We start from the raw sequence: 57,671 nt of genomic DNA on the forward strand, positions 1-57,671 counted from the left end.
GGCAATAGGAGGGCGGTATCACCTGGTTAAAGGGGGGAATGCCAAAACCTTTAATATTGCTGGGGCTCATCCCAGAACCGCAATAGGAATTAAGGAAGATGGGTCTGTGTTTGCAGTGGTTATTGACGGAAGAAGGGCTCAAAGCAAGGGCGTCACTTTAACAGACTTAGCAAAGGTTATGAAAGACTTTGGCGCTGTTGAGGCCATCACGTTTGATGGCGGCGGATCGTCGACAATGGTGACAAGAAAACAGGGGGATACTACTACAAGTGTAGTAAATAACCCTTCTGACGGCAGGGATCGAAATGTTGCAAACTCCTTGCTGATCATTGCACGCAGGCAGGCGGGAGAGCTTCAGAGATTACTGCTGAACCCTGAGGAAATCACATTATTTGCAGGTGCATCCTATAAAGACTTGAAGATAGCTGCTAAAGGGGTAGACAAAAATAATAATCCTGTCAGCTTGAAAGATCCGATTGTTTGGACTTCGAATGTTGGAAAATTCAATTCTGATGGATCCTTTACAGCTTCAAGCATACCTGGAAAAGGCACGATTACAGGAACCTCTGGTGCTGTTGCAGGCAATGTTTCTGTCAATATAACTAATGAATTGAACTCCATAAAAGTGCAAAAGGATACAATCATTGTTGATAAAAATGGCACTGCAGCTATCTCTGCTTCCGGCTATCACGGAGGCATGGAAGTGGTCATAGATCCTGCAGCCTTTACTTACACGGTATCAGATAATCTAGGAACGGTTGAAAACGGAATTTTTAAAGCATCGGGCAAGGACGGAATAGGGAAAATTACTGTTTCATATGGTAAAGTATCAGCTGAAATTAAAGTAATCGCCGGAAATCCAGGTCCAGTTATCATTGAAGATTTTGAAGGCGATATAAGCGGATGGCAAGCATCGGGAGCAAGATATGAATCGGTTACCGTTTCTCCTGAATCGGTTTATGTTAAAGAGGGAAAAAAATCACTGAAAGTGGCATATAACTTTATTGGCACAACAGGAACTTCGGGTGTTTATGCTTCTAAAAAAGAACCTATTCCAGTAATGGGAGCACCTAAGAAAATCGGCATGTGGGTTTATGGGGACAACAAAGGGCACTGGCTGCGCAGCCAGTTAAAGGATGCGGCAGGCAAAGAGATTCAGCTTGATTTTACAAAGAACCTTGATTGGACAGGCTGGAAATATGTTGAAGCAGACATTCCTGCAGGCTTGACTGCTCCATACACTATGGAGATTCCTGTAAGATATATGCAGGTAAGTGATGAACATAAAAATAAAGGTCAGATTTTCATCGATCAAATTCAGGCAGTTTATGAATGAATTAAAAAGGCTGAGTCCGTGAGACTCAGCCTTTTCTCTGCATTTTCAGACAGGTTACCATAAATTTAATATTGTATAAATGTTTAGTATATTATAACCTTGGTTAAGGCAATATAGGGTGTAAATTGCAGAAAATTAGTAATTATGCTACTCTAATTACTGAAATTGTCCATAACTATATAAGTGCGGTATAATTAAACACTAGTTTCATATATACAGATGCGGCTGTATAATAACATCGTAACATTGGAGGGAGTATTGTTAACCAATGGAACAGTCTAAAGAAATGCATGATTTATTAAGTCAATTACAGGAGAAACCTCCTAAAATTATCGGCGGTTATAAGAAGCAGGGGTGGGCTGGAAAGATCTTGGAGAAGATCAGTAATGATCCGATCGAAAAAGAAGAAGATGGCACCATTACGGCTAAAGCCATTTTAGAAGCAAAAAATAACACCTATTATCCATCATTCCTGAACATAGATTTGTCTCAAAAAGGCAAAGTAACGGGAATCTACTTTATTGCTGAAAATGAAGATCAATTTGATCTTATACCATTCGAAATTGGAAAAGGTTTTTTGAAAATATCAGAAGATGAGCTTTTGCCATTGAAATATAAAACTCTTGAAAAAATAGAAGGTGACGAGTACCAGAGTAACTGGCCTTCATTTAGTTAATAAAGCTGCAGACTATCATATTGATGGTCTGTTTTTTTATGCTCATATAGTGAATTTCTACATCTTTCAGTATTATTCCCTACTATCCAACAACATTTTGTAATGTTTTTGTAATATTTTCGGGTGATTGTTATGAAAATGAAATAGAAACTTGTCTAAATATAGGATAAAATCTATTTATCACTACTAATTACATAATTTTTAGATAATTATTATATACCAAAAGTTTCACAGGAGGATACATACTATGAAAAAAGTCTTATTTATGGCGCTGGCGTTCTTACTGGCATTGCCAATGGTCTTTACCCATAAGTCTGCAAGCGCTGCAGAAGCGAGCCCGGATAGTATTGTTAAGCTGGCAAAACAAATGCAAGGCGTTCCCTATAAATGGGGAGGTACAACTCCACAGGGGTTTGACTGCTCAGGATTTTTGACATATGTATACAGTGAACATGGGATCAAGCTTCCAAGAACGACTGCCGATCAATATAAAACAGGAGAGTCTATCAGCAGAAGCGAACTTCTTCCTGGGGATATGGTCTTTTTTACTACATATAAGCCTGGCGCATCACATGCTGGCATTTATACAGGCGACAATAAATTTATCCATGCAGATTCCGATGACGGAATCATGATCAACAGCATGGATATGAGCTACTATAAGAGCAGATACATAGGTGCTAAAAGAGTTGTAGCTCAGGAAAGCGTTAAGGGCATCGCTGATGCAGTTCCGGTAAAACAAGGCCAAATCGGCATGGTTTATGTGAAAAAGAAAATCAATCTTTGGCAGCGTACGGAAAATAATAAGCTAAAGATGGTGCGTATTCTAAATCCGGGCGAAAAGTATCGTGTTTACAGTTATGATACCCAGTTTGGTGGCCAATATAACCTCGGATCCCAACTTTATATTACAAATATGGAATCCTATATCGAATATGTTCCAGTCAGCCAATAATAAATTTCCAAAATACGGTTAATAATCTATTAAACTCTTGTTATAATTATGATAGCAAGAGTTTTTATTTTGTAGGAGGATGCAATTTTGTCTATTAAAAAAGGTTTAAAAGTACTATTGTCCACGTCACTCATAATCCCGGCTGCTGCAGTTATTAATGTCAGCGATACAGAAGCAGCCTCTATAGCGCAAATTGAAAGTGCTGTTCAGAAGTCTATTTCAACTTCTCAAATTTTAAGAAGAGCATGTTCAATCGAATGGGCTGGAGACGGTATAACCAGGCCATATGCGGAATATAATGCAGCTAAAAAAGCTTACAGTGAAGCTGTTAAGCTAGTTAATACCTTAGGCTCGAGCAAAAAGCAGACATATCTAGCGAAGTTGGATGAAAGTCAGCTTCAGATCAAGCGTGCTGTTTATTATATTGATGCCATCTCTGCCGGGAAAAAAATTGAGGCTAAGAAGCACTTTTTACAAAGTCAGCTTGAACAAGGTATCCTTTCAGATGACACAGTTAAGGCTTATCATGAGCTTTCATATGAAATTAAGAAACAAGCGGCTCTTTTGGATCCAGTCTATGGTAAAACCACAAGGGAAGCCATTCGGGCAAATTTCAAAGAATCTGCAGAGGCATTAAGAGATGAACTTAGCTATTCAGTAACTGTTAAAATGGCTCTCAACCAGGCATCAGCTTCATTGGCCAAAGGGCAAAATGACGAAGTGTTAAAAGAAGCCAAGAAGATCTTGATGTTCTTAGAGGTAACCCCTCAGGAGACATATAAAAAGCAATTGCGCATAGAGTGGGATGCCATTAAAGGGGAAATTCCTGAAAGCATAAAAGATGCTGAATACAAGGAACTTTACCTTCTTAACGAGCAGCTTCACGAGCTCCGTGAACTTGTAAAGCCGGGTGTTTCTGATGTGAAAGTGCCTGTTTTATATGATTCGGTTTCGAAGCTGAGCCAGGATATTAACAATCCTGCTTCCAAACAGATGTTTACTGATGCCATTAAAAGTGAAATGAAACAGCTGCAAATGCCAATCGAAGATTTAAAATATCTGCTGACAACAAAAGCAGCTGCAGCCGGCATTCCGCCCGAGTTGGTGAAAGCGATCGCTATAACAGAAAATGGCGCATTTCAGCAATTCACTGAGCGTGGGGAAGTATTCAAAAGCCCGGATAATGGATATGGAATCATGCAGGTTACACCGCTTGATGAGCATGATGACCGCTATGATTGGGAAAAAGCCAAATATGATATTGGCATAAACATTGAAACCGGTATTCAAATTTTATTGGAAAAATGGAGTTATGCTGGCTCCAGAATTCCTGTTGTAAACGATGGGGATAAAGAGGTACTGGAAGATTGGTATTTTGCCATAATGGCTTATAATGGCCTTTCTAAATTTAATGATCCTAATTTCTCGGAGGATCCATATCAATTAAAGGTATTCAATAATATCAGCAAGTGGGCCCAGGTGAATGCTGAAGTAATCAATAAGGATGATTTAGAAATCTCCTATAACCCATCGACTGGACAGGCGATTTTCAGCGGCAAAATGAATTATAAAACTGACAAACAAACGCCATCTACTCAGCTATTTAAAAAAGGGGACAGCATCGTCATTTCTGGAGCTGCAACATTCCGTGATAAACCTTCAACTGCAGGAACTGGAACTTCACTTGCAAAGGGCACGCGCATTACGATTCTGAATGGCCCTATTGAAGATAACAATAAATACAACCTATTCAGCTGGTACAAAGTCTCAGTTAATGGAAAAGAAGGCTATGTAGCATCGGTTGGGCTGAAATAATTATTTAATTAGAGGTTCCCTTTTGGGAGCCTTTTTTGATGGGGTGAGAAGTACGTATATGAAGTATGCAAATTGGAGGAGGACTGCTGCAAAAAGAATGATGTATCTTGCAAATAGAGTATGCCATCTTGCAAATAGAGTGATAAATTTGCAAATAGAGAAGGGGAATCTGCAAATAGTATCCTCCGTTCTGCAAATAGAAAGGCAATCTGCATATTGAATCCAAAACATGCAAATAGAATATGCCATCTTGCAAAAAGAATGATAAATTTGCAAATAGAGCGGTGGAACCAGCAAATAGTAATCGGCGTTCAGCAGATAGAAAGGCAGACTGCGACTCTAATTAAATAACTGCAAATAGAATGAGCCAACCTGCAAATAGAATCATAAAGCTGCAAATAGACCTGGGAAACCTGCAAATAGAATCCCGCATCACTTCAATCAGGATGTATCACAAGAAAGAAAAATGCCCAAATTCTTTGCAACTCCGCAAATAAATAGATTAACAAATACAAAATCCCCATTCCACTTCCGGAACGGGGATTTCATTCTTATTTTTTCTGAGGCGGATAAACCTTCCACTTGGATAAATCCGGCTGCTGTTTTTGAACCAGCTCTTTTGGAAAGATAAAAGTCCAAGGCTTGCTTGTGTTGGCCTTTACTTCGAATTTCTCAAGTTTGAAGCCCCCCTGGCAGATAATATCTCCTGCAGCGTCCTCAACGATGAGAGGAATTTGTTCCAGCTGGATATTTTTTTCGCTGCCATTTCGAATTAGGACCGTAACAGCTAAATTACCCTCACTTCCATGCTTGGCTTCTATTCCCATGAAGTTTACTTCGCCAGGAGATAGAGCTGGTAAGGAAGCAACCATTTTCTCCAGATGTTCCTTTTGGGCAGGGGAGATTTGATTTTCCCAGCTTTCTTCAAGATCGAGCTGGTGGACAGCTGCTGATTTTTTCAATTCAAAGGCTATCTTCCAGCCTTCTTCAGGGATCCTATCAACTAGCTTATCTTCAGATGAGAAGAGGAAGCGCCATGGGCGTGAGGTCATCGATGGAAGCTCATCCATGCCATCAAGCTCAAATTGCTTCTTCGCAATTGCCTGTCCATTTTCGTCCAATAAAAGGAGGTCAACCGCCTCGAAACGAATGGCTTTAGGCAGTGTATTCCTTAAAATGGCGACTACCACAAATCCTTCATCAAAATTAATTAGTTTTATGCCATTAATGGCAATTTGGTTTGGCTTTAGCAAAGGAAGCTGCTGGTGTTTGAATTGATAGACATATTTCTCCTGACTGGTGAGCTCCCAGTCAGGATGAAATGATAATGTTGTTTTTAAAAGGCCGTCCTGATCATCAGCATTAACATCGTTTTGCTGCTGTTCTTGCAGCTGATCCTGTTCAGGTGTTTTCTCTTTTTTTGTCTTTCTTTTAAATAAAGCCATTCTTTTAAGTTCCCCCTCGAATTACTCTTCTGAAGCCTGGAATTGGCTTTTAAGATATTCGATAAATCGCAGGCTGATCCCTGATTCGATTTCGAACATCAGTCGATTGAATTCGGCTAGTGCCTCGTTTTCAAGAAGGCGGTAAGGGTCTTCTTGTCCATAGCCTCGCAGGTGGATGCCGTCTTTAATAATCGTCATGACTTCCAGGTGCTGAATCCAGTTCGCGTCAATCAGCTGCAGCATAAATCTTTGCAGCTGATTTCCCAGCTCTGCCTCTTCCTGAAGGGAAAGAATCTGATTCTCAAGCTCTGCATATTCCTTCATGACCAAATCAGTTATCTCTTCTTTTTCTTTATCCTGAAGATCTTGCAGGCTGATATTGAACTGAATAAATACAAAGCTAAGCCCTTCTAAAAGGCCATTTAGATTCCATTCTCCGGTTGCAATGCCTTCAATGCAGTATTTATCAATGATTTGCAATAGATATTTTTTGATATAGCTTGTTACTTCAGGGAATGTCTCACTCGCTTCAGCCTTTAATAGCCTGTCTCTCATAGAATAGATGACTTTGCTTTGGCGGTCGATAACATCATCAAGCTTCAGCAAATGGCTTCTGGATGAATGGTGAGCATGTTCAACCGTTTCCTGAACGCGGCGTATAAATTTATTCGGATCAGGAGATAAAATAAGGCCCTCCTCATTCGTTTTAATCTTTTTCAGGTATTTTTCCATTTCATCCGGGTCATAGTTTATAAATAAATCGTCATCAAGTGAAACAATGAACTTCGAGGAGCCAGTGTCTCCCTGTCTTCCGGAACGTCCCCGCAGCTGCATATCGATTCTCATGCTTTCATGACGCTCTGTCCCGATAATATGAAGTCCGCCCAACTCTTTGACACCTTCGCCAAGCAAAATATCTGTGCCGCGGCCGGCCATGTTGGTTGCAATCATCACCTGGCCTTTTTGGCCTGCTAGTGAAATGATGCGAGCTTCATCTTCCTCAGTCTTAGCATTGAGGATATGATGCTTAATGCCATGTTTTTTAAGCTGGTCAGACAGTTTTTCAGACTGCTCAATTGAAGTTGTTCCTATTAGAATAGGTCTGCCTAATTCATGGAGCGTCTTAACTTCTCCGATAATTCTATTAATCTTGGATTGATAATCTTTAAAGATCAAATCATCTTCGTCAATGCGCTGTATCGGTTTATTTGTAGGTATTGTTACCACTTTTAAATTATAGGTTTCCAAAAATTCCTGCTTGGATGGAGTTGCGCTTCCGGTCATTCCGGCAAGAGTTCCATACATCCGGAAGTAATTTTGAATGGTAATGGTCGCCTGTGTTTCATTTTCTTCCGTAACCTCAAGGCCTTCCTTGGCTTCCAATGCCTGATGCAGGCCTTCACTAAAGGTTCTGCCTTCCATTATTCTGCCGGTAAATTTGTCTATCAGGACAATTTTCCCGTCTTTTACGATATAATCAACATCCTTCTTCATCACCACAAATGCGCGTAAAGACTGCATAACGTTATGAAGGAGATCCTGATGCTCGGCATCATATAAGTTTTCAATGCCAAAAGCAGCTTCTATTTTATAAGCGCCCTCATCTTTTAAATAAATTTGTTTTGTTTCAGGATAAAATTCATATTCGGCATCGGCCTTAAATGATTTAATCAGGTCGGCAGTAATGTAGAATAATTCAGCTCCAAGACTTGATTTGTTGGCTATGATCAGTGGAGTGCGTGCTTCATCGATTAAGATGCTGTCAATTTCATCGACGATGGCATAATGAAGCTTTTTTTGCACTTTTTGATTCATGTCATAAACCATATTATCCCTTAGATAATCAAAGCCGAACTCATTTCCGGTTCCGTATGTAATATGAGCGGAATAAGCTTCTTTCTTTTCTTCAGGAGACATTTGCGAGACGTTCAAACCGACTTTGAGCCCCAGAAATTCATGTACCTTTCCCATTTGTTCAAAATCGCGTCTTGCCAGATATTCATTGGCAGTAATGATATGAACACCTTTGCCTTCAAGAGCATGAAGATAGCTTGGAAGTGTGGAAACGAGTGTTTTACCTTCACCAGTCTGCATTTCCGCAATGCTTCCTTCATGAAGGACAAAACCGCCGATCAGCTGAACATCATAATGCCTTAGTCCTAAAACACGTTTTGCTGCCTCTCTGACAACAGTGAAAGCTTCTATTTTTATATCCTCAAGTGACTTGCCCTGTTTTATATCTTCCATAAATATCGCTGTTTTTTCCCGCAGTTCTTCATCAGATAGCTTTTGGATCTCTTTTTCCCTGCTGTTTACAGCATCGGATAATTTTGACAGTCTTTTGATATCACGGGTGGAATCACTGAGCATCATTTTAACCTTCGTTAGCATACTTTTCGCCTCAATTTCCAGTAAATATTGACCTAGTCGAATTATATCATATTGGGCATATTTTTGTTGAAGTGGAAGATATTTCTAGTATAATTGTAGAATAATAGAACAGGCTGTGTAACTTTTCTGGAAATGCCCTCGTCTATTTATTATGCGGAAAGGAGAGTGGATTAATAACCGTTAAATCGGGAATAGAGGGAATGCGATCAAATTAATATGGTTTCCATCAAATATAATAAATATACCTTCCAATTAAAAAAACATTGCGTATTTAAAGATATGTGTTACGATATTCATGATTAAGCTAACAATAAAACTAACCTCTGCAAAAGGTGATGATGAATGTATATTCAAGCTGCTATAGCGTTTCTAGTATCTCTTGTAACTGTCTTAGTCATTACGCCGCTTGTCATAAAGTTCGCCATTAAAATCGGTGCGATTGATAAACCGAACCATAGAAAGGTTCATAAAAATGTGATGCCCCGATTGGGTGGTCTTGCGATTTTCATCGGAGTCGTCGCCGGTTATTTTGCGGGCGGTTTATACGACCAAAAAGTTACAGCTATTAGTATTGGTGCTCTTTTGATTGTTGCAATCGGAATTCTGGATGACAAATATGAATTATCTGCTAAGGTGAAATTTGCCGGACAATTAGTTGTTGCCGGTTTAATTGTTGCCAGCGGTTTAACAATCGATTTGCTATCCATCCCTTATATAGGAAACTTCGAGCTTGGAATGTGGAGCTATCCTATTACCGTGTTCTGGATTGTAGCGATAACAAATGCAATCAATCTGATTGATGGTCTGGATGGTCTTTCAGCCGGTATTTCGGCTATTGGAATTGCAACTATTGCCATAATGGCTGGATTAAATGGCAAAATGCTGATCTTAATGATTTCAGTTATTTTGCTGGGAAGTATTATCGGGTTCTTATTTTACAACTTCCATCCGGCAAAAATATTCATGGGAGATACAGGGGCTCTGTTCCTTGGGTATTCAATCTCCATTCTTTCGCTGCTGGGGCTTTATAAAAGTGTAACCCTGTTCAGTTTTCTTGTGCCGATTATTATTTTGGGTGTGCCGGTCTTTGATACAACGTTCGCCATTATTAGGCGGATTGTTAATAAGAAGCCGATTTCAGCACCTGATAAATCGCATTTGCACCATAGGCTTCTTGCACTGGGATTCTCCCATAGGAATACAGTTTTAGCGATATATGCCTTTGGGATTATGTTTAGTGTAAGTGCAGTAATTTTATCAGAGTCCACTTTATGGGGATCTGTCTTTATCATCTTTGGCTTGCTTGTAGTTACAGAAGTATTTGCTGAAATCATCGGCATTGTCCATGTTCAGTATAAGCCGGTATTGACTCTGTTTAAGAAGCTGACAGGCAACCGGTCATATGGTAAGTAACGATAATTAAATGTAATAAAAACCGTTTGTAGCATTTTTTGGTGCAAACGGTTTTTTTAAGAATTTTTCTGGGTTATTATTTCCCTTTTTCAAGAAAATATGCAAGAATTTTAAATGGTAAAACAATACCTTAATGCTGTATGTGTAATTTATGTCGAAAAAGGTAATTTCTTATACTTTTTTTGTCATATTTTGAACATTATATTATTATTAGTTGTGGTAAACTAACTTGTGGATTTTAATTTTATTTATTTTTGGAGGTATTCTTAATGAAAGTACCTATGCTTGACCTTAGTGAACAATATCAGGGATTAAAATCTGAAGTGTTGGAAGTTCTTGATGGGGTTATGAGTTCTTCAAGATTTATCCTTGGGGATAATGTAAAAAAATTAGAAGCAGATGTTGCGAAATATAGTAATGTAAATCATGGCATTGGCTGCGGCAACGGAAGCGACGCCATACATATTGCGCTTCAGGCTTTAGGTGTTGGCCCTGGAGATGAAGTAATTACTACTGCATTTACATTCTTTGCTACCGGCGGAGCGATTGCCCGTGCTGGTGCAACGCCTGTTTATGTTGACATTGATCCGGTAACATTTAATATCGATCCGTCTAAAATTGAGGCAGCGATTACGGAAAAAACAAAAGCAATCATTCCTGTTCATTTATATGGCCAAATGGCTGATATGGAAAGCCTTGCGGAAATCGCAGAAAAGCATAACCTTGCGATTGTAGAAGATGCGGCACAGGCGATTGGTGCAAAACATAACGGTAAAAGTGTAGGGGAGCTTGGCACAGCTGCAACATACAGCTTTTTCCCAACAAAGAACCTTGGAGCTTATGGAGATGGCGGAATGATTGTCACGGATAATGATGACGTAGCCGAAAAATGCCGTGTGATCCGTGTTCATGGAAGCAAGCCAAAATATTATCACCATGTATTGGGCTACAACAGCCGCTTGGATGAGCTTCAGGCTGCTGTATTAAATGTGAAATTCCCTCATTTGGATACATGGAGTGAAATGCGCAGAAAGAATGCAGACACATACACAAGCCTTCTAAAGGAAAAAGTGGGTGACCATGTTGTAACACCTGTTGAAAAAGAAGGGAATTATCATGTATTCCACCAGTACACACTGCGAGTGGAAAACCGTGATGAGCTTCAGAAGTACCTTCAGGAGCAAGGGGTTTCAACAATGATTTACTACCCGCTTCCATTACATGTTCAGCCTGTATTCCAGGAACTGGGCTACAAAGAAGGAGATCTTCCTATAACTGAAAAAGCGGCTAAAGAAGCCCTTTCTCTGCCAATGTTCCCTGAGCTGAAAAGAGAGCAGCAGGAGTATGTCGTAGAGAAAATTGCAGAATTTTACGGTAAATAAAAATCCAGGAAACGCCGCCGGACTGGGGGCGTTTCTTTACATGCTTACAAAGGGCTGGTGTTGGAATGAGAGAAGAAAAGAAACGATTTGTACTATATGAATACCTGATGTACTTTTGGAAAAGGAAGCATTATTTTTTAATTGTTCCGATTATCACGATGCTGCTGGTTGGCGGTGCGGTTTATTTTTTGAAGAAGGATATGCCGTATACGGGGCAGGCACTGGTTTATACAGGTTCTATTACTTCACCGGATTTAACACGCCAAAATAATATTGAGGCAACATTTAAGGATGAAGAGGATCTGGAGGTAGTTGTTACCTCCAAGCAGGTAAAGTTCATCTTAAAGGGAGAAAATTCAAAGGATATTGCGCAAAGACTCACTAATATTAAGGAAACATACAGACAAATGCTTGTGGAGCATTTTGATGAAAGATTTCAAACGTCGGATGTTTATGTCCAATCACTAAAAGAAAGAGTTTCAGTTCTTGAAAAAGCAATTGAAAGTTATAAACAGGAACTTGAGAAAGGTTTAGATCCCGACCAATATGAAGATGTAACGGCTTTAATTATTGAAACTGAGAAAGAGCTTACTGATGCGGCCGCCACTCTCAACCGCATGAGTAGTGATTTGCTTTTTTACCAAAAGGAGAAGCCGAGAGTTTTAACTGAAACTGTAACCCAAAGCGAAACTTACTTCAAAGAAGGCGCAGCCATAGGCCTTATCCTTGGACTGTTGCTGACCGTACTATTATTGGCACTAATGAAATATCTAAGTGAAGGCAGGAGATACTACAATGATTAATTTTGCTATTGTAGGTATGGGACATATCGCAAACAAGCATATCGAGGCAATTGAGAAGGCGGAAAATGCAAATCTGTATGCCATCTGCGACAACAACCCGGTAAGACTTGAGATTGACAAGCCTAATGTAAAAAAATATACCGACCTAAATACAATGCTTGAAGAAAATCCGGATATCCATGTGGTGAATATCTGTGTTCCTTCCGGACTTCATGCGACGTTAACGAAGATTGTCGCTGATCATAAAAGGCATATAATTGTTGAAAAACCAATGTCATTAAAGCTTCAGGATGCTGAAGATATGATTCAATATGCCAGTGAAAATGGCGTAAAGCTTGCAGTTGTCCATCCTAACCGTTTCCGCCCGGCTATCCAAAAGCTGAAGGCTGAAATGGATAAAGGTTCCTTCGGAAAGCTGAGCCATGCGAATGCAACTGTGCGCTGGAATCGCAATCAGGCATATTATGATCAAGCAGCATGGAGAGGCACAAAGGAATTTGATGGCGGCGTTCTTATGAACCAGGCTATCCATGACCTTGATCTTATGCTATGGCTTATGGGTCCTGTAGAGTCTGTTCAGGCGATGGCAGCGACACGCTTGCGTAAAATTGAAACTGAGGACGTTGCAGCAGCAGTTGTTCAATTCAAGAATGGGGCGCTAGGCGTGATTGAAGCAGCGACTACCATCTACCCGAAAAACCTGGAAGAATCTCTTGCTATTTTCGGTGAGACCGCTTCGGTTAAAATCTCCGGCAGAAATGCAAACTACATTGAAACATGGGATATCGAGGGTGTAGAGGAAGAAGAAGCGGAAAAAATTAAAGGAGAAATCAAGGAAGATCCATTCGGCAAGCCAGGCCATCAATGCATTATTGAAGACATGGTACTTGCATTGAAAGAAAACCGTAACCCAATTGTAACTGGAGAAGACGGTTTAGCTCCTGTAAAATTGATACTGTCAATTTTAGAATCAGCAGAAACTGGGAAAAAAGTCGTTATAAAGTAAAGGAGAATGCAAGATGAGTGCATATCAGACATTAATAAATAAAATCGAAAATAAAGAAGCGGTTATTGGTGTAGTAGGATTGGGCTATGTTGGCCTTCCTCTTGCTGTAGAAAAAGCAAAAGCGGGATATAAAGTAATTGGCTTTGATGTACAGGCTGCCCGTGTAGAACAGGTTAATATGGGGATTAACTATATTGGAGATGTTGTGGATCAGGATCTTGCCGATATGATTAAGGACGGCAGACTGGAAGCAACAACAGACTACGCTAGAATTCAGGATGTTGATGCAGTGGCGATTTGTGTGCCAACTCCGCTTGATATATATCAGCAGCCTGATACTTCATATGTTGAAAGCTCTTCTAACGAAATTGCTAAGTATGCGCATGAAGGAATGCTGGTTGTATTAGAATCAACTACTTACCCTGGAACAACTGAGGAAATTGTAAAGCCTGCTCTTGAAAGCAAAGGCCTTACAGTAGGAGAATCAGTATTCATTGCTTACTCTCCAGAACGTGTGGACCCAGGCAATAAGCAATTCAAAACAAAAAACACGCCTAAAGTGGTTGGCGGTATTACTGAAAACTGTACAAAAGTGGCTTCTGCACTTTACCGCAATGTACTTGAAGGAGATGTATTCGAGGTATCTTCTCCAGCTATTGCGGAAATGGAAAAGATTTTTGAAAATACATTCAGACATATCAATATTGCTCTTGCCAACGAAATGGCGATCCTTTGTGAAAAAATGGGCATTGATGTATGGGAAGTAATTGATGCTGCCAAAACAAAGCCATACGGTTTCATGGCCTTCTATCCTGGCCCTGGCCTTGGCGGACACTGTATCCCAATTGATCCATTCTACTTAACATGGAAAGCGCGTGAGTACAATTATCACACAAGACTGATTGAGCTTTCCGGAGAAATCAATAACAGTATGCCTGAGTACGTAATCAACCGTGCTATGCAAATCCTGAATGAAGACGGCAAAGCCCTTCGCGGAGCTAAAGTGACCATTCTTGGTGTGGCATACAAGAAGGACATTGATGATGTGCGTGAATCTCCAGTCCTTAAAATTGTTGAACTGCTAGAACAGCATGGAGCTGACTATACGGTGGTTGACCCTTATGTAGCTTCATTCAAATCTTGCGGTGCAAAAGTGGAAACAGTTGAGCTATCAAAGCAGCTTCTTAATGATTCTGATCTTGTTCTTGTTACAACAGACCATTCAGACTTTGACTATAAGATGATTGCTGAAGAAAGCAAAGTCATCTTCGATACACGTAATGCAATGAAAGATGTTGAAAAGCCAAACAAGTACGTTAAACTATAATTTCTAAAGGTAAAGGGAGATTCTTATGAATTTTATTGATCCTACAGTACAAACCGATTCATCTGTAAAAGTTGGGTACTATTCCGTTATAGAAAAAGACGTAAAACTTGGCAAAAACGTGGTTATTGGCAATCGCGTAACGATTCATGAAGGTACAGTTATTGGCGACAATACAACCATTGCTGATGGTGCAGTGGTGGGGAAACCGCCAAAGCCGGCCAAGACCAGCACTGTTAAATTATCTGATGCCATTCCGGCATTGGAAGTTGGTGAAGATGTAACCATTGGTGCGAATTGTGTCATCTATCGCGGTGCTAAAATCGGATCTTCAACTTTGATTGCTGATCTTGCAAGTGTCAGAGAAAACGTTGAAATTGGAAACTTTGTGATTGTCGGACGCGGTGTTACAGTAGAAAACTATGTGACAATTGGCGATCGCACAAAGATTCAGTCCAATTCCTATATTACTGCTTATACGACATTGGAAGAGCAAGTGTTCATTGCGCCATGTGTGACAACAACAAATGATAACTTCATGGGCAGAACAGAAGAGCGCTTTGATAAAATCAAAGGTGCAATAGTTAAAAAAGGTGCCCGTGTTGGCGGTGCTTCCATCATCCTGCCTGGCATTACGATTGAAGAAGAAACATTTGTAGCTGCTGGTGCACTTGTTACAAAAAATACCGGGGCGAAAACATTAGTTAAGGGTGTACCCGCTAAGTACGTCAAGGATGTTGACGAGCGGGAGCTGTTATAGGTGCTCGCCCAATTTAAGCGTTTAGGAGCGGATTCGCTCCTTTACGCATTTATGAATGTCGGAACGAAATTAATAGCTTTTATCATGCTGCCTATTTATACAAACTATCTGCCTCCTGCGGAATATGGAGTACTGGATATCATTGATAAATGGACAGCCATGCTGACTTTTTTAATTATTTTCGGTACAGATTCCGCTCTGTCTTTCTACTATTTTGAAACAAAGGATGAAGGCAAAAAGCTGGAGCATGTCCGTAACGTCATGTATTTCAGGATTTTTATTGTAGCTTTGCTGGGACTCATTGTACTTGCAGCTGGCCCTTATATTTCTGAGCTGCTTTTTGGCGATTCAGGGTATGTAAGGCTCTTATATATCAGTATTGGGGTACTTTTTCTGGATACCATTCTAGTTGTAGTACTGATGGTGCTCCGCTTTGACTTTAAAACGAAAAAAGTCGTGATATTTACAGTAGGGAAAATGCTTCTGGTAGCCATTCTGTCCTATTTATTCTTAAAATACTTTGTTCAGACACCAGAAGGAATCCTGCTTGGAAGAATTGTGAGCAGTGCAATTATCTTCTTGCTTCTGCTTTCATCCAGTATAAAATATTTAAAACCAAAGATTTCCTTTCCATCACTGAAGGAATTGGTTAAGTATGCAGCACCGCTTGTTCCGGCTTCCCTTGCTTTTTGGGTAATTGCCAATGCCAGTGTTTTCTTTCTGCAGGGTTTTCATTCCACAGAAGAAGTAGGGATATATGGAGCTGCAACAAAGCTTGCTACCGTCATCACTTTGCTGACCAGCGGAGTACAAATGGCTTGGCGCCCTTATTCCATGTCCATCAAAGATAAAGAAAATAGCCCTTTGCTCTTTTCAAAAATTTATATGGGACTTCTGCTGATGGGGATTTTTGGGATCATGGCCATTGCAACGGTCATGCCTTTCATTATTGGTATTCTTGGCAAAGACTATTACAATGCGTATCAATACGTTGCATTGATATCGGCAGCGACGTTTCTGAATTTTTATTACCTGATTATTTCTGCCGGTTTATTTTTTACAAAGAAAACTGGGGTTATTTCTATAACGTTTGGCATTGTAGCTGTGATCAACACAGTCTTAAACATTACACTTATTCCGGTGTTCTCAATCTGGGGTGCCGTTGCGGCTTATCTGATTGCCTATATGACAGCCATTGTGTTCATATTCAGAAAAAGTCAGCAAGCATATTATGTACCAGTGTCATTTGGGAAAATGGCATTTTTATTTGTAAATATGACAGCTGCCGTAATTAGTATTATTTATGTACAGGAACATGAGCTGAACTACCTTTATATAGCATTAGCGTGGCTTTATATGCTTCTGGTTATCGGCATCAGCCGAGTTGATAAGGATTTCAGAAGAAAATCATTTCAAAATGAGAAATCATTGAATGAATAGAATAGGAAATGCTAATAGAAGAACACTCCATAGGAGGATGAATATGAAAATTCTAACAGTATTGGGCGCTAGGCCTCAATTTATCAAAGCCGCTCCTCTTTCACGGGTTTTGCGTGAAGATCATCAGGAGCTAATTGTTCATACAGGACAGCATTATGATGCAAATATGTCAGATATCTTTTTTGAAGAACTGAACATTCCAAAGCCAGACTATCTTTTGAATGTAGGGTCCGGCAGCCATGGCAAGCAGACTGGTGAGATGCTTGCGAAAATAGAGGAAATTGTATTGGATGAGAAGCCTGATTACCTATTGGTTTATGGGGATACAAATTCCACGCTTGCAGGCTCCTTGGTTGCTTCCAAGCTGCATTTGCCGGTCATACATATTGAAGCAGGCTTAAGAAGCTTCAACAAAAAAATGCCGGAAGAAATTAACCGTATTATGACTGACCATGTTTCAGAATTTTTGTTCTGCCCGACTGACACGGCTGTAGAAAATTTGAAAAACGAAAATATTACACACAATGTCTTCAATATTGGCGACGTTATGTATGACGCTGTTTTATACAATAAAGAACTGGCAGCTGAAAAATCATCCATTCTTAGCGAGAATGATTTAACTGAAAAAGGCTACCATCTAATCACTATCCACAGAGCTGAAAATACGGACGATATTGGGAATATGAAAAATATTCTGGAAGCATTCTCAAAAATTGAAGAGGTAAAAGTATGGCCAATTCATCCGCGTACCAAGCATAAACTTGAAGGGTACGGCCTAAGCTTAAGCGATGTTCCTAACCTGAAAGTGATAGATCCAGTCGGCTACTTGGACATGCTGACATTGGAAGCAAATGCGAAGAAAATCATTACCGATTCCGGCGGTGTCCAAAAAGAAGCGTATTTCATGAAAGTCCCTTGCGTAACAGTACGGGAACAGACGGAGTGGGTTGAAACTCTTGAGGAAGATGCAAACATCCTGGTTGGTACAGATGTAATGCAGCTATTGGATGCTGTAAACAAAGAAGTTAATCCATCCTATAAGGAAGTTTTCGGGGATGGAAAAGCAGCGGAGAAAATTGTATCTCTAATAGATAACAGATAAGGCGGCTAAGCTATGCTCTATCTTTTAATTTGGTGTATTGTTTTAACGGCTTCCATTTACCTTTTTAAACAGGCTGGCGGAAGCCTCTCCCTTTTAAAGCCAAATATGATTTCAATCATATTTTATTATTCATTTCTCATTTCCAGCTTTATCGGTACCTTGCTGATTGCAATGGAAGTGGATGATTACTATATGATTAATCGGCTAAGATTTGAGGAAAACAGGCAAATAGGGTTTTATATTATTTGTCTGGTGATGGTTCTCTTCCCGTTAGTCATGATGTTAATCTCAAAGCTAAGCAATTTTAATGCCAATGATGAATTTAATTCTTATCTTGCGAAGGATATTTCATTGCCTTTTAAGGAAAAGAATGAATTCTTTCTTATATTTCTCATGTTGTCAGGCATTTCAATGTTGTCCATTCTTTATACGCTTTGGAAAGCGCCTGTCATTCCTATTGTGGAAGTTGCTTTAGGGAACAGTGAGTATTCCCCTGGAGAGTTAAGGATCATGGCTCAAAGGGAATTTGGCGGTAATGTTTTGATACGTAACATTTTCGCGATTGCATTGACCCCGCTGCTGTCCCTGATTGCTTACGTCTATGCCGTCAGGACCGGACAGGTGAAGTGGAAGCTGCTGTATTTGTCTCTATTTGCAGGAGCTATTTTAATTAACATTTACGATTTGGCTAAATCACCAGTGTTTTTCTATTTGATTATGTTCCTGCTGCTGAGCCTATATATTGGTGTGATCCGATTTACTGTAAGACGCCTGGTTGTATGGGGGCTGCTGGGCGCTGCTGCACTTGTTTCCATGTATATTGTGATCCAGGGTGTGACGGATATTGGTTCTTATTTGTCCTATAATTCCGGTCCTGTTGGAAGACTGATTTTTGCTCAGATTGCTCCGACTTTCCTGCATTTTGATTTATATGGTAATTTCCTGCCTTATTTAAATGGGAAAAGCCTGCCGATCATTACGGATTTATTTGATATGGACCAGGTCCGTTCCGCCAGGGTTGTAATGGAAACGGTGTTCCCTGAAAAGGTTGAAGCCGGCACAGCAGGAGTGCTGAACACTCTTTATATTGCTGAAGCATATGCGAACTTTGGGTATCTGGGCGTCATAGTCAGCACGATTTATATAGCTGCATTAGTACAGATCTTGTATATCGTATTGATCAGGCTCCCTAAAAATCCGGTGTTTTTGTGTTTATTTATTTACTTTACCATTAATATTCCAAGAACCCTGGTTGGAGGGTTTGCAGACTTTTTATTCAACCCAATCTGGGTGCTGATGACAGGTTTGTTTGTGGGAATCTTACTATTTATCAGGCTTCGCATTGACTTGACTGCTTTATGGCAGAAGAAAAAGTCAGGAAATGAAGTTTAAGGAGAAATTCCATGAAAAAAGTATTGCTATATTATCCTTTTGAATTAGCTCAGAATGCCAATAGCGGATCCAAACTCAGGCCAAAAGAAATCCATCAGGCTTTCTTAAGCTGGGGAAAGGAAAACGATGCAGAAATTCTTCTCTTGTCAGGTTCATCAGCCGCGAGGGAGGAGCTTTTTAACACATGGCAGCGTGAAGGGAAGCTTGATGATATCTGGTTCTGCTATATGGAGAACCAGACGATTCCATTTTGGCTTACAGATAAGGGGCATATTCCCAAAAAACCATTTATCGACCTGAAGGTCATGAAATTTTTAAAACAGAGAAATGTGCCTGTCGGTGTATTTTATCGGGATGTTTATTGGAAATTTGATGAGCTTTACCCTTTAAAAGGTCCAAAAAAGACGATTATGAAAACTGTTTACCGGATGGAAGAAAATTTTTACGAAAAGTATTGCGATGTTATTTTCCTTCCAAGCGTTGCGATGGGTGAGTATGTTGATATCAATAAACGGAAAATTGCTCTTCCGCCTGGAGGCAAGGCAAAGAACATCATCAAAAAAGAAAAAGACAGTGAGGCTGCTCAGGGAATATATGTTGGCGGAATAAACAACGAAGATTATGGGCTATTTTTGCTGCTGAACGCTTTAGAATTGGCTAACAAGGATCAAAGAGTATGTGACTTGACTGTTGTCTGCCGGGAAGAAGAGTTCACAAGCCTTCCTTCAGACCGAAAAAGCCGCCTTGAGAAGCTTAATATTAAAGTTAAGCATTTAAGCGGGGAAGCATTAAATGAATTGTACCGTGAAATGGATTTTGCCTTCATTCCGCGATATAGAAGCACATATAATGATTTCTCTGTGCCTGTAAAGCTGGTGGAGTATCTGTCCAATGAGCTTCCTGTCATTGCCACGTATTGTGAGGCACAAAGAGAAATCATAGAAACGGATGGCTACGGGCTAATATGTGAAGACCAGGCAGATGATATGGGTAAAGCTATTAGGGAAATGGCGAATAATACGCAAATATACCGCCATAACATCAAGCAAACTTTTGCAGAGAAGCATTCCTGGCTGGCAAGAGTAAAGAAGGTAAAGAGTGCCTTGTTAAAGGAGGAACTATGAAAGTACTGATACTTGCTCCAAGCAGATCGATACACACACATAAATGGGCATTATTTTATAAAAATAAAGGCATTGATGTAAAGGTTGTTACATTCTCCGACCACTATTCTGAGGAAAATGCCAGGGAAATCGACACGATCACCCTTCCTAAGCTATTGCCCGGGAAATTGTCGTATATTTCGAGTGTTTTCGCTTTGAAAAAGGTTCTTAAAAGCTTTCAGCCTGACATTCTTCATGCACATTATGTATCAAGCTATGGATTTGTTGGTGCATTAGCCAATTACAAGCCTTTTTATGTTTCGGTTTGGGGAAGAGATATTTTTCAATTTCCACAGCAGGGCGGCGCGAACCGGAAAATCGTTGAATATACTCTATCAAAAGCTGATGTCATTTGTTCAACAAGTCATATCATGGCTAAAGAAACAAACAAGTATACAGATAAAAAGGTATTTGTTACACCTTTTGGCGTAGATATGAACAAGTTCAGGCCAATGCCTGAATTTAAGACAGAAGGTACAGTGACGTTTGGGACTGTTAAGGCACTTTCAGATAAGTATGGCATTGGTGATTTAATCAAAGCTTTTGCCAACATTCATAAGGAAAAGAGCAATTCTGAACTGCTTATCGTCGGGGACGGACCACAGCGTGCAGAGTATGAACAGCTGACAAAAGATCTTGGAATTGATCATGTGACTGCCTTTACCGGACGGGTGCCAAATGATAAAGTCCCGGAATACATTAATAAAATGGACGTATTTGGGGTTCCTTCAACTGAAGACAGCGAGAGTTTCGGTGTAGCAGCAGTTGAATCAATGGCCTGCGGTGTGCCGGCAGTTGTGTCGAATGTCGGCGGACTTCCAGAAGTGGTGCTGGAAGGAAAAACCGGTTTTGTTGTGCCAAAAGAGAATCCTGAAGAGCTTGCAAAAGCGATGCTGCACCTAGCGAACAATAAAGAGAAAAGCAGAGAAATGGGACTCGCAGGCATTGAACATGTAAAGGCTAATTACAACTGGACGGATAACGCAAATGGCATGCTCGATTTATATGAGCAAACCTTGAACAAGGGGATGAAATCATGATAAAAAAAGCAGTAATACCTGCAGCAGGACTTGGAACCAGATTTTTGCCTGCTACCAAGGCTCAGCCTAAAGAAATGCTGCCTATCGTAGATAAGCCAACCATTCAATATATCATTGAAGAAGCTGTTGAGTCAGGCATTGAAGATATTATTATTGTAACTGGCAGAAGCAAAAGAGCGATTGAAGATCATTTTGATAAATCTGTTGAGCTGGAAATGCTTTTGGAGAGAACGGGCAAACATGAAATGCTTGAAGTTGTAGAGAACATTTCAAACCTGGTGGATATACATTATGTAAGGCAAAAAGAGCCGCTTGGACTTGGCCATGCCGTTCTATGTGCGAAAAAATTCATTGGCAATGAGCCCTTTGCCGTTCTTTTAGGCGATGATATTGTTGAGAGTGAAGTTCCAGCATTAAAGCAAATGATAGATCAATACACAAAAGTGCAGTCCAGCATCCTGGGATGTAATGAGGTGCCGCGCTCTGAAGTATATAAATACGGTATTGTAAACTATTCCGAAAACAATGGCGATCTCTTTAAAGTTAAAAGCCTTGTGGAGAAGCCTGCAGTTGAAGAAGCGCCATCAACTCAGGCAATCGTGGGCAGATACATCCTGACACCAGCTATTTTCGATATGCTCGAGGATGTCCAGCCGGATAAAAAGGGTGAGATTCAGCTTACAGATGCAATCGACAGCCTGCTTGATAAAGAATCCATCTATTCTTACATCATTCAGGGGAACCGCTATGATGTTGGAGATAAATTCGGATTCCTGCAGGCATCAATCGATTTTGCTTTAAAGCGCCCTGACCTTAAAGATAAGCTGTCAGCCTATCTGAAGGAACTAAATGTTAAGTAATGGAGATGGGAAAATGAGAGTGATTTACCTGTGTCAGCATTTTCCCCCTGAAACTGGCGCTCCTCAGATTCGTGTTTATGAAGTAAGTAAAGAGCTTATCAGCAGAGGGCATCAGGTGGAAGTGATCACAGCTTTCCCGCATCATCCTCATGGCATCATTCCAGAGGAGTATAAGGGACGCTTCTATATGTTTGAAGACTGGGATGGAATTCCTGTACATCGTTCGTGGATTTATCCATCTCCTAAGGGAAGTTTCTGGAAAAGGCTTGCTTCCTATTTTTCTTTTACATTCAGCGCTTTCTATTCGATTCTTAAGTCGAAGCCTACAGATGTGATCATCTGTAATTCTCCGCCGCTATTCCTTGGCATTACAGGGTATTTAGGGGCAAAAATGAAAAGAGCTAAGTTTGTATTCAATGTTGCAGATATTTGGCCGGAATCAGCTGTAGAGCTGGGAATTCTGAAAAATAAATCCTTTATTCGCATGGCTGAACGCCTTGAGATGTTTCTATATAAGAAGTCCTGGAAAATTGCGACTGCCACGGAAGGAATCAAGGAGTATATGGTCCGTAAAGGAAAGAAGGCGGAAGATGTTTTTCTTCTCCCTAACGGGGTCAACACCGATACATTTACTCCCCAGCCTAAAAACATTGAGTTATTAAGAGAAGTTGGCATAGAGGGCAAAAAAGTCTTTATGTATGCTGGAAATCTTGGTTATGCCCAGGGGCTTGATTCTGTTCTGAGAGCTGCTGCTCTATTGAAGGACAAGCAGCCGGATGCCCATTTCCTGTTTGTCGGCGATGGCCAGGAACGTGAAAAGCTGCTGAACTTAAAGGAAGAGCTGCAGCTGGACAATGTGACTTTCTATGGTTCTGTACCGGTCTCAGCGATGCCGAATATGTTTGCTGCTGCAGACTACAGCATTGTTTCTTTGAGGAATATCGAACTTTTCAAAGGTGCGAGACCTTCTAAGATATTTCCAGCCATTTCTTCTGGTGTGCCTGTTCTTTATTGCGGAGACGGAGAGAGTGCAGCCATCCTGGAAGAGTATAATTGCGGAAAGATTGCTCCGCCTGAAAATCCGGAAGGCATTGCCGCCGCAGTATCAGAATTAATGAGTGTCAGTGATGAGGATTATCAAACCATGAGAGAAAATGGCAGGAAGCTTGCCATTGATCAATACTCCTGGAAAAGCATCGTTGATGATATCCTTTTCCATTTGGAAGAGCAGAATAAAGAAGAAAGAGCCAATTCTTAGGAGAATTGGCTCTTTTGTGTTTCTTATTTAGAAACCGTAGTTCCTTTAAAATAGTGAGTAATAATTTGTTCCGCTTTCCAGCCTTTTTCGGCAAATCCTTTTGCTCCATATTGGCTCATGCCGATTCTGTGTCCCCAGCCTTTCCCGTTCAAAGTAACGGAAGTGATGCCGGAGCCTTCATTGGTTACGATGCCGCCGGATGTTTGGATGGATACTTTTGAGTCGGAAAGTGTTACTTGGCCGTTTGCTGTCTGTACAGTTTGGCCTTTCATATCACTGATGGCTGCCGTGCCGCTGGCTGTTTGGACGCTTAAACCAGATGCAGAGCCATTCAGCACCGCATCGAACCAGTTTGAATAAAGCTGGTTATAGACGCTTGAATTAGGAAGCGGGAAAAGCTTTCTGATGACAGATTCGTTACCCGTTACTGTTTTATCTCCTGCAGATGTTTTAATAGTAACACCGCGAACCTCTCCATTTGCTCCCGTTTTCGATAGAGTCAAATCATAAATGGAGGCAGATGTATCTGAAAAACCAAAGTTTTTTAACAGCTGTGCTGAAGTAAATGTTTCACTCCAGCTGGTGTATGGGGAGGACTCATATGGATCATCAACCGAAACAAGGTAAGGATAATAAGACTGGTTGGAATTCCATACGTCACCTACATTTGCTGTTCTGCCGCCGCTGGTTGAGAAGAAAAAGGTCTGAATAGGCTTTCCATTATATTTAGCCACCAATCCGGCTGTTTCCTGAATAGCGGTATTTGCCCTTGAATCTTCACCTGAATAGCCTTTGTAAACCTGGCTTGCAGCTGTACTTGTAAGCATCATTGTGTTGGCAGCATAGCTTCTTGCTGCAATCGCTTGAGCCTTTAAAGCTTCTTTCGGCCAGGAAGCTGGCATCTCACTTGGAACAACACCTTTTAAATAATCTTCCATATCCAGAAAGTTAATGACCTCAACTTGCGACCCATTCGGCTTTAAAAAGAAGCTGCCCCGGTATGTTGTGCCATTGCTTACCTTTGCAGTGGATAGCGAGCTTACTTCGGAAATTCTCACTGTTGTAGATAAAACCCATCCAGATAAACTTCCAGAAGATACTTTATACCAGACTTGTCCTTGTGCATTTGTAAAAGAGTCAAGGTAATCGGCGCTTTCACCAGCTTTAAATGTCTTAATGATTTCGTAAGAAGTAGTTGCACCTCTTCTCAGAGGAGTATCTGCCGTAAAGACTGCCAGCTTGGAGGTGCCGCTTAGTTCTTGTAAATCAAATCCTTTAGCAGATTTCTGACTGAAGCCAGTATAGCTGACAGAGACACCGGAGCTGTCTTTGCTTGTCGTTAAGACAGTGCTTTCCGGCACAACCGTTTTGGATCCAGTATCTTTATTAACAAGCTGATACGTTCCATTTAACGTAATAGTTAAGCTTGATTTTAAATAAACAGATACATTTACTTCGTTACTATACTGCTTAGGTTCGGCTGCTTGACTGAAGGCAGGCAGGCATGTGAGCAATAAAATGAAACTGAGGAATGAGATGATCTTTTTCAAAATTATCTCACCTCACTAAGACCGCCGAATACCCAGCCTTTTACTCCAGCAGAGGTTTGGGCATTATACCAGGTTTCTCCCTTAGAGTTAACGAAAGTTGAAATATACTTTAGGACCGTTCCTTTTGGCAGTGTTTGAATGACCTCGTATGAAGTAGTGGCTCCTTTGCGCAAGTGAACATCGCCGGTAGTAATAACCTGAGTAGGAGCTGTAGTTGATGGTTTATCTGTTGATACATTGCCTGAGAACACCCAGCCCTTTAAAGTTGCCGACAATTCCACACGGTACCATAGTCCAGTTGATGCTTTAAAGGAATCAATTACTTTTAAGCTTGATCCAAAAGATTTAGCGGCAACAACTTTATAATCAGTAGAAGCTCCGGAATGGATATTCACTGAGCTTTTCGTCACATATACGGCGGAAGGAAGCTGTCCTTCTGCAGGTGGAGTGGTTGGATTGCCAATTTGACTTTTCAGGCTATTAATCTCCTGCTGCTGGGATGCTATCTTTGATTCTAGTTCTGAAATCTTGCTTTTCATCGGATTTAATTGAGAAGTAACCCAATCTACACTTGCTAAAACCACATTGCTGGAAGCATTGATTGCATGTGGAGTGAATATTACAGCTCCTGCTCCAATTCCAAGAGTCAAAGCTCCTGCTGCAATCCATTTTTTCGTACGGCTCATTCAATATTCCCCCTGAATAGTTTATATTTTTCGGTTTAGCGCAAAAATAAATTGGGTACATAGCAGAATATATACCCAATTTGGTCATTAGTAGATTAACAGATTAAGAAATTAAAGGAAATATAATCTGTTTGTTTAAAAGTTGTTAAAATATTCCTCTAATCCTTTGGTGATACCAACCGCCGCTTTTTGTCGAAAGGCAGTTGTTTTTAGAAGAGCTTCTTCATTCGGATTCGAGATAAAAGCGAGCTCAACCAGAACACTAGGAAGCTGGTTCATTCTATTTACATAGAAGTTCTGTTCTTTTACGCCCCTATTATAAGTGTGCATTGATGAGATCATATTTTTCTGAATCGCATTCCCCAGTGTTTCACTTCTGGGACCATTAAAGTTAACAGTTGAATTGTAATATGTTGTTGTCCCTTTTGAAGTTGAGGAGAAGGAATCTCCATGAATGCTGATAAACGCATCCCCAGTGGAATTGTTAGCAATAGTGGTCCTTTCGGACAACTCCAGGAAAATATCTGTACTTCGTGTTAAAATGACGGTTGCCCCATATTTCTCTAATTCAGTTTTTAGAAGCAGGGCAGTGCTCAGTGTTACATCTTTTTCCCTCAAGCCAGATGGTCCAATTGCTCCAGGGTCTTTTCCGCCATGGCCCGCATCCACCACAATTTTCTTTCCTAACAACCCAAATGGTACAATCTTGACTGAAACCTTATTCGAATAATCTCTTAAAGTAAATGAATAACCTGGTTCAAACGTAATTACGGCAGATTTCAGAGAGCCGGATTCAAAGGTTTCGATAGATTTAATTCCTTTAATGCTGCCTTTTGGCAACTCTATGTCAGTCATCGCACCTGTTATCTTTAAGCGGTTTGAAGACAAAGTAGTATAAGAGACTGCAAAATTGCTAGGTTTAATCCAGGTTAAATAATTCTCTCCATTAACTGTGGAATATGCAGGGGAGCTTAGTCTTTTAGCAGATACAGTCGTTGTCTGAGTTTCTAACACCCATCCCCGCGTTCCTTTCGCATTTTCAACATTCAGCCAGCCGTTTAATTTGCGCAGAATCTTCAAAGAGTCATTTTCAGCAAGGTAAGCGCTGATTCCATAGTTGGTTCCTGCTCCTTTGCGGATGACCGCTCCTTTTTTAGCAAAAACATACTTAAATACATTCTGTGATGTAACTAGTTCGTATTCTGGAGTCCATCCGGTTTTCCCGGCTGCACTTTTGATATTTATCCAGCGCTGTCCAAGGGAGTTGGTGAATTCGCCAAGAACGGTTACCTTGCTGTTATAAGGAAGTCTTTCGCTGATTTTATAATCATATGACGCACCAGCGTATAAAGCAGCATTCATGGTCCCGACCAGCATGGTTGTGCCAATGGAAACGGAAGGCTGTTTTGAGACTACAGATTCATGTACCCACGCAATATTGCCTGCGGATGTTTTCACTTTATACCACAAATCTCCTGTTGAATCCTTCGCTGTTTCAAACGCAGTCAGCTCCGCTCCTTTTGTTGCCTGATCGATGACAGAGTGGCTTAAGGAAGGGCCGCTTCGCATGTTGGCTACATCAACACTTACATATAGTTTTAAGTTAATAGCCTGATTGGCACTTGCGCTTTCAGCAGGGATCCAGCCAGCAAGGCTTGAGTTCACTTCTACCCGCAGCCAAGCTTCGCCGCTGGAGTGAACAAAGTGATCAAGTACTTTTACCTTTTGATTTAGTGACAATTTGCCAACGGACTGATAAGAAGATGTAGCACCTCTTCGCACATCTAAAGAATTTACCTGGCTATAGACATAGCTTCCTATTGCAGGCAGAACCGGGGTTTCTGGTGCAGGCGGCAAAGAGCCAGCCTGAAATGCATTTTCTTTAATCCATCCTTGAACAGATCCTAAGTCAGCACGATACCATATTTCTCCATTAGCATTCTTGAAAGAATCAATAATATTTACTTTCTGATTCTTTTCTACATAGGTAACTACACTATAAGAATCTGTAGCGCCTTTTCGGACAGGCGCTTTATCAATCATGACCGTTTTTGTTCCAGTCTCAGGGGCAGGCGGAAGTGTGACAGCCTGAAAAGCAGTCTCTTTAATCCAACCTTGAACAGATCCTAAGTCAGCACGATACCATACCTCGCCATTAGCATTTTTAAATGTGTCAATAATCGTCACGGATTGATTCTTATTTACATATGTAATAATGCTATAAGAGTCGGTTGCTCCTTTACGGACAGGAGCTTTGTCAATCTGAACGGTTTTTGTTTCTTTGACAGGCGCAGGAGGTTTGACTTCAGCATCAGCCTTTAGGTAGTCTTCTATAATCCATCCTTTTATCGCACCTGATTCAATGCGGTACCAGAGTTCTCCGCTGCTATTCTTGAAACTATCAATCACTTTAACAGATGTTCCTTTTGATAGTTTGGCTATAGCTTCATAGGAAGTGGTAGCTCCCTTTCGTACGTTGACATTATCTCCGGTTATGATAGCCTGCTTACCGATCTGAATCCCGGAATCGCCAGTGCTTTGAGCTGTAAAACTGGATGCTAATCCCCAGCCTTTATTGGTGCCTAAATCTACCCGGTACCAAAGTTCTCCGGATGAATTAGTAAATTCATCGATGACGGTGACTGTTTTACCGGTTGATAAAGATGTAACCAGGGGATAAGATGTGGTCGCACCTGACCTAATCTCCACCTTTTGGCCTACAAGCATATTGGCAGGAAGATCTAACTCTTCCGCATTCACGAGGACAGGGAACAGAGCTGCAGTAGCAAGAACCGAAGATGCCAGAAATTTTTTCATGTTTTTCCCTCCGTCGACAAAATTTTGGGTTCTTTACCTATTCTAGCGAAAATTGTCAATTCTTCCAACCCGTATGTAGAAAAGATAGTCCAAAATACCTGTAGAAAATAATGGTAAAAAAAGAAGAGTACACATTGAGTGTACTCTTCTGTCAATATTTAATACTCATCTTCCTGCTGGTCGGTTTGCCATGATTCTTCCTCAGCTGTGTAGCTATCTGTACTGTTGCCCAGAGTTTCATTGAGTTCATAGCTTAGTTCAGAAATGGAATCTTCGTCAGGAATGTAATAATATACATCATCAATATATTCATCATAGCCTTTTAAGGTTAGATTCTCGATGTTTGTATTTTTGATTTTAGAATAAAGCTTGACGAAACTTGCAAATTTAGAAGGCGGGATGTTTGTTTTCACATTTGCCCCTAAGTCCCCCATGATATCGTCGATCTTTGTAATCGTACTGAAAGATGTTCCTTTATTGACAATGGCTTTAATCACCTGCTGCTGGCGTTCATTTCTTCCCATGTCGCCTTTTGGATCTGTTTTTCTCATTCTTACATATGCCAGAGCTTCATTCCCGTTAAGCTCCATATTGCCTTCGCGAAAAGTCTTCCATTTTAAGCTATCGGTCAGCTGTGCTTTGAAGGTAAATGGAACATCGACATCAATTCCGCCTAACGTATCGACAATATCCTCAAAGCCATCAAAGTTTGTTGTAATATAATAATCAATTGGAACATCGAGCAGTTCATTCACTGTAGTAATTGTTGACTCGATGCCTCCGTTGCTGTAGGAATGGGTGATTTTTGTATTATATCCGACTTCCGGCACGTAAGTTCTTGTGTCCCGCGGGATACTCAGCATTTTTACTTCTTCAGTTTGAGGATTTACGGTGACGAGCATCAAGACATCGGATCTTTCGCCGCCTTCCTGATCTTCAATCCCCACTAAAAGAATATTAAAAGGATCCTTGGAGATTTCCACTTCCTCGGTCCGGTGATTTTCAACTTTATTACTGTCCAGCTCCTGATATATTTCACTTGTTGCTTTATTGGCACTATAGATAAGATCGTATGCCAGGAATGTCCCTCCGCCAATAATCGTCAGAAAGAGGGCAAGTACTATGACACGCCAGAAGCGTTTTCTTCTAATCTTTCGTTTTCTTGATCTCGAAACAGACATTATATCCCTACTTTATCATTGGTTTGGAAAGGAATTATATTTCATGCAATAGTATATTTTACCGAATTTTTATTCCTTCGTAAATAAGTGTTGAGAATATTATTTTTCCTCTTCTAAATATAGCAGTTCTCCCTGCGAAATTTCCGCCTGGCCATTGGTTAATTCAGTGATCCATTCAGAAAAACTTTCTGTTTGGCCTTCTTCCACATAGGTCAGTATTTCAACCCGATCTAAGTATAGAATTTCCTTAAGTGTATAAATGGAAGACCGAAGTTCGTTTTCTAGCTTTCCGAGCCATGTATAATCTGCTTTTGCATGCATGATGCGCATCAGTTTTCTTTCAACGATCCCGACAGCATTAATTCCATCGGAAGCTGCTTTTCCATAAGCGCGGATCAGGCCGCCTGCACCTAATTTTATTCCGCCGAAGTATCTGGTTATGACAACAGCTGTATCTTTAAGCTGTTTTTTTTTCAAAACTTCCAATATGGGAACACCTGCTGTCCCGCTGGGTTCCCCATCATCATTTGCTTTTTGAATCTGATCATTTTCGCCAATTAAATAGGCGGAGCAATTATGAGTGGCGTTCCAATGCTTTTTTTTGATTTCCTGAAGGAAATTTTGGGCTTCCGCTTCAGTTTCTGTTCGTGCTATATGAGCAATGAACCTTGATTTTTGAATAATGATCTCATGTTCACCTGTACTTTTGACTGTTAAATAACGGGGCAGCACTTCTGCAGCTCCTTTCAATTACATTATGAAGAGAAATACATGTTTCATTATAAAACGACAATAATCGATAAATTTAGATTTCAAGTGATTGTAATGAAACTTTAATATAGGTAACTTTTAGAGATGGTATAATAGGAAATATTCTCATAGGGAATTCTCTTTAATGAATTACTGCCGGATATAATATAGGAAAAAGGTTTACCATCAATATATATAGGATATAAGACATGGGTGAGAAAAACAAGATTGAGTCTTTTTATCGATTTTTTGCCTTTTTGGCATGATTTTCATGATGCCCATATAGTATCCTTTCCTATTACAAGCTACAATATATGGCAGATATAATAGATGCTGGAGGACTTGCTTCCATTTGGAGGTTCCATATGAATATTAAGAAGTTTGATACTAAAACCCTTGATCTTATTTTGCAAAAGATGGTAGACACTGTAGGGACGAGTAAGGATGAGATATTCAGAATCGGCGAGCAATGCCGCAGAGACTATGAAACCCTTACTGAAGAGCTAAGAGAAGTTAAGCAAATGGTGATAAAGACGATTGATGAAGGTGACAAACTGGAGGTTCAAACTAAGTTTGCCCGCAAGCGTTTATCAGAAGTCAGCATGCATTTCAAGAACTATACCGAATCTGAGGTTCGGGATGCCTACGAGAAGGCACACCAGCTGCAAATGGATTTGTCTATGAACCGGCAGCTGGAAAAACAGCTGCGTGATCGCAGAGATGATATTGAGAGAAGGCTGCTCGGTGTTGGTGAAACAATCGAGAGAGCAGAAGCGCTTGTTTCACAGATTTCTGTAGTAATGAGCTATCTCACAAGTGACCTGAAGCAAATGGGTGAAATTATAGAAGATGCAAGGATCAAGCAGGAATTTGGCTTGAAAATAATTGAGGCTCAGGAAGAAGAACGAAAAAGGCTATCCAGGGAAATCCATGATGGTCCAGCACAAATGATGGCCAATGTCATGATGAGATCCGATTTGATTGAACGGGTATATAAAGAAAGGGGCGGGGATGAGGCAATCACAGAAATCAAAAGCCTCAAAAAAATGGTCAGAAGTGCCTTGTACGAGGTGCGGAGGATCATTTATGACTTGCGTCCAATGGCACTTGATGATTTGGGATTAGTGCCTACCCTCAAAAAATACCTGCAGACAATCGAAGAATATCACAGCACTGTCAAAATCAGGTTTTCCAATCTTGGAGAAGAAAAGAGGCTTCCAGCCCAGTATGAGGTCGCACTTTTCAGGCTGATTCAGGAATCTGTTACAAATGCACTGAAGCATTCAGAGGCCGCCGAGATTATTGTGAAATTGGAGATTAATAAGGCAAGGGTAGCCGTTATCATCAAAGATAACGGCAGAGGATTTGATATCCGGGAAAGAAAGACTGAGTCCTTTGGGATTATTGGGATGAGAGAGAGAGTTGAGCTTCTTGAGGGGCAGCTTTCCATCGATTCCAAGCCGGGAAAAGGCACGGTTGTCATTATCCAGGTACCTTTGAACTTGTAGAAATTATAAATAGAGAAAACATTTAACCGGAGAATTTGGGAGGCGAAGCAATTGACTACAAAGATTGTCATAATTGATGACCATCAATTGTTCAGAGAAGGGGTAAAACGCATCTTAGATTTTGAAAGATCATTTGATGTAGTAGCAGAAGGTGATGATGGGGCTGAAGCTATCTCATTGGTGGAAGATTATAATCCTGATGTTGTCATCATGGACATTAACATGCCTAATGTGAATGGTGTGGAAGCAACTCGCCAATTAATTGAAAAGCATCCTGATTCAAAGGTCATCATCCTTTCCATCCATGATGATGAGAATTACGTTACACATGCGCTGAAAACAGGTGCCAGCGGATACCTGCTGAAAGAAATGGATGCTGATGCATTAGTTGAGGCAGTAAAAGTTGTGGCTGATGGAGGGTCCTACCTGCATCCGAAGGTTACGCATAATCTTGTTAACGAATACCGCCGCTTATCAGCTGTTGGCGCAGGAAGCAGCAGCGGCTACTCATCACAAATCGAAATCCGACGTCCGCTTCACCTGCTGACACGCCGTGAATGCGAAGTCCTTCAGCTGCTTGCTGATGGAAAAAGCAACCGTGGAATTGGCGAGGCTCTTTATATCAGTGAAAAAACGGTTAAGAACCATGTCAGCAACATTCTGCAGAAGATGAATGTAAATGACCGTACACAAGCCGTAGTAGTAGCGATTAAGAATGGCTGGGTTGAAGTGAGATAGGTGACAGGCACCACCCGAATTTTGTCGAAAAGCACGCAGATGGTTTTAACGCCATTGCGTGCTTTTTTATTTTATCAGAGCAGCAGCCGCAATTTGAAAGATGGTCTTTGTATCGGAAGACCTCTTTTTAGCATGATTGACCATTAGAACAAGCTCCTCAAGTTCTTGTGGGGATGCGCTGTCGATGAGCCAAGAAGCAAGTTCTGTTCCGCTAAGGGAGTGGTTTATGTTTGGAACTTTAATAATTTTGTATTTGCTTAACTCGCTATTAAGTATGTGGTGAAGTGTATCAAGATTATATTTACTGGAGTTGGGCTTGCTTGTAAAAGAAGTGTTGTTTTTCAATTGTTACAGCTCCTTTACGAAATGAAGACGCAAAAGGAATTTTACCATATACAACATCCTTGTTTGAATGTGAATATATACCAGTTTTACAACATGGGCACAATGGAGCACTTATCCTGCTTGCTAAACTTAATGCATTTTCCATCGCTTTCATTTAAAATGGAACATGAACATACAGTAGAGAAAAAATATAAGGATGGTAACTCTATTTATGAAAACGGCTGTTGTAACGGATAGTACAGCATATATTCCCAAGGATTTAAGAGAAAAGTTAAATATACATATGATTCCGCTGAGTGTGATTTTCGGCAGCGAAACCTACCAGGAAGAAGTGGCAATTACGGCATCAGACTTTTATGAAGAAGTGAAGCATAAAGAGCTTCCGAAGACTTCTCAGCCCCCGGTGGGCGAGTTTGCCGAGCTGTTTGAGAAATTATCGAAAGAGTATGATGCAGTAATCTCGATTCATCTGTCGAGCGGCATCAGCGGCACGTTTCAGGGGGCAGTTACTGCTGGCAGCATGGTTGAGGAGATTCAGGTTTTCCCGTTTGATTCCGAAATCAGCTGTATGGTGCAGGGCTTTTATGTCATTGAAGCGGCTGAACTTGCTGCTTCCGGTAAGGGGCCACAGGAAATCGTGGAACGTCTTGAGGAGATGAAGAAGAGCATTCGCGCTTATTTCATGGTAGATGATTTATCACATCTTCAGCGCGGGGGCCGCTTGTCCAGCGCACAGGCATTGATTGGCAGCCTGCTCCAGGTGAAGCCGCTGCTTCATTTTGAGGATAAGAAAATTGTTCCGTTTGAAAAAATTCGCACCCGTAAAAAAGCGATGAAGCGGATGGTTGATTTGTTTTGGGACGATGTGAAAAGCGGGGAGCCGTATCAGGCGGTAATTATCCATGCTAATCGAGAAGAAGAGGCGCGCGAGTGGAAAGCTGAGCTTGAGTCGGAGTATCCAAATGTTGAATTTATGATCAGCTACTTTGGTCCGGTCATTGGAACCCATTTGGGTGAAGGTGCGATGGGGTTTGGCTGGGTGAAGAAGTAAAGTTTGTTTTTGTGCGCCATTCTTTGGGATGGCGCAGATTTTTTTGGAAGGGGTGATGTGTATGTAGGGGTTTGCAAATAGATTCAGGATACCTGCAAATAGAATAATTGGTTTTGCAAATAGAGAGCCTAAATCTGCAAATAGATTCGAAAATTTGCAAATAAAACCGTAATACTTGCAAATAGACAGACAAATTATTTAGTCCAGAGGTGAACTAATTGAGATTTACTCCTAAAATGACCCCTTATTTACAAGATTTTCCCACGGAAAGCTTCCCGATACCCTCTATTGAAACCATTCAGGGGTCACCACTAAACGAAATTTATCCATTCAACAGAGAACTACAGCAACTCCTCTATGGAAAACAGCTTCTATTCGAGAACCTTCCGCATTCAATCGAAGAACTCCATCAGCATTATGAAAATGGCTGCATTAATTACCGAAAAGGAATTACTAAAATCAAAAACAAAAAAGCTTGTGCCAGGTGCGGCAATAAAGATCGTTCATTGTTCGCAAGTTTTACCTGTGCCAGATGCGGTGAGAAAGAATGTACCTACTGCCGGAAATGTATCATGATGGGGCGGGTCAGTGAATGCACTCCTCTCATCGGATGGTGCGGACCTGAGCCTGACTGGGAGCTAACTGAGAATCCTCTGGTATGGGCAGGGACCCTTTCACCAGGGCAGCAGATTGCCTCCGTTCAGGTAAAGAAGGCTTTAATCGAAAATAAGGAGCTCCTAGTTTGGGCTGTCTGCGGTGCAGGAAAAACAGAAGTTCTGTTCGAAGGAATCAATGCTGCGCTTGCCTCCGGTAAAAGAGTGAGCATTGCCACTCCAAGAACAGATGTTGTTTTGGAGCTTGGTCCGCGGCTTAAGGGAGTCTTTCCTGGCATCACGATTGCTGTCCTATACGGCGGCAGTGAAGACCGCCACCTCCAGGCCCCCATAACCATCGCCACCACCCATCAGCTTCTCCGTTTTTACAAGGCTTTTGACACCGTGATCCTGGATGAAGTCGACGCTTTTCCTTACACTGCTGATGAGAGCCTCCAATATGCCGTCCGCCAGTCCCGCAAAGAGAACTCCTCGATGATTTATCTAACTGCGACGCCTAATCAAAAATGGCAAAAGGAATGCCGGAGCGGAAAAAGAAACTTTGTAACTATCCCGGCTAGATATCATCGTCATCCATTGCCTGTACCGTCTTTCAAATGGTGTGGAAATTGGGAGAAATCCCTAAGGAAAGACAAACTCCCGTCGGCAGTTAGCCAATGGATCAAGAAAAGGCTCGATAACCAGAAGCAGTGCCTGCTCTTCCTTCCGAAAATCGATAAAATGGAAAAAGTCCTCACCATCCTTCGTAAAACCTATCCTAAAATCCAAGCTGTCCACGCAGAAGACCCTGACCGAAAAGACAAAGTTCAAATGATGCGCAATAAGGAAATCCCCATGCTTTTAACAACGACCATCCTGGAAAGAGGGGTTACCTTCCCTAATATTGATGTAGCAGTACTCGGAGCAGAAGACCGCATTTTTACAGAAAGCGCTCTTGTTCAAATAGCTGGCAGGGTTGGCAGAAGCGCTCAATTCCCTAGTGGAGATATCACCTTTTTCCACTACGGCAAAACCGAAAGCATGGTCAAAGCTCAAAAACAAATTCTCAAAATGAACACTGAAGCCAAGAAGAAAGGACTGATCGACAATTAAATGTTTAATATGCCATGAAGAAATTCATACTGCTGTCAGCTGGTCGACTCTCTGGTCGCGACCAAAAGAGAATTACTTATGCCAGGGATGCACGGATAAACTCCCATTTATCATCGGCGAGACATGCCATAAATGCAGCCGTCCTTTCAGTACCTTAGATCCTCAATTTCGAAAAGGGAATCTATGCGCAGATTGTCTAGGGTGGAACCGGGATACAGAATGGTCAGGGCTGCTTGTGAAAAACGATTCTCTCTTCCTATACGATGACTTTTTGAAAGAAACAATAGCCCGTTATAAATTCCGGGGCGATTATATTTTAGCGAGAGTTTTCTCAGCATTCATAAGAGAAAAGCTGAAAACTCTGGAATTCGACTATCTCGTCCCCATTCCTCTAAGTCCTGAAAGGCTTTATGAACGAGGCTTTAATCAGTCTGCTGCACTCATTCATGAAGCAGGCTTTACAGCGACAGAAATGCTTCAGAGGGTACATTCTGAAAAGCAGTCCAAGAAATCGCGTCAGGAGCGGATTCATCACAGCCAGGTCTTCCAGCCTCTTAATGCAGATATTGAAAACAAGGTGATCCTTTTAATTGATGATATATATACAACCGGATCAACTTTATATCATGCAGCGAAAGTTTTGAAAGATAGAGGAGCTGCATCAGTTCGTTCATTTACATTGGCAAGAGGATAATGTTTGGGGAAAATTACAAATTAATATTTTGAATTTGATAGTTATTAGGAAAATACTCCTATGTTAAAATATTCTAGTCCAGGCAAATTTTATAGATGTGTAAGACACCAGCTGCTGTCTTAAAGCAGGGTATCTGCCGTGGCGACACAGAAATAACTTTTTCAGTTGCCTTTTTGTTGGGAAAGGATGTTTTGAAGTGGACGAAGTAAACTCGAAGGAAAATGATATCAAAACAAAGGATATGAATGACTATTACATCCAGCAAATGGAATTGACTAAAATAAAAAATAATCTCAACCAGGCTCAGATGATCGCTAACATTGGAAGCCTGGAATACGATGTGGAAAACGATAAAGGGTTTTGGTCTGATCAGCTGTTTCGAATTTTTGGCCTAAAGCCCCAAAAGGACTTTTTTCCAGATTATAAAATGTATTTGGGTTACCTTCATCAGGAGGATCGCCCGGCTTTTGAAATTCAGTTTAATAGACTGTTAAAGGAAAAGGACAGTGTGGATCTGATATGCCGGATAACCAGGCAGGATGGAGAGGAGCGGTATATTCACCATCGTGCGAATTATTTTGCGGAAGAAAGCGGATCAGCTAAAATCATTGCAACGATTCAGGATATAACTGAAAAACGGCTCATGGAAGAAAAGCTCTATGAAAACGAGCGGCGAATTGGGCAAATATATGAAAATCTAGAAGTGGGCATATATTCTGCAGATTTAATTGAGAAGAAGGTTATTCATTTCTCGAGGGGAGTGGAAGGGATTTTCGGCTATTCTGCCGAGGAGTTCATTGCCGATTTCGATTTGTGGAACAATGTGATTCATCCGGATGATCTGCAGGAGGTAGAAGCAGAACGGGTGAAAATACTGAATGGGAATAGCATCCGCTATCAATATCGGATTGTACATAAATCCGGTGAGGTTAGATGGGTTAATGATCACGGTATTCCGTACCTGAATGATAAAGGTGAGCTTATCCGGGTTGATGGATTTGTAACAGATATAACAGAACAAAAATGGCTTGAAAAGAGAATGAGGCGTATGGCTTTTTATGATCATTTGACCGATCTGCCGAACCGCCGGTACTTTGATCAGAAACTCCAAGACCTTATTGAAGAAGATTCACAGCAGAATTTCGCCGTCTTGTTTTTTGATCTGGAGCGATTAAAGCAGATTAATGATACATTTGGACACTCTTCAGGAGATGAACTGCTTAGGCTTGCTGCACAAAGGATTAAGGAGAAGCTAAATTCAGTCTGTTTTTCAGCAAGAATTTCCGGTGATCAATTTGCGGTTATTATGGAATATATCCAGGAAAAAGAGGATCCTGCAAAATTAGCAGATACCATTAATCAAATTTTTTCTGAATCATTTCTTATCGACAGCTTTGAGCTTAATATTACCCCATCTATAGGCATAAGTTTATATCCGGATAATGGGATCACAGCTGATGAATTGATCAGAAATACGGAATCTTCCCTGTACCATGCCAAGCAGAAGGGGAATAATAGATTTCAGGTTTACCATCCCTCCATGGATATTGAATCTTATAAGCTATTTACCCTGGAACAGGATATGAGAAAAGCAATTCAACATGATGAGTTTTTTCTTGAATACCAGCCAAGAGTAGATACGAAGACCGGGAAAATAGTAAGTGCCGAAGCTTTATTAAGGTGGAATCATCCTGAATGGGGCAGAGTTTCCCCGCTGGAATTTATACCGGTAGCTGAGGAATCCGGATTAATTATTAATATAGGTGAGTACGTAATTAGGAAGGTATGCAGGCAGCTATACTCCTGGAAAGAAAAAGGTTTTACCGTTGTTCCGATATCCGTAAATATCTCTCCGCTGAGCTTTTTGAAAAATAGTCTTGTTCCGACAATTATGGAAGCGCTGGAAGAAAACCATCTGGATGCGGCACTGTTAGAGATAGAATTGACGGAATCTTCCCTAATCAACTATTCCGAGAACGTGATTGCAGTGCTTAAAGAATTGGGTGAATTGGGAGTGAAAATTGCACTGGATGACTTTGGGACCGGCTATTCTTCTATTACCCAGTTAAAAAAATATAAATTCGATATTCTGAAGATCGATAAAACCTTTATCCAGGCAATGGATACAAATGCGGAGGATGCCATCATTACAGCAAATCTGATCCGGCTGGCCCATGGACTGAATATGAAGGTGGTAGCAGAAGGCGTAGAGACCTTTGAACAGTTCTATTCCTTAAGAAAAAATGAATGTGACCAAATACAGGGGTATCTTTTCAGCAAGCCGGTTCCGCCTTCAGTCTTTGAGCAGAAACTGTTAATTGGCACCTTGAAGCCGCAAAATGTAAAGGAAGACAATGTGTTCAAAGGTTTGCGGAAGTATGTCCGGATCGAGTTTCCCTATCCGCTGGAAGCAGAAATGACCATCTTAGAGCTTAACAGCAAGCCTGTCAAAATGGGCAGTACCAAAATCTTGATTGAAGATATGAGTGCAGGCGGAGTAAAATTTGTATCAAAAATGAAACTCCCTGTGAGAAAGGATATCATTCTATTAATTGAAACCAGGCTATTAGGAGAGGTCCTATCCTTTACCGGGACGATTGTCCGAAAAGATGAAATATCGGATACTCTGACTAATTATGGCTTTCAATTTATTATTGAAGAGGGACCGCGAGCTGAATTGGCGAAGATGCTTGATACTCTGCAAATACAGCTTGAGCAAAACCCAACCGTCCCCGAATCCCGATTCATAGAAACAGCCAGCAGCCAGCTGTATTTCGAATAATATTTTTCTATAATTATCCTATTCTTCAAGCTATAATAGTTTCATTACAAACTGAGAGAGGAAGAATCATATGGCTGAGTTATCGAACTGCCCGAAATGTGGTGCCATCTTTGTCAAAAACCAGTTCCGCGATGTATGCCAGGAGTGCTGGAAGGAAGAAGAGAAGGCTTATGAGACGGTTTATCAGTTTATCCGTAAGAGGGAGAATCGGACTGCAACCATCATTCAGGTTGTTGAAGCAACCGGGGTAGAGGAAGATTTAATTTTAAAGTTTATCCGTACTGGAAAATTGAAGCTGGCTCAATTTCCGAACCTGGGTTACCCTTGTGAAAAATGCGGGGTCAGCATTCGGGAAGGCAAGGTCTGCAGGAGCTGTGCAGGAGAGCTGAGAAAAGATCTCCAGCAGTTTACCTCTGAGGAAGAACGACGAAAAGAAGCAGCTCAACGAGAAAAATATGGCACTTATTTTGCCGTCAATGAAAAAATCAATAGACGTTTCTAAGCTATGTGACTCAGTCACATAGCTTTTTCTATAGGCTTATAGATGTATTTTTTGCCAAAGTTAAATTAACATTTAAAGAAACTGCACTTATAGCCGATAATAGAATTAGGTTAAATCGACCGGAAAGAAAGTGAGGGGTACACATGAAAATCAATAACTTTGGTCCTTCAGGCGTGAACCCATACAAACGCCAAATGAACAAGCATGAAAATACAGGCAAAACAGCCAGAGCGGCATCAGATAAAATCGAAATCAGCACTACTGCAAAGGAAATGCAGCAGGTTTCACAGCTAAGCGAAAATCGTAAAGCAAAAGTAGAAGAGCTTAAAATTCAGGTAGACAACGGTACTTATAAAATTAATCCAAAAGAAGTGGCGAAAAGCATCGCTAATTTTTATACGAAAAAATAATGAGGAGGGAATGGCATGTCAGCCGAAGCACTTACTGCAACGATGGAAAAACTGCTAAAGCTTCATAAAAGCCTATATGAAGTCGCTGTTAAAAAGACAGACATTATTAAGACCGGCGACATGGACGGCCTGAATCAGATGCTGAAGGATGAGCAGGCTCATATTGCGGCTATTGGCCGATTGGAAAATGAGCGGGAAAAGGCAGCAATATCGATCGTGCCTATGCTGGAAAGCCCTACAGTATCAGATTGTTTAAATATCCTCACGCAGCCTGATCGCCTCAAGCTGGAGGCCATCACGAAGGAGCTTGCTGAGTTGGTATATGAACTGAAAGAGCAGAATTTCCTAAACCAGCAGCTTGTTCATCATTCCCTTCAGTTTGTAAATGTATCTATGAATTTTTTAAGGCCGCAGCCTGAAACGATGAACTACGGCCCGCCTGCCAAAAAGAAATCTGGAAAGATGAATCCAGGAATTTTCAACTCGAAAGTGTAGCAGAACGGAGGAACAAACATGCGTTCAACTTTCATGGGACTTGAAACAGCCCGCCGTGGCATGTTCACCCAGCAAAGTGCTTTATATACAACAGGTCATAATATTTCAAATGCTAATACGCCGGGATACACCAGGCAGAGGATTAATTTCGCGCAAACCGAGCCTTATCCAGGAGTTGGGATGAACCGTCCGCAGATACCCGGACAAATGGGAACGGGTGTTGAAGCGGGAACAGTCCAGAGAATTAGAGAATCATTTTTAGACCTGCAATATAGAACCGAAAACACAAAAATGGGCTATTATGGTGCTATGAGCGAATCCCTTACGAAGATGGAAGAAATCATGAATGAGCCGTCAGAGAATGGTTTGCACAGTACCCTGGAAAAGTTCTGGAACGCCCTGCAGGATTTATCAAGCCACACCGAAAATACCGGTGCTCGGGATGTTGTGGCGGCTACAGGACAAATGGTTGCGGATACACTGAACTATTACTATAATTCCCTGTCGCGGGTCCAAGGGGATATTGGCAATCAGGTTGATGTGAAGGTAGATGAAATTAACGCGATCGTCGCGCAGATTGATCATTTGAATAAGCAGATTGCCTCTGTTGAGCCGCACGGGTACCTCCCAAATGACCTTTATGACGAACGGGATTTATTGGTAGACAGCCTTTCACAATTGGTTAACGTAAAAGTGACCAGTGTGGTCCCAAATACATATGGAGATGCCAAACCGATGGCAGCGGGCCTTTATAATATCGAGATTGTCCAAAAGGATGGAAAGTCCTATAATCCGCCTATTAACCTCATATCTGCTACAAAAGAGAGCGGCATCGTTGGCACAAACAAGGTGGAGCTCGAAAAAAGCGAAGAGAGCGGACTCGTAACAGGATTAAAGTTTGGATCCGCATCCATTATGCAATTTGAGACTTTATCAGGTGAACTATCCGGCTTAATTAACAGCTATGGGTATGAAGCGGATGGTTCCACTAAGGGTGCTTATCCTGAAATGCTGGAGAAGCTGAATAGAATGACAGCTGCTTTTGCTAAGGAATTCAATGAGATTCATAAAAACGGGTATGCTCTCGGTGCGGACACAATCTCAGGTTTGGACTTCTTCCAGTTTGATGAGGATAATCCTGCACAAAGCATTAAAGTGAATCAAGAACTACTGGATGACTCATCTAAAATTGCAGCAGCAGCCGGAAAAGGCGGTGCTTCTGGAGATAACCACAATGCTCAGCTGCTGGCTGATTTAAGAAAGAAAAGCTTTAGCGATTATACTTCCTTGTCTGATGATGAAAAATCAAAGCTGAACGGAAGCCTTGATTCCTATTATTCAGGGATTATCGGGCGGTTAGGAGTAGACTCTCAAAGTGCTCAGAAGGATTTAAAAAACTCTGCCGTACTTGCGGATTCAGTAGACCGGAACAGGCAATCCGTCAGTGCAGTCTCATTAGATGAAGAAATGACCAATATGATTAAATTCCAACATGCATACAATGCCTCCGCCCGTAACATAACAGTGGTCGATGAAATGCTCGATAAAATTATCAACGGCATGGGCGTTGTAGGCAGATAAAGGGTGAAATAAAGTGCGCGTAACTCAATCAATGCTTTCGAATAACATGCTACGCAATTTAAGCAACAGCTACAGCAGAATGGACAAGCTGCAGGATCAAGTTTCGACTCAAATGAAATTTACCAAGCCATCGGACGATCCGGTTGCTGCGATGATGGGGATGAACTATCGTACAGACTTAAACCGGATTCAGCAGTATACCCGCAATATTGGGGAAGTGAGAAACTGGGTCGATAGTACGGATGATACTTTGGATAAAGGCGTTCTCGCATTGCAAAGAATTCGAGAACTTACACTTCAAGCCAGCAATGGCACTTTGGAGGGAGACCAGCGAAAAGCTGTTGCTGAAGAAATTAAACAGCTTAAAGAGCATCTGCAGAATCTCGGCGATACTCAAATTGGCGGAAAGTATATTTTCAATGGCAATCAGACAAATGTGCGGCCATCTGAATCAGGTTTTCAAAGCGGAACCATCGAGCTGGAGGTTTTCTCGGGCATCAAGATTCCTGTCAATACGGAAGGAAAAGCTTTGTTTGGGGACATGCTCAGCGATGAAGGTGATATCCAAAAGCTAATCACGGCACTTGAAACGAATGATCCTGCAGTTGGGGATATGCTTGAAAGTGTTGATAAAAACATAGATAATTTCTTGTCTGCACGTGCATTAATTGGTGCCAAACAGAATCGGGTCGAGCTGATGGAGGATAGGCTTTCACAGCAGGAAGTCTTCTCGACAAGAATCCTTTCTGATAATGAAGACATCGATATGGAAAAAGCCATTATTGAACTTACAACCCAGGAAAGCATCCATCGTGCAGCACTAAGTGTAGGGGCAAGAATCATTCAGCCGAGCTTAACCGACTTTTTAAGATGATCAATGAAAAGCTATCCATATGAGATAGCTTTTTTTCATAAAAGAGGTGTCTAACATGAACGTACCGCAGATCAGACTGGAATCCAACTTTATCAAAATGGGATTAAAGATAGAAAAATCGGTACAGGAAATCGAACAGCCCCCTGCCACCCAATACATCCAGCAGCCAAAAGCCATCCTGGAAATCGAAGCAATCCCCGGTAAGCTGACAATAGACCAGACCAAAGCACGTGAAGACGTCGACCTAAAAAGTGTCGGCAGAAGAATAGAAGAGTTCGCCCAAAACGGGTATCAGGATTGGCTGAAAGGGCTGGAGAGAAGAGCTGCACAGGGAACAGAGCTCATGAAAATTGAAAACGGCGGCAATCCCATCGCCCATCAGGCCAAGGAAAACAGTGAGGGTCCTCCCCTGCAGTTCAATATTGGCTGGGTACCGTCTCATAATAGTGTAATAATCAAATATGAACCAGCCAAAGTCAACATTGAAGCTCATCCGCAAAAGCCGATGATTGAAGTTGAAACCAGAAAGGCGGTTCATACTTATACGCCTGGAAAAGTAAGCACAGAAATTCTCGAGAAAAACAGACTAGATATTGATTTTATCAATCTAACAATATAGCAATGAGGTGCAAAGATGAATATCCAAACAAAGTTTCATGGTGAGCAGGAAATAAATAAGGAGGATATTATTAAATTTCCTTCCGGGATTCCGGGTTTTTTAGAGGAAAAGGAGTTTTATATATTACCTCTTGAAGGGACAGACTTATTTGTACTTCAGTCAGTAAAAACACCTGAGGTAGCTTTTATAGTTACAGATCCGTTTTTTCTATTTCCACAGTATGAGTTTGATTTGCCGGACGAGGCAATAGAAAAATTAGAGATCCAATCAGATAAAGATGTGGCAACGTTTGCGATTTTGACAGTAAGAGAGCCATTTGAGGAAACAACCGCTAACCTGCAAGCACCGCTAGTCATTAACCAAACAAAAAAACTGGGCAAACAAGTCATTCTTAATCAAGCACCTTACCAGACCAAACATAAAATCATGACACCTCAAGAACAGGGGGAGAGATAATGCTTGTACTCACAAGGAGACTTAAAGAATCGATCATTATTGGTAATGACATTGAAATTTCTATTCTATCTATGGACGGTGACCAGGTAAAGCTGGGCATCAGTGCACCGAAAAATGTCGACATACATAGGAAAGAAATATACTTATCGATTCAACAGGAAAACAGCAGTGCAACTCAAACAGACTCTAGTTCCATCGAAAGATTGAGTAACTTTTTTAGAAAGAAATAAAAAATTCTTCCAAACTATTAAACACCTGTCAAAATAAGTCGATATAACCATTGTAAAGCTGAACAGCAAAAAGGCGGCCGACTTTTCTGCTGGTTGGTAAAACAACCACATGGATGTGGGATATATACTCAAGGAGGAAGTAAATAATGAGAATTAATCATAATATTGCGGCGTTAAATACTTATCGTCAGTTGAGTGGTGCTAATGCAGCACAAGGCAAATCAATGGAGAAATTATCTTCCGGTCTTCGAATCAACAAAGCTGGAGATGATGCTGCTGGTCTAGCAATCTCTGAAAAAATGCGTGGACAGATTCGTGGTTTAGACATGGCTGCTAAAAATTCACAAGACGGTGTGAGTATGATTCAAACAGCTGAAGGTGCTTTAAATGAAACTCACGATATTTTACAACGTATGCGGGAGTTAGCAACTCAAGCTGCGAATGATACAAATACTGACAGTGACCGCGGTGAGATTCAAAAGGAAGTTAACCAATTATCTTCTGAAATTAATCGTATTGGTAATACTACTGAATTTAACACAAAGAGCTTGCTAAAAGGTGATGGCAAAGCAAATCTAACGGCTTCTGGACTTTTTAGTTCAGATGTTTCGCAAACAGGAAATAATGTACAGCATACTCAAGCGGAAGCTACAATTACATTTGCTGCAGATAATTTAAAAGAAGATAATAAAACTATGGTATTTAGTCTAAATGGTATTGATTTAACAGTTACTACTGATACTGATGCAGCACTTTCTGCTAATGCTGTAAGTTATGCAGGTGACGCTACTGCAACTTCTGCAACAATCAAGGTTGATGATACTGGTACATCTGCTGCTAATTCTGCTGACGCAACTGCTGCAGCTGTTCAAGCTATGATTGATAAAAATGAATTATTAAAAGGACAATATACTGCTGTATCAGACGGTACAAGTAAGGTGACAATCCAAGCTGTTTCAGGTGGAGATTATGATGGGGCTAAAGGTGTAATTGATATTACAGAAACATTAACTGCAACCCCAACACTAGGATTAACTGGTGCCAATGGTACAACAACTTCTGCTACTGCAGCTACTACAAATCTAGATTTTTCAGCAACAGGGGCAAATATTGACAGCGCAGCAAAAGCAGAAGCGCTAGTTGGAAAAGGATTCACTATCAACGGTCAGCAAGTTGAGTTCTATAACGCTAACGACGGAGAATATACTGGTGATGGTATAGGAATTAATATAAGTGATGCAATTAATGCAACTTCAGACTGGGATGATGTTCTAGCAAATACTATTTCAACTCAATTAGACAGCTTAGATGGAATTAAAGCTGCTGCAACTACAGCTACTTCAGGTATTATTCAAATTGATACTGAAGCGACTGGTGCTGATGCAAAACTTGAAATTAAAGATGGTGGAATTCAAGAAGCATTTAAGGCAAAATTCCAAGTTGGTGCTAATGAAAACCAAAGCATGACGATTGACATTAATGATATGCGTTCTGAAGCACTTGGTCTTACAGGAGTAGCTGGACAAGGTAATTTTACAGCTACTAATACAGTAACAGATGGAACAGATGATAACACGGTTGAAGCAGCATTAGATGTGTCTACTCACGAAAAAGCTGCTGCAGCTATTACAGTTATCAATGAGGCAATTGAAAAAGTTTCAACAGAGCGTTCTAAGTTGGGTGCGTTCTCTAATCGTTTAGAACACACTATTAACAACTTAGGTACTTCTTCTGAAAACTTAACAGCTGCTGAGTCTCGAGTTCGTGACGTTGATTATGCTTTAGCTGCTTAGACAGTAACAAGCACAGTCGTCCTGACTGGTAACGGTCAGAGATTATTATCGGGTGAATTGCTGGAAACCCCTAAGAGCTTTTCTTGCCACAACGTAGTTGGAAACGACAAGCGTGAAGGTTTGAAAAAAGAAAAGATTGGGCAATCAGCAGCCAAGCTCCTGTTTCGAAAGAATGGAGAAGGTTCAACGACTAGGATAAACCATCTAAGGCAAAAGCTAGGGTGATGAAATCCATAGGTGAAACAATGGTCATCAGCATTGTTAATCCGAAGTGCCCGACTCCTACTAGTATGTTAGGGTGAAGATATAGTCTAGTCATTTGTGAAAGCAAATGTTCGCACGATGGCGAAAGAAATGATGACTCAAACTAAAAATTCTATTCTTTCTCAAGCAGCACAAGCAATGTTGGCTCAATCTAATCAACTACCTCAAGGGGTATTGCAACTTTTGAGATAATTGATCTGAGGGCGTCTAGTTTGGTAATGAACTAGAGTATAACTAGGTGAATTGCTGGAACTTCCTAAAGCTACGTCAACTACAACGTGACTGGAAACGGTGGACGTGAATGTGTGAAAATGATGGAGATGATACAATGGATAATCAGCAGCCAAGCTCCTGAAAGGAAACTTTGGAGAAGGTTCAACGACTAGAGAATACGGTCTAAGGCAGGGAAGCTATGACTATGAATCTCGTAGGGCAGTAAATACTGTTCGAAGTGCCTAGCCCCTTGAAGGAGTCAAGGGTGAAGATATAGTCTATTCTGTCATTGAAAGATGCAGTCGCAAAGCAAGCGAACCAACAACCACAAGGTGTACTTCAATTGTTACGTTAATAAATTTTTTGAGAAGGGGATTGGGGGTATTGCCCAACCCTTTTTCTTTATGTCTACTTACATGATTAAAATAGGCAGCTTAGAAGGTAGGAAATCTTTTTTAATCAACTGTATATTTAGAAGGAGAGTATACAATGTCACAAATGGTTATTAAATCAAGACAATTACTCGTTCCGCAATACATGCGAAAATTTTCTTGTATTGGTTCTTCCTGTGAAGACTCATGTTGTATCGGTTGGAGAGTGAATATTGAAAAAGGTACTTATAAAAAGTATAAAAAATCACGTGATTCTGAACTAAAGCCATACTTTGAGAAGAGTGTTACTAGACTGCGTACTAATTCATCATCAAGGTCATATGCTAAAATTGAAATGGAGAGTAATGGTAGATGTTCCTTCTTATCAGATGAGAACCTTTGTAAAGTGCAATTGAATTTAGGTGTAGAGTATTTGTCAAATACCTGTACAGTTTACCCACGTATTATTAATAATCTAAACGGTATAATTGAAAAATCAGCTACAATGTCATGTCCAGAAGCTGCACGGTTAGCACTTTTAAACCCGAATGGAATTGATTTTGATCAAATTGAAGAACCAGAGGATACACGTGGGGTTATTACTTTACAATTAACAACTGATAATGCAAAGAACAATATAATACAAAAATATTTTTGGGAGTTGCGTATTTTTTCAATTCAAATCATGCAAGATCGTACGTATTCTATAGCAGATCGTCTTATTATTTTAGGAATGTTCTATCAAAATTTACAGGAACAAATTGATCAAGATAATGTTCATGTTATTCCAAATGTAATTACTAAATTTAATAATTGGACGACTAATCATGGAATGAAAGAGCTACTTGACGAAATACCTACGCAGTTGGCAGTGCAAATGGAATTGTGTAAAGAATTGGTTGATTTTCGTTTTGGTCAAGCTGTCTCAAGTCAACGATACGTTGAGTGTTTAGCAGAAATGTTAGAAGGTATCCAATACACTAAAGAAGCTACAGTTGAAGAAGTTACGAAGATTTATAAAAAGGCATTTGAAGAATATTATGAGCCATTTATGACTAAACATGAGTATATTTTAGAAAACTATCTTGTTAATTATATATTTAAAAATTGGTTTCCCTTAGGTCAGAAAACTCTTTTTGATGATTATGTCATGTTAGTTATTCATTATTCAATGATCAAACTTCATTTAATCGGCATGTCAGGTTTTCATAAAGATTTAACCAAAGATTTGGTAATCAAACTCATCCAATCTTTTGCTAAAACTGTTGAGCATAATAGTGCTTATTTAAAAAAAATATTTGATTTATTGAAAGCAAATGGATTTACGACAATGGCTTATATGTCAATTTTAGTTAAGAACTAAATACAAGTCTTAATGTAAACAGATTATAGGGGTTTTGTAAATTTTTACGAGAGATCCATGAGTATTTGATTAAGATATGAAGTTAGAGGGCAAATTGTTTGATTTTATTATGAAAGTGATGTTGTATCAATAGGAAAAACAAATGGATTGGAAGAAACTCGTAACCTAACTGCTGCGGAATTTCGTATCCGTGATGTAGACATGGCGAAAGAAATGATGACTTATTCTTAGCCAAGCAGGCACAAGTATGTTGGCTCAAAATAACCAACAACCACAAGGAGTATCTTATTCGTTAATTTCTAATAGAAGGGACTCTGGCTTTGCTAGGGTCTCTTATTTATGAATAAAAGGTATATTCGGTAGTGTCTATACTGCCCGTAATTGATTTTATTTAAAACTGGTAAGAACTTTAATAATTCTAAGGTGAAAGTTTCTAATAAGAATTAGAGCGCTACATCATCATTTGTTTATTAAAAATCTAAACCACATAAAAGTCTGCTAGCGGAAAATATATTTTCCTTCAAAACTCCCCTTCATCCAAAACTTTTCTTAACAATCAAAGGTAAATTCCGATATAAAAACTAAGGTAGTTATTTAATATAGGTAGGGGATTCTAATGATAGATCGTATATCATCACAAAATATTTCTCTTACAACCAGATCAGTACATACAAATGAAAATTCAAGTGAATTTCGCATTAAAGAGATAAACAAAGAATTGCCTGTTCAGCCAAAACTGAATGGCCAAATCAAGGAAGGACAGTTGCCAGAGGTAGTCGACAGCATGAACGAGTTCTTACAGGCCTCTCATACCTCATTAAAGTTCGTACTCCATGATGAACTAAACGAATATTACGTCACACTAGTTGATGACTTAACCCAGGAAGTCGTAAAGGAAATCCCAACAAAGAAAATGCTGGATATGTATGCAGCGATGACGGAATTTGTTGGACTGATGGTAGATAAAAAGATTTAAAGGAGGAGTTCTCATTGGTTAGAATCGGAGGTCTGGCAAGCGGGATGGATATTGACCAGCTTGTATCAGATCTAATGAAGGCAGAACGGATGCCTCTTGATAAATTAAAGCAGAAGAAACAAGTATTGGAATGGCAGCGTGATGATTACCGTGCAATGAATTCATTACTATTGGATTTTAGAAGTGAATTGACGCAGATGAAGCTGACTACACGTTATCGCTCACGTCTGACAACTTCTTCAAATGAAGCAATGGTAACTGCCACAGCAAGTGGTGCAGCCAGCCAGTCTTCTTACTCGATTTCGAAAGTAACACAGCTGGCAAGTGCTGAGACTCGAGTGAATGGCGGCAGTATTTCTGCGGATGGGAAGTCCATCGACCCAAGCAAAAGCCTATATGCACAGGAAAGCAGTTTTATGTATAAAGGCAATCATACAGATTCTAGTGGCAACACTGTAGCTAGTGCTTGGAAAAATGGTGCCGTATTAAGTAAAAATATTGATGTGACCGATCCGGCAGCCATTAGTTTCGGAGATATGTCCAAAGTGGACCTAAGTGAACTTAGCTCCTGGAGTGTAAAGGTTAATGGAGTAGGATTTAATGCGCTGAGTGAGGCAGAATTAACTGCGGCGAGCCGTCCCTTAAAAGAGAATGAAGTGCTGGTAAAAGAAGATGGAACGCTGCAATTTGGCAAGGAACCTGCAAAGGGAAGTGTTATAAAGATTGATTATGTTGCCACTGAACGGACGGGTTCACACGCTATTTCAAGCAGCACTTCCTCTATTCAATTGGCTCAAGGTGCCTTGAACGAAGTGAAGAGCATTAAGATAAAGGAAACAGCGTCCGGAACGACCACTGAGAAAACTTTTTCAATGGGTAATATCGTGAATGGAGAAAGAGAAATACTCGATGATGCCAATAAAGTGGTAGGCACTCTTAACTATGAAACAGGTAAAATCACGTTTAATTCTGATATGAAAAAGCCGGCAGAGGGATCAGGTACAACGATGACCCTGGAGATTGCATTTGATCACAAATTCACTGCTTTTTCAGTCGATACTTCAACCTCTAAAGGAGAGCGTCATGATTCCTTCCTTATTTCAGGCAGTGAGTCCCTGAATAATGTCATCAGTAAAGTCAATGCTTCAAGTGCTGGTGTCAATATGTTCTTTGACAGTGCTACAGGCCAAATGACGATGACCCGTACTGAGACGGGTGATTTTAATAAAGGCGGGGCTGAAATCACGACAAGCGGCAGCTTTCTGAATGATGTGCTGCGCTTTAAAGGGGCTGCGGTCAAAGAAGAAGGAAGAAACGCTGAATTCGAAATTAACGGATTGGCTACTAATCGGAGCTCAAACACGTTTGAAGTGAACGGCGTCACCTTTACGCTTAAGCAGACATTTGAAGATCAGCCGGTCAGCATCAATGTCAGCAATGATTCCACAAAGGTTTTTGACAATATTAAGGCATTTGTGGATAAATACAATGAAATGATCGATAAGATCCAGAAAAAGACTGGTGAAGAACGCTATAGAAGCTATACCCCTTTGACGGATGAACAGCGTGAGCAGCTTTCGGACAAGCAGCAGGAGCAATGGGAAGAGCGAGCTAAAAGCGGTCTCTTGCGCAAGGATTCTACTCTTCAGTCTGTATTATCGGGGATGAGAATGAACTTTTACCAGCCCATATCGAATGATCTTGTTTCTCCGCTTTATAATCAGCTGGCCAGTATCGGCATTAAAACGACCAGCAATTATTTAGAAGGCGGTAAGCTGGAAATTGATGAAGCCGCCCTGAAAAAGGCAATCGAAGATGACCCTGTGTCTGTTGAAAATCTTTTTAGAGGAGAAGGGCAGACAGATGGGCAAAGAGGGATTGCCCACAGGCTTTATGATACAGTAAACGCTGCTATGGATAAATTGAAGACAAAAGCCGGAAATAGCTTTACAACCAATCAGCAGTTCACCATCGGCAGGGAATTGAATGATGTAGGCAAGCGGATTGATAGCTTTGAAGATAAATTAAAGCAGGTGGAAGACCGCTACTGGCGCCAATTTACTGCAATGGAAAAAGCGATTCAGCGTTCCAATGAGCAGTCCATGTTCCTCATGAACCAGTTTGGCGGCATGTAATAAAAAGGAGTGTTACAAATGGCAGTAAGCAATCCATACCAATCTTATCAGCAAAATTCAGTGAATACAGCATCTCCTGGAGAGCTGACACTGATGCTATATAACGGTTGCCTGAAGTTCGTCCATCAGGCTAAAAAAGCCATAATGGACAATAACATTGAGGTGAAAAACACAAATATCCAGAAGGCGCAAAATATTATACAAGAGCTGATGGTTACGCTGAATATGGATGTAGAGGTATCTTCAAACATGATGGCTTTATATGATTATATGAACCGGAGGCTGATGGAAGCGAATGTCAAGAATGAGACAGCTATTCTTGATGAAGTCGAGGGTCTTGTAACCGAATTCCGCGACACATGGAAGGAAGTCATCCAGGTCAATCGTCAGAAGCAATTCTCCCAAGGCGGCACTGTGTAGTGAGTTCGGTTCAAAGTTTTTATGATTTAACCCTCGAATTAATCAAAACGCTGGAACATCCAAAGCTTGACCGTGATGCGAAAATGAATGATGTCGATATTCTTCTTGAAAAACGCCAGCAGGCAATGGCTGGCATGGCTCCTCCCTATTCAGAAACCGAAAAGGATCTGGGAGCCAGGCTGATCAGCCTCAATTCAAAAGTCACCCAGCTGATGACAAGGGAAAAGCTATTTATTCAAAAAGACATCAAAGACTTAAACGTTAAAAAAGAATCAACCGGAAAATATGCAAATCCCTATCAATCCATGGCAACGGACGGCATGTTTTATGATAAAAGAAAATAGGTGACTAACTTTGTTGACTCTGACCGAAGAGCAGTATATTTTTTTGAAGGAATACAGCGATTTATTATATACCATTGATGAGGCATTTGATTATATAGTAAAAAGCTTTAGCGATTTTAGCAAAACAGAGGGAGATCGGCTTCTTGGTGATGTTTTTCAGGCATTCCCTCAAGTCGCTTCAGCTCATGAACAGCTTAGCTATCTTGTTCAAGGCAATCAGACGATGCTAAAGGCTATTGCTGATATTAGTGCAGTAGCCGATCAGGCTGAACTCCTTATTCAGAACTTTGACGATCTTCCTGTTAGACAGGAGATCATTTCGAAAAAGCTCTATCCCGCATTTGCAGTGTGGCATAAAAATATTCAGCAGGAATTAAATCCATATATACAGTCCTAAATAGGATCAGGCTTAAATAGCCAGGAGGTGTTCCCTTGGATATCCCATTAATGTCCATGGTCTTATCTCAAGGCCAGGTCCAGCAGCAGGCATCCATCTCAGTCATGAAGAAAGCCATGGATCAAGCGGAGGGAAATGCAAAATTTATTAATAAGATGATGAGCGGGTCTCAGATACAGTCCCTCCAGCACGCAGCCCAGCCCCACTTGGGCGGCAATATTGATATAAAAGGATGAGCAGCCAAAGGAGCTGCTCGTTTTTTTATTTGCGTCACCAATTCGACAAATATTCTCAATCTTTTTACCAGTTTCAGCAGGAGTTTTTAGGGGTAAAATAGAAATATAAATACATAGTCTTAATATACTTTTAAGACTAGGCATTTCCTTTTCAGGCATTACTGGTGATTTTCACAGTAAACGCTAATGAAAAGGCTGTCATTGTATAATGAGAAGGAGGAGTTCACGTATGAATTACAACATTCGTGGTGAAAACATTGAGGTAACTCCAGCAATTAGAGAGTACGTAGAGAAGAAAATTGCTAAGTTAGAAAGGTATTTTACTGAAACTCCTGATGCAAATGTACATGTAAATTTAAAAACGTATAACAATAACCGTTCTAAAGTGGAAGTAACGATTCCGATGCCGAACCTGGTACTTCGTGCAGAGGAAGATCATGATGATATGTATGCAGCGATTGATCTGATTACAGATAAATTGGAGCGTCAAATCCGCAAGCATAAAACAAAAGTGAACCGCAAGTTCCGCGAGAAGGGCAATCTGACTGCTGTGTTTGCAGCATTGGAAAATGAGGCAGAGGTCCCTGAAGTGGAAGAAGATGAAAATGAGCTTGAAGTTGTCCGCCAAAAGAGCTTCGATTTGAAGCCGATGGACAGCGAAGAGGCGATCCTGCAAATGAACATGCTGGGCCACAGCTTCTACGTGTTCACGAATGCAGAGTCTAACTTAACCAATGTAGTGTACAAGCGTAAAGACGGCCGCTATGGTCTGATTGAAGCGCAATAATAAAACGTGAAAACCCTGCTGCTGAGGCGGGGTTTTCGTTTGTTTGGGTTCACTATTGGGCTATTTGCAGGAATTGGTCTGCTATTTGCAAATTCGCCGTTCTATTTGCAGAAATGCCGAAGTTATTTACAAGAATTATACTTCTATTTGCAGGTTTTCCCGACCTAATTGCATCGTTCACAATTTCAGTAAAACGACACTGCCAAAAATCCGCCTAAACTGTAAACTTCTCCAATTCCCTCTCCATCACTCCGGTCATTTCTTTCAGCTGCTCCACCTTCACCATTACCTGCTCAAACGCGCGAAGCTGTTCTTCTGTAGAAGCTGAGATTTCCTCCGTCCCTGCAGCGGTTTCTTCTGTTACCGCTGAAATGTTTTCCACGGCACTAATAACCCGCTGGCTCATATCACTGGAGGTCTTCATGTCTTCAACCAATTTTTCCAAATGGCTGTGAATGCCGGAAACATGCTCCGAAATGGTTTCAAAAACTTGTTCCGTTTCACCCATTGATTGGGATTGCTCTTTTGAAAGGGCATGCCCCTGCTCAGTGGCATTATAAATATTGCTGATTCCATTTTGGATATTGCTGACCATCGAGGCGATGAGATCGGTTGCTTTTGAAGAAGAATCGGCGAGCTTCCGTACTTCTTCTGCCACAACCGCAAATCCTTTACCGGCATCACCGGCACGGGCTGCTTCGATCGCCGCATTTAAGGCCAGCAGATTGGTTTGATCCGCAATATCTTTAACGGTGTTAGCTGCCCCTTCAATTTCCTTGGTGAACTGGGCAAATTCACTGACTGAGCTTCTAATATGGTTAGACGAACTGGAAATCTCTTCAGCAAGTTTCATTTGTTTTTCCAGGGACACTCTGCCCTGAGTAACAGATTCCAATGCCTGTGTACTTTGTGAAGCGCTCTTCGCACTCGACTGATGGACAGCTGAAAATTGCTCGCCCATCACGCTCATTAACTCAGCGGTAGCCTGAACGTCTTCAGAAATGGCCTGGCTTCCTCTCGCCAATTCGTCGGTTGAAACGGCCACCTGGCCGCTGCTTTCATTTAAGCTGTGCATATAAGAAGCCACATCCCCGGCAAATCCTTTTACATTCTGGCTGACTTCTTCAATGGATTGCACGGTTCCTTTTAGATTTACCACCATTTTTGAGAAGGCTTCCGTTAGTTTATCCACTTCATAGCGGCTGTTTTCTTTAAAAGAAAGCTGTGATAAGTCTGCTGTTAAATCGCCCTCTGAAATTTTCTCAGCTTTTTCCACAATCGCATTGATTGGTTTTGTAATCTTTCTGGCAGCCATCCATGAGAATATAGCCGATAACAAAATAAGCAGCACGCTTCCTATGAGGGAGGAATTCGTGATAAAGGCGATTTTCTGGCTGGTTTCCTGAAGAATCCCTTCATACCATTCATTTGTCCGTTTCTTCAGCAGGTGCATATCATTTAAAATGCCGGAAATCCGTATGCTCTGGCGCTTGATTTCGGCTTTGTTTCCATTGGTGAAGGCTTCTGTCGAAACTTCCGATAGCTCTGCATATTTTCCTTCAATGCTTCCAATGATTTTTTTGTGCTCTGGAACGGCGGCGACTGAAGAAAGTGAAGCCAGGTTTTCCTGAACTTCTTTCATCATGGTTAGTGCCTGGTCTTTGTTGGCGTCACTGGAATTATAGGTGTAATTGGCAAGTGATTGGCTTGTCACTACCAGGCTTTGCTCCAGGTCCTTTACTTTCAGAAGAAGTTCCACATCATCTTTAGCGGAGCTTTGAATGTTTAATGTCTGGTAAATGATAAAGCCTATCATGCTGACCGACAGTACGAGCGGGATCAGCGTGACAATAATAAGGCGGTTGCGTAATGTCATCTTGGGAGCTCCTTTATATCTCAGCTTTTACTGTGATTTTTCCATTGATTATGTCTTCTGTTGCCTTTTTCAATGCAGCTTTCTGCTCCTCTGTTAAGGAAATGACCCGAACTTCCGAAAGGCCGACACCGTTTTCTGCCAGTCCCCATTCATAGGAGGAAGCTTCGATTTTTCCGTTTTCCGTCAATTCCTTCGCCAGGTTAAAAACAGCAATGTCGATGTTTTTGACCATCGATGTGGCAACGGCTTTTTCCGCAACAAAATACTGGTCGGAATCGACACCGCCGGCAAGCACGCCTTTTTCTTCCGCTTTTTTCAGTGCGCCAAAACCGGTGAATCCCGCAGCAGGGTAGATAAAATCTGCACCTGCAGCAATTTGCTTCTCAGCAATTTTCTCACCGAGAGCCGCATCTCCAAAGTTCCCGGCGTATTCTGTTAATACTTCAATTTTCGGATTGAAGTGCTTGGCACCTTGAATAAATCCATTTTCAAAATGGTGAATGACAGGCACATCAACACCGCCGATAAATCCCACCTTGCCCGTTTTGCTTGTCATGGCAGCAAGCATCCCCACAAGGAAGCTTCCTTCATGCTCCTTAAAAGTAAGTGAGACCACATTTTCAAGCTCGGAAACAGCATCAATCAGCAAAAATTGCTTTTCGGGATATTTCTCAGCCGTTTTTTCAAGTGCTTCCTGTGCTGTGAAACCCAGTCCGATGATCAGGTCATGATCATCTTTGACAAGCTCTTCAAGCGGCTTTTCAAAATTTCCGTCTGGAGCTTCTTTGTAATCAAACAGAATACCCAGCTCATCACGGGCTTTTTCCAGGCCACGGAAGGCAGAGTCGTTGAAAGACTCATCTCCAAGTCCTGTGTCTGATAATAGAATGCCAATTTTATATTCTTTATTTTGGTTTTTACTTTGTTCAGAGGCAGAGCAGGATGCCAGAAGTAAACTGAACAGAAGCAGAATAGGTAGTAGTTTTTTCAAAATAAACCTCCGTGTTGTCGTATTTCGCCTTACCTAATATCGGCAGAAAGGTGGAGGTTTTAAGTCTGAAGTCAGACCTTCCTCTAAAAAAAGCCAAATAAAAAAGCCTGCATATTCACAGGCTTCCAACATCATTCCTCCAGGACCTTATATTTTTCCTTTAGCGACTCCGGAGCCATTTTCACCATCTGCTGAAGGACAAACGATGTAATCACGATATCATCCGTAAATCCGAAAATCGACAGGAAGTCTGGCACAAGATCGAGCGGCAGTAGGATATAAAGAAGGCCGGCCGCAACCGGGAACAGCTTTTTGCCGGCTGTTACCTCCCGTGAGAGAAAGTAATCCCTCAGGAAGGGAAGGAACTTCCAAAATTTTAATACAAACTTGATGCGTTTGAAAAACTTCATTTAGTTCACCTATTTCTAGTTCATTCGCTGAATGGGAGCTGACACCTGAATGCGCGGCGGGTTTTTCACCTCAAGTGTGGCAGCTGACAGATAGCTTGTTTCAAGTATGCTTCAAAAAGTAAATAGAATTAGCCACTTTTGCAAAGTGTTCAATTAGGTATGAATCTCCTCTTTTTATAGTTTATATATGGTAAGAGGGGATATGCTACACTCGTTTCATCCTCCTTGGGATTGATTATCGAATAATCGTAATTTTATCCAGGTCGGCGCTTTTGACGCCTTCGTTAAAGATCAGCCTTGTTTTAAATTGAAAAATCCGGTCAGGTGCAGAGCAGGGAATGTCTTCAGGCAGCTGGAAGTTAAAGTCCATTTTGTTGGTTTCTTCTGATTCAATGACTTTGGTGGACAGAATGGTCGCTGTCCCGATCACTTCCTCCTTCTCTTCGTCAGGCGATGCCATGACCAGGTCACACTCAATCCGCTTAATCTGCTGATCAATGGTTCCTCCTTCAATCAGGAAGATTCCGCTCACATTTTCTCCTGGCGTATATTGAAGCTT

At 41.0% G+C, this 57,671-nt stretch carries 52 protein-coding genes and 3 pseudogenes (2 of these 55 cut by a window edge); 43 read left to right on the plus strand and 12 right to left on the minus strand.

The features are described 5' to 3' along the window. The 4 genes from JI665_RS13520 to JI665_RS13535 all read left to right on the plus strand — a co-directional run. Positions 1–1,336: the 3' portion of a phosphodiester glycosidase family protein gene (locus tag JI665_RS13520; RefSeq protein WP_244671192.1), read on the plus strand. The gene continues 1,127 nt to the left of window position 1, outside the view; only the last 1,336 of its 2,463 coding nucleotides appear in the window; its start codon lies beyond the left edge, outside the window; its stop codon occupies positions 1,334–1,336. Positions 1,337–1,604: 268 nt separating this feature from the next. Then, positions 1,605–2,012 (plus strand): hypothetical protein, encoded by a 408-nt coding sequence (locus JI665_RS13525; RefSeq protein WP_206840035.1) that lies wholly within the window; start codon positions 1,605–1,607, stop codon positions 2,010–2,012. A gap of 247 nt (positions 2,013–2,259) precedes the next feature. After that, positions 2,260–2,967: a C40 family peptidase gene (locus JI665_RS13530; RefSeq protein ID WP_206840037.1), complete on the plus strand. Its 708-nt coding sequence runs from the start codon at positions 2,260–2,262 to the stop codon at positions 2,965–2,967. A gap of 87 nt (positions 2,968–3,054) precedes the next feature. Beyond that, positions 3,055–4,782 (plus strand): transglycosylase SLT domain-containing protein, encoded by a 1,728-nt coding sequence (locus tag JI665_RS13535; protein WP_206840038.1) that lies wholly within the window; start codon positions 3,055–3,057, stop codon positions 4,780–4,782. Positions 4,783–5,333: 551 nt separating this feature from the next. Here JI665_RS13535 and JI665_RS13540 read toward each other — a convergent pair. Beyond that, positions 5,334–6,227 carry an accessory Sec system S-layer assembly protein gene (locus tag JI665_RS13540; RefSeq protein WP_206840039.1) on the minus strand — a complete coding sequence of 298 codons (894 nt, stop codon included), beginning with the start codon at positions 6,225–6,227 and terminating at the stop codon, positions 5,334–5,336. 21 nt (positions 6,228–6,248) lie between these two features. Continuing rightward, positions 6,249–8,618 (minus strand): accessory Sec system translocase SecA2, encoded by a 2,370-nt coding sequence (gene secA2 / locus JI665_RS13545; RefSeq protein WP_206840040.1) that lies wholly within the window; start codon positions 8,616–8,618, stop codon positions 6,249–6,251. 342 nt (positions 8,619–8,960) lie between these two features. On the opposite strand from secA2, the gene JI665_RS13550 reads away from it, so the two are divergent. From JI665_RS13550 to JI665_RS13610, 13 genes are all read left to right on the plus strand, one after another. Further along, positions 8,961–10,031, plus strand: coding sequence for a glycosyltransferase family 4 protein (locus tag JI665_RS13550; protein WP_071159749.1), 1,071 nt, complete (start codon positions 8,961–8,963; stop codon positions 10,029–10,031). A 269-nt stretch (positions 10,032–10,300) separates the two neighbouring features. Continuing rightward, the gene (locus JI665_RS13555; protein ID WP_206840041.1) at positions 10,301–11,413 is read left to right on the plus strand and encodes a DegT/DnrJ/EryC1/StrS family aminotransferase; all 1,113 of its coding nucleotides are present in this window, start codon (positions 10,301–10,303) and stop codon (positions 11,411–11,413) included. Positions 11,414–11,478: 65 nt separating this feature from the next. Beyond that, a complete protein-coding gene (locus JI665_RS13560) occupies positions 11,479–12,216 on the plus strand; it encodes a hypothetical protein (RefSeq protein WP_206840042.1) in 738 nt (245 codons plus the stop codon). Continuing rightward, positions 12,209–13,222 carry a Gfo/Idh/MocA family protein gene (locus JI665_RS13565; RefSeq protein ID WP_206840043.1) on the plus strand — a complete coding sequence of 338 codons (1,014 nt, stop codon included), beginning with the start codon at positions 12,209–12,211 and terminating at the stop codon, positions 13,220–13,222. The genes JI665_RS13560 and JI665_RS13565 overlap by 8 nt, the downstream gene beginning before the upstream one ends. Positions 13,223–13,235: 13 nt before the next feature. Then, entirely contained in the window at positions 13,236–14,549 is a 1,314-nt protein-coding gene (locus JI665_RS13570) for a nucleotide sugar dehydrogenase (protein ID WP_197201471.1), read from the plus strand. A gap of 25 nt (positions 14,550–14,574) precedes the next feature. Next, a complete protein-coding gene (locus JI665_RS13575; protein ID WP_206840044.1) occupies positions 14,575–15,306 on the plus strand; it encodes an acyltransferase in 732 nt (243 codons plus the stop codon). After that, positions 15,307–16,746 carry a lipopolysaccharide biosynthesis protein gene (locus tag JI665_RS13580; RefSeq protein WP_206840046.1) on the plus strand — a complete coding sequence of 480 codons (1,440 nt, stop codon included), beginning with the start codon at positions 15,307–15,309 and terminating at the stop codon, positions 16,744–16,746. Positions 16,747–16,789: 43 nt separating this feature from the next. Beyond that, positions 16,790–17,848, plus strand: a complete 1,059-nt coding sequence (wecB, locus tag JI665_RS13585) for a non-hydrolyzing UDP-N-acetylglucosamine 2-epimerase (RefSeq protein WP_280516092.1) — start codon at positions 16,790–16,792, stop codon at positions 17,846–17,848. 12 nt (positions 17,849–17,860) lie between these two features. Beyond that, entirely contained in the window at positions 17,861–19,240 is a 1,380-nt protein-coding gene (locus tag JI665_RS13590) for an oligosaccharide repeat unit polymerase (protein ID WP_206840050.1), read from the plus strand. Between the two features lie 11 nt (positions 19,241–19,251). Further along, positions 19,252–20,364 carry a glycosyltransferase gene (locus JI665_RS13595; RefSeq protein ID WP_206840052.1) on the plus strand — a complete coding sequence of 371 codons (1,113 nt, stop codon included), beginning with the start codon at positions 19,252–19,254 and terminating at the stop codon, positions 20,362–20,364. Continuing rightward, positions 20,361–21,443 carry a glycosyltransferase gene (locus JI665_RS13600; protein ID WP_206840054.1) on the plus strand — a complete coding sequence of 361 codons (1,083 nt, stop codon included), beginning with the start codon at positions 20,361–20,363 and terminating at the stop codon, positions 21,441–21,443. Before JI665_RS13595 ends, JI665_RS13600 begins: the two co-directional genes overlap by 4 nt. Further along, entirely contained in the window at positions 21,440–22,303 is an 864-nt protein-coding gene (galU, locus tag JI665_RS13605; protein ID WP_206840056.1) for a UTP--glucose-1-phosphate uridylyltransferase GalU, read from the plus strand. Before JI665_RS13600 ends, galU begins: the two co-directional genes overlap by 4 nt. Positions 22,304–22,316: 13 nt before the next feature. After that, positions 22,317–23,561 carry a glycosyltransferase family 4 protein gene (locus JI665_RS13610; RefSeq protein ID WP_206840058.1) on the plus strand — a complete coding sequence of 415 codons (1,245 nt, stop codon included), beginning with the start codon at positions 22,317–22,319 and terminating at the stop codon, positions 23,559–23,561. Between the two features lie 23 nt (positions 23,562–23,584). On the opposite strand, the gene JI665_RS13615 is transcribed toward JI665_RS13610, so the two are convergent. The 5 genes from JI665_RS13615 to JI665_RS13635 all read right to left on the minus strand — a co-directional run bounded on the left by JI665_RS13615 (position 23,585) and on the right by JI665_RS13635 (position 30,527). Continuing rightward, complete coding sequence (locus JI665_RS13615) at positions 23,585–25,111, minus strand: SpoIID/LytB domain-containing protein (protein ID WP_206840059.1); 1,527 nt, start codon at positions 25,109–25,111, stop codon at positions 23,585–23,587. A 2-nt stretch (positions 25,112–25,113) separates the two neighbouring features. After that, positions 25,114–25,797, minus strand: coding sequence for an SH3 domain-containing protein (locus JI665_RS13620; RefSeq protein WP_206840061.1), 684 nt, complete (start codon positions 25,795–25,797; stop codon positions 25,114–25,116). 135 nt (positions 25,798–25,932) lie between these two features. Further along, a complete protein-coding gene (locus tag JI665_RS13625; protein WP_206840062.1) occupies positions 25,933–28,614 on the minus strand; it encodes an SH3 domain-containing protein in 2,682 nt (893 codons plus the stop codon). A 158-nt stretch (positions 28,615–28,772) separates the two neighbouring features. Then, positions 28,773–29,795 carry an LCP family protein gene (locus JI665_RS13630; protein WP_206840064.1) on the minus strand — a complete coding sequence of 341 codons (1,023 nt, stop codon included), beginning with the start codon at positions 29,793–29,795 and terminating at the stop codon, positions 28,773–28,775. Positions 29,796–29,894: 99 nt separating this feature from the next. After that, positions 29,895–30,527, minus strand: coding sequence for a YigZ family protein (locus tag JI665_RS13635; RefSeq protein ID WP_206840066.1), 633 nt, complete (start codon positions 30,525–30,527; stop codon positions 29,895–29,897). 383 nt (positions 30,528–30,910) lie between these two features. On the opposite strand from JI665_RS13635, the gene JI665_RS13640 reads away from it, so the two are divergent. Continuing rightward, entirely contained in the window at positions 30,911–32,053 is a 1,143-nt protein-coding gene (locus JI665_RS13640) for a sensor histidine kinase (protein ID WP_206840068.1), read from the plus strand. Positions 32,054–32,104: 51 nt separating this feature from the next. Beyond that, complete coding sequence (locus tag JI665_RS13645; RefSeq protein ID WP_206840070.1) at positions 32,105–32,791, plus strand: response regulator; 687 nt, start codon at positions 32,105–32,107, stop codon at positions 32,789–32,791. Between the two features lie 66 nt (positions 32,792–32,857). Here JI665_RS13645 and JI665_RS13650 read toward each other — a convergent pair whose 3' ends face one another. Further along, on the minus strand, positions 32,858–33,136 hold the full coding sequence (locus JI665_RS13650) for a hypothetical protein (protein WP_206840072.1): 279 nt from the start codon (positions 33,134–33,136) through the stop codon (positions 32,858–32,860). Between the two features lie 211 nt (positions 33,137–33,347). On the opposite strand from JI665_RS13650, the gene JI665_RS13655 reads away from it, so the two are divergent. From JI665_RS13655 to hpf, 24 genes and pseudogenes are all read left to right on the plus strand, one after another. Then, positions 33,348–34,187 carry a DegV family protein gene (locus JI665_RS13655; protein ID WP_206840073.1) on the plus strand — a complete coding sequence of 280 codons (840 nt, stop codon included), beginning with the start codon at positions 33,348–33,350 and terminating at the stop codon, positions 34,185–34,187. Between the two features lie 236 nt (positions 34,188–34,423). Next, the gene (locus tag JI665_RS13660) at positions 34,424–35,893 is read left to right on the plus strand and encodes a DEAD/DEAH box helicase (RefSeq protein ID WP_206840430.1); all 1,470 of its coding nucleotides are present in this window, start codon (positions 34,424–34,426) and stop codon (positions 35,891–35,893) included. A 7-nt stretch (positions 35,894–35,900) separates the two neighbouring features. Beyond that, a pseudogene (locus JI665_RS29130) lies at positions 35,901–36,080 on the plus strand (double zinc ribbon domain-containing protein); the annotation flags it as partial. 48 nt (positions 36,081–36,128) lie between these two features. Then, entirely contained in the window at positions 36,129–36,587 is a 459-nt protein-coding gene (locus tag JI665_RS13665) for a ComF family protein (RefSeq protein WP_312886201.1), read from the plus strand. A gap of 196 nt (positions 36,588–36,783) precedes the next feature. Next, the gene (locus JI665_RS13670) at positions 36,784–39,369 is read left to right on the plus strand and encodes an EAL domain-containing protein (protein WP_206840074.1); all 2,586 of its coding nucleotides are present in this window, start codon (positions 36,784–36,786) and stop codon (positions 39,367–39,369) included. Between the two features lie 70 nt (positions 39,370–39,439). Next, on the plus strand, positions 39,440–39,871 hold the full coding sequence (locus JI665_RS13675) for a TIGR03826 family flagellar region protein (RefSeq protein WP_206840075.1): 432 nt from the start codon (positions 39,440–39,442) through the stop codon (positions 39,869–39,871). Between the two features lie 143 nt (positions 39,872–40,014). Beyond that, the gene (gene flgM, locus JI665_RS13680) at positions 40,015–40,281 is read left to right on the plus strand and encodes a flagellar biosynthesis anti-sigma factor FlgM (protein ID WP_206840076.1); all 267 of its coding nucleotides are present in this window, start codon (positions 40,015–40,017) and stop codon (positions 40,279–40,281) included. 15 nt (positions 40,282–40,296) lie between these two features. Further along, positions 40,297–40,776 carry a flagellar protein FlgN gene (locus tag JI665_RS13685; RefSeq protein ID WP_206840077.1) on the plus strand — a complete coding sequence of 160 codons (480 nt, stop codon included), beginning with the start codon at positions 40,297–40,299 and terminating at the stop codon, positions 40,774–40,776. An 18-nt stretch (positions 40,777–40,794) separates the two neighbouring features. After that, positions 40,795–42,357: a flagellar hook-associated protein FlgK gene (gene flgK, locus JI665_RS13690; RefSeq protein WP_206840078.1), complete on the plus strand. Its 1,563-nt coding sequence runs from the start codon at positions 40,795–40,797 to the stop codon at positions 42,355–42,357. A gap of 13 nt (positions 42,358–42,370) precedes the next feature. Further along, positions 42,371–43,231: a flagellar hook-associated protein FlgL gene (gene flgL / locus JI665_RS13695; RefSeq protein ID WP_206840079.1), complete on the plus strand. Its 861-nt coding sequence runs from the start codon at positions 42,371–42,373 to the stop codon at positions 43,229–43,231. A 55-nt stretch (positions 43,232–43,286) separates the two neighbouring features. After that, on the plus strand, positions 43,287–43,850 hold the full coding sequence (locus JI665_RS13700; protein ID WP_206840080.1) for a DUF6470 family protein: 564 nt from the start codon (positions 43,287–43,289) through the stop codon (positions 43,848–43,850). A gap of 15 nt (positions 43,851–43,865) precedes the next feature. Continuing rightward, entirely contained in the window at positions 43,866–44,306 is a 441-nt protein-coding gene (fliW, locus tag JI665_RS13705; protein WP_206840082.1) for a flagellar assembly protein FliW, read from the plus strand. Beyond that, entirely contained in the window at positions 44,306–44,536 is a 231-nt protein-coding gene (gene csrA / locus JI665_RS13710; RefSeq protein WP_206840084.1) for a carbon storage regulator CsrA, read from the plus strand. The genes fliW and csrA overlap by 1 nt, the downstream gene beginning before the upstream one ends. A 146-nt stretch (positions 44,537–44,682) precedes the next feature. Beyond that, entirely contained in the window at positions 44,683–46,329 is a 1,647-nt protein-coding gene (locus JI665_RS28970; protein ID WP_206840086.1) for a flagellin, read from the plus strand. A gap of 342 nt (positions 46,330–46,671) precedes the next feature. Beyond that, positions 46,672–46,785 (plus strand): annotated as a pseudogene (locus JI665_RS13720) (flagellin); the annotation flags it as partial. Between the two features lie 510 nt (positions 46,786–47,295). Beyond that, the gene (gene fliB, locus JI665_RS13725; RefSeq protein WP_244671193.1) at positions 47,296–48,540 is read left to right on the plus strand and encodes a flagellin lysine-N-methylase; all 1,245 of its coding nucleotides are present in this window, start codon (positions 47,296–47,298) and stop codon (positions 48,538–48,540) included. A 162-nt stretch (positions 48,541–48,702) separates the two neighbouring features. After that, positions 48,703–48,883: pseudogene (locus JI665_RS13730) on the plus strand (flagellin); the annotation flags it as partial. A 273-nt stretch (positions 48,884–49,156) separates the two neighbouring features. Further along, a complete protein-coding gene (gene flaG / locus JI665_RS13735; protein ID WP_206840088.1) occupies positions 49,157–49,516 on the plus strand; it encodes a flagellar protein FlaG in 360 nt (119 codons plus the stop codon). Positions 49,517–49,530: 14 nt separating this feature from the next. Next, a complete protein-coding gene (gene fliD, locus JI665_RS13740; protein ID WP_206840089.1) occupies positions 49,531–51,651 on the plus strand; it encodes a flagellar filament capping protein FliD in 2,121 nt (706 codons plus the stop codon). A gap of 18 nt (positions 51,652–51,669) precedes the next feature. After that, positions 51,670–52,071: a flagellar export chaperone FliS gene (gene fliS, locus JI665_RS13745; protein ID WP_206840092.1), complete on the plus strand. Its 402-nt coding sequence runs from the start codon at positions 51,670–51,672 to the stop codon at positions 52,069–52,071. After that, on the plus strand, positions 52,071–52,415 hold the full coding sequence (locus tag JI665_RS13750; protein ID WP_206840093.1) for a flagellar protein FliT: 345 nt from the start codon (positions 52,071–52,073) through the stop codon (positions 52,413–52,415). The genes fliS and JI665_RS13750 overlap by 1 nt, the downstream gene beginning before the upstream one ends. Before the next feature lie 13 nt (positions 52,416–52,428). Further along, on the plus strand, positions 52,429–52,812 hold the full coding sequence (locus JI665_RS13755; protein ID WP_244671194.1) for a hypothetical protein: 384 nt from the start codon (positions 52,429–52,431) through the stop codon (positions 52,810–52,812). Between the two features lie 35 nt (positions 52,813–52,847). Further along, entirely contained in the window at positions 52,848–53,048 is a 201-nt protein-coding gene (locus tag JI665_RS13760) for a YjfB family protein (RefSeq protein ID WP_206840095.1), read from the plus strand. Positions 53,049–53,277: 229 nt separating this feature from the next. Then, positions 53,278–53,835 carry a ribosome hibernation-promoting factor, HPF/YfiA family gene (hpf, locus tag JI665_RS13765; protein ID WP_206840096.1) on the plus strand — a complete coding sequence of 186 codons (558 nt, stop codon included), beginning with the start codon at positions 53,278–53,280 and terminating at the stop codon, positions 53,833–53,835. A gap of 214 nt (positions 53,836–54,049) precedes the next feature. On the opposite strand, the gene JI665_RS13770 is transcribed toward hpf, so the two are convergent. The 4 genes from JI665_RS13770 to JI665_RS13785 all read right to left on the minus strand — a co-directional run. Next, positions 54,050–55,711 (minus strand): methyl-accepting chemotaxis protein, encoded by a 1,662-nt coding sequence (locus tag JI665_RS13770; RefSeq protein WP_206840097.1) that lies wholly within the window; start codon positions 55,709–55,711, stop codon positions 54,050–54,052. Positions 55,712–55,724: 13 nt separating this feature from the next. After that, entirely contained in the window at positions 55,725–56,702 is a 978-nt protein-coding gene (locus JI665_RS13775; protein ID WP_206840098.1) for a BMP family lipoprotein, read from the minus strand. A 131-nt stretch (positions 56,703–56,833) separates the two neighbouring features. Further along, a complete protein-coding gene (locus tag JI665_RS13780) occupies positions 56,834–57,112 on the minus strand; it encodes a YkvA family protein (RefSeq protein ID WP_206840100.1) in 279 nt (92 codons plus the stop codon). Positions 57,113–57,347: 235 nt separating this feature from the next. Further along, a protein-coding gene (locus JI665_RS13785) for a sporulation protein (RefSeq protein WP_206840101.1) crosses the window boundary here: on the minus strand, positions 57,348–57,671 show its 3' portion. It continues 66 nt past the right edge of the window; the window shows 324 of its 390 coding nt (coding positions 67–390); its start codon lies beyond the right edge, outside the window; it ends in the stop codon at positions 57,348–57,350.

This window comes from Bacillus sp. NTK034 (assembly GCF_017303275.1).
Lineage (GTDB): Bacteria > Bacillota > Bacilli > Bacillales > Cytobacillaceae > Cytobacillus.

Bases quoted from the DNA above. Each gene is read 5' to 3' on its own strand.
- JI665_RS13525 (WP_206840035.1), top strand. From the start codon at position 1,605: ATGGAACAGTCTAAAGAAATGCATGATTTATTAAGTCAATTACAGGAG.
- JI665_RS13530 (WP_206840037.1), top strand. From the start codon at position 2,260: ATGAAAAAAGTCTTATTTATGGCGCTGGCGTTCTTACTGGCATTGCCA.
- JI665_RS13540 (WP_206840039.1), bottom strand. From the start codon at position 6,227: ATGGCTTTATTTAAAAGAAAGACAAAAAAAGAGAAAACACCTGAACAG.
- secA2 (WP_206840040.1), bottom strand. From the start codon at position 8,618: ATGCTAACGAAGGTTAAAATGATGCTCAGTGATTCCACCCGTGATATC.
- JI665_RS13550 (WP_071159749.1), top strand. From the start codon at position 8,961: ATGTATATTCAAGCTGCTATAGCGTTTCTAGTATCTCTTGTAACTGTC.
- JI665_RS13555 (WP_206840041.1), top strand. From the start codon at position 10,301: ATGAAAGTACCTATGCTTGACCTTAGTGAACAATATCAGGGATTAAAA.
- JI665_RS13560 (WP_206840042.1), top strand. From the start codon at position 11,479: ATGAGAGAAGAAAAGAAACGATTTGTACTATATGAATACCTGATGTAC.
- JI665_RS13565 (WP_206840043.1), top strand. From the start codon at position 12,209: ATGATTAATTTTGCTATTGTAGGTATGGGACATATCGCAAACAAGCAT.
- JI665_RS13570 (WP_197201471.1), top strand. From the start codon at position 13,236: ATGAGTGCATATCAGACATTAATAAATAAAATCGAAAATAAAGAAGCG.
- JI665_RS13575 (WP_206840044.1), top strand. From the start codon at position 14,575: ATGAATTTTATTGATCCTACAGTACAAACCGATTCATCTGTAAAAGTT.
- wecB (WP_280516092.1), top strand. From the start codon at position 16,790: ATGAAAATTCTAACAGTATTGGGCGCTAGGCCTCAATTTATCAAAGCC.
- JI665_RS13590 (WP_206840050.1), top strand. From the start codon at position 17,861: ATGCTCTATCTTTTAATTTGGTGTATTGTTTTAACGGCTTCCATTTAC.
- JI665_RS13595 (WP_206840052.1), top strand. From the start codon at position 19,252: ATGAAAAAAGTATTGCTATATTATCCTTTTGAATTAGCTCAGAATGCC.
- JI665_RS13600 (WP_206840054.1), top strand. From the start codon at position 20,361: ATGAAAGTACTGATACTTGCTCCAAGCAGATCGATACACACACATAAA.
- galU (WP_206840056.1), top strand. From the start codon at position 21,440: ATGATAAAAAAAGCAGTAATACCTGCAGCAGGACTTGGAACCAGATTT.
- JI665_RS13610 (WP_206840058.1), top strand. From the start codon at position 22,317: ATGAGAGTGATTTACCTGTGTCAGCATTTTCCCCCTGAAACTGGCGCT.
- JI665_RS13620 (WP_206840061.1), bottom strand. From the start codon at position 25,797: ATGAGCCGTACGAAAAAATGGATTGCAGCAGGAGCTTTGACTCTTGGA.
- JI665_RS13625 (WP_206840062.1), bottom strand. From the start codon at position 28,614: ATGAAAAAATTTCTGGCATCTTCGGTTCTTGCTACTGCAGCTCTGTTC.
- JI665_RS13630 (WP_206840064.1), bottom strand. From the start codon at position 29,795: ATGTCTGTTTCGAGATCAAGAAAACGAAAGATTAGAAGAAAACGCTTC.
- JI665_RS13640 (WP_206840068.1), top strand. From the start codon at position 30,911: ATGAATATTAAGAAGTTTGATACTAAAACCCTTGATCTTATTTTGCAA.
- JI665_RS13655 (WP_206840073.1), top strand. From the start codon at position 33,348: ATGAAAACGGCTGTTGTAACGGATAGTACAGCATATATTCCCAAGGAT.
- JI665_RS13660 (WP_206840430.1), top strand. From the start codon at position 34,424: ATGACCCCTTATTTACAAGATTTTCCCACGGAAAGCTTCCCGATACCC.
- JI665_RS13675 (WP_206840075.1), top strand. From the start codon at position 39,440: ATGGCTGAGTTATCGAACTGCCCGAAATGTGGTGCCATCTTTGTCAAA.
- flgM (WP_206840076.1), top strand. From the start codon at position 40,015: ATGAAAATCAATAACTTTGGTCCTTCAGGCGTGAACCCATACAAACGC.
- JI665_RS13685 (WP_206840077.1), top strand. From the start codon at position 40,297: ATGTCAGCCGAAGCACTTACTGCAACGATGGAAAAACTGCTAAAGCTT.
- flgK (WP_206840078.1), top strand. From the start codon at position 40,795: ATGCGTTCAACTTTCATGGGACTTGAAACAGCCCGCCGTGGCATGTTC.
- JI665_RS13700 (WP_206840080.1), top strand. From the start codon at position 43,287: ATGAACGTACCGCAGATCAGACTGGAATCCAACTTTATCAAAATGGGA.
- fliW (WP_206840082.1), top strand. From the start codon at position 43,866: ATGAATATCCAAACAAAGTTTCATGGTGAGCAGGAAATAAATAAGGAG.
- csrA (WP_206840084.1), top strand. From the start codon at position 44,306: ATGCTTGTACTCACAAGGAGACTTAAAGAATCGATCATTATTGGTAAT.
- JI665_RS28970 (WP_206840086.1), top strand. From the start codon at position 44,683: ATGAGAATTAATCATAATATTGCGGCGTTAAATACTTATCGTCAGTTG.
- fliB (WP_244671193.1), top strand. From the start codon at position 47,296: ATGTCACAAATGGTTATTAAATCAAGACAATTACTCGTTCCGCAATAC.
- flaG (WP_206840088.1), top strand. From the start codon at position 49,157: ATGATAGATCGTATATCATCACAAAATATTTCTCTTACAACCAGATCA.
- fliS (WP_206840092.1), top strand. From the start codon at position 51,670: ATGGCAGTAAGCAATCCATACCAATCTTATCAGCAAAATTCAGTGAAT.
- hpf (WP_206840096.1), top strand. From the start codon at position 53,278: ATGAATTACAACATTCGTGGTGAAAACATTGAGGTAACTCCAGCAATT.
- JI665_RS13770 (WP_206840097.1), bottom strand. From the start codon at position 55,711: ATGACATTACGCAACCGCCTTATTATTGTCACGCTGATCCCGCTCGTA.
- JI665_RS13780 (WP_206840100.1), bottom strand. From the start codon at position 57,112: ATGAAGTTTTTCAAACGCATCAAGTTTGTATTAAAATTTTGGAAGTTC.